The organism is Paramagnetospirillum sp. (assembly GCF_058402745.1).
In genome coordinates this window covers 1-57,671 of record NZ_JBZVFI010000006.1, presented here as the reverse complement: position 1 = coordinate 57,671, position 57,671 = coordinate 1, and the positions used below count along the sequence as shown (strand labels likewise).

Here is a 57,671-nt window from a genome sequence, read left to right as displayed (position 1 = left end):
GGGCGGGACGCCCGCGCTCCGTGACGCCGCTTACTTTTGGAGCGCGGGCGTCCCGCCCGCCCCCCCTTCAGGCGCCCTTCTGAATCTTGAACGTATAGACGCCGTTGTCCTGCTCCTGGCTGAGCAGGGTGTTGCCGGTCTGGCGGCAGAAGGCGTCGAAATCGGCGACCGAGCCCGGATCGGTGGCGATCACCTCCAGCACCGCTCCGGCCGCCAGATCCTTGATGGCCTTCTTGGCGCGCAGAATGGGCAGCGGGCAGTTGAGGCCCTTCACGTCCAGAACGGTGTTCGACATCCCTCGTCCTCCCTTGGGTCGCATCGGCGGGCTTGGGCCGCCCGTCGATATGAGGCTACACTAATATTAAGCACCCTCCCAGTCCATTGATGCGGCCGGCTTGCCGGTGATAGCCTGGACGCCCTTGAATGGAGAATTCCCTTGTCCGAGATTCCGCTCACCACCCTTGTCGGCGCCGCCACCTTCGCGGTGGGGGCGGTGTTCGGCTGGGCGGCGCGGGCCAGCGGATTCTGCACCATGGGGGCGCTGTCCGACCTGGTGTTCATGGGCGACCGGCGGCGGCTGCGCGCCTGGGTGCTGGCCATGGCGGTGGCCATGCTGGGGTCGCAGGGGCTGCAGGCGGCCGGTCTGGTCGATCTCGGCAAGTCCATCTATCTCGGCGGCTCCATCGCCTGGGCCGGGGCCATCCTGGGCGGGCTGATGTTCGGCTACGGCATGACCCTGGCCGGAGGATGCGGCGCCAAGACCCTGGTGCGCCTGGGCGGCGGCAATCTCAAGTCGCTGGTGGTGGCCCTGGTGATCGGGCTGTTCGCCACCATGACGCTGAAGGGCCTGCTGGCGGTGGAGCGCATCGCCATCGAGCAGGCGACCAACCTCGCTCCCGCCCGGCTGGGTGCCGCCGACCAGAGCCTGCCCGCCCTGCTGGCCGTCCTCGGCCTGGAGCGGACGGCCGCCCGCCTGCTGTGCGTCGCCATCGCCGCCGGCGGCGCCCTGGCCTGGTGCCTGCGGGACGGCGCCTTCCGGGCGGCGCGCGGCACGGTGGCCGGCGCCGTGGTGATCGGGCTTTGCGTCCCCGCCGGCTGGGCCATCACCGGCATCCTGGGCGCCGACGAGTTCGATCCGGTGGCGCTGGCCTCGTTCTCGTTCATCGCGCCCATGGGCGACGGGCTGATCTATCTGATGACCTATACCGGCTCGACCATCAATTTCGGCATCGCCGCGGTGGGCGGCGTCATCTTCGGATCTTTCCTGTCCGCGCGGCTGGCCGGCGCCTTCGCGGTGGAGAGTTTCACCGACAAGGGCGACATGCTCCGCCATCTGGCCGGCGGCGCCCTGATGGGCACCGGCGGCGTGCTGGCCATGGGCTGCACCATCGGCCAGGGCCTCTCCGGCCTGTCCACCCTGTCGGCCACCTCGGTCCTGGCGCTGGGCGCCATCGTCGCCGGCGGCCTGTGGGGATTGAAAAGCCTGGAGGAAGGCGGACCCCTCGCCGGACTGCGCGCCCTGCTGGCTTTTCGAATATAACAAAATATTGATATATTCGGTTGCGCCCCTTCGCCCGCCTCCGCTACCATGAAAGAAAAAATTTTCGGGGAGGAGAGGATCGTGGATACCACCACGCGACTGAACCGCCGTGCCCTGTTGGCCGCGACGGCCGCCGCCACGGCGGCGGCGGGCCTGCCCGCGCCCGCCCGCGCCCAGGACGCCGACGATCTGGCCCGCAAGCTGATGGGGCCGTTCAAGGCCAAGGACGGCAAGATCAGGCTGAAGATGCGCGACGTGGCCGCCAGCGGGGCCAGCGAGCCCATCACCGTGTCGGTGGACTCGCCCATGACCGCCGCCGACCACGTCAAGGCCATCCACGTCCTGGCGGAAGGCAATCCCTATCCGGTGGTGTCGTCGTGGTACCTGACGCCGCGCTCGGGGCGGGCCGAGGTCAGTTTCCGCATGCGCCTGGCCAAGACCCAGACCGTGCGGGCCTATGCCGTGACCTCGGACGGCGAGGTGTGGATCGCCCGTCAGGAGGTCACCGTCACCATCGGCGGCTGTGGAGGCTGAGAGCATGGCCAATTCCGACCGCGTCAAGGTGCGCATCCCCTCCAAGGCCAGGAAGGGCGAGATCATCGAGATCAAGACCCAGATCAGCCACGACATGGAAACCGGCCTGCGCAAGGATTCCGCCGGCAAGACCATTCCCCGGCGCATCATCACCCGCTTCGCCTGCACCTGGAACAACGAGCCGGTGATCAGCGCCGACTGGCATCAGGCGGTCTCGGCCAATCCGTTCACCAGCTTCTTCGCGGTGGCCACGTCCAGCGGCAAGATCAAGTTGACCTGGTTCGACGAAACCGGAGAAAGCCTCGAATACGTTCACGACATTCTCGTCGAATAGAAGCAGGCCCACCAAATAAGTAGTGCCACTTATATTCTCGACTGATTTGTAACGGCACCAATCCGTCAAGATTTATGGATTGGCCGATACAATCCTCCGCCATATCATGTAAGGCGGAGGCGCCATTTCGCCGTGCCTCCACGCAACCCGTCGTGACGTTGTGGCTGCCGTCGAGTCCACACTCGAACGCCCGAGAGGCTTCCATGCTCAACAATTTCAAAATCGCGGTCCGGCTCGCCCTGGCGCTGATCATTCCGCTGGCCGCCGTCGTCGTCTATGCCGGTCTGGCCCTGTCGGAAAAGGCCCGCCAGGCCGATGAGATGGAACAGGTCGAGGAACTGGCCCGGCTGGCGCCGGCCATCAGCGCCCTGGTCCACGAACTGCAGAAGGAGCGCGGCACCTCGGCCGGGTTCATCGGCAGCAAGGGAGAGAAGTTCAAGGACCGGCTGCCGGAACAGCGCAAGCTGACCGACGCCAAGCTGGCGGAACTGTCGGGCGTGCTGGCGCGCTTTCCCGCCGCCGATTACGGCGCCGGCTTCAAGTCCAGGCTGGATGCCGCCGACGGCGCCATCAAGGCCCTGGCCGACAAGCGCGCCGCCATCAGCAGCCTTTCCATCCCCCTGGGCGAGGCCACCGGCTTCTACACCGCCACCATCGCCAGGCAGCTGGCGGTGATCGAGGAGATGGCGGTGGTCAGCCGCGACGCCCGCGTCACCAAGGCCATCGTCGCCTATGTCCAGCTGCTGCAGGGCAAGGAGCGGGCCGGGCAGGAGCGCGCCACCGCCAGCGGCGGCTTCGGCGCCAGGAAGTTCGAACCGGCGCTCCACCGGAGCTTCACCCAGCTGATCGCCCGCCAGGAGGTGTTCTTCGACACCTTCGTCAAGAATGCCGAGCCCGAGCTGCGCCAGGCCTTCGAGAAGGTCGCCGCCGATCCGGTGACCAAGGAAGTGGACCGCATGCGCGCCGTGGCGCTGGATTCCCCCTTCACCAACGACCTGGGCGGCATCGAGGCGCCGGTGTGGTTCGACACCATCACCAAGAAGATCGACCTGCTGAAGCAGGTGGAGGACATGGCGTCGGCCGCCCTGGTCTCCATGGCCGACAAGGGGCACGAGGCCACGCTCGGCGCCCTTTACGCCTATCTGGTCATCACCGGCGGCGTGCTGACGCTGGGCATCATCCTGGTGTGGGTGATCGCGCGCGGCATCACCCGCCCGCTGGCCGAGATGACCTTCGACATGACCAAGCTGGCCGAGGGCGACAAGACCGTCGCCATCAACGGCCTGAAGCGCGGCGACGAGATCGGCGCCATGGCCCGCGCCGTGGAGATCTTCAAGGAGGGCCTGATCCGCGCCGACCAGCTGGACGAGGAGCGCCGCCAGGCCGAGTGGACCAAGGACAGGCGCGCCCGGGTCATCGACAACCTGCTGCGCGAGTTCAACGAGGAGGTCTCGGACGCCCTGGCCGGCATGGCGTCCACCGCCACCGAACTGGAAGCCACCTCGCGCTCGCTGACCTCCACGGCGGAGGATGCCTCGGCCCAGGCCTCGGCGGTGGCCGCCGGCATCGAGGAAACCGCCGTCAACATGCGCACCGCCGCCGGATCGGCGGAGCAGCTGGCCCATTCGGGCGAGGACATCAGCCGCAAGGTCCGGGATTCGGTGCGCATCAGCGAGGAAGCCTCGTCCGAGGCCCGCCGCACCACCGAACTGATCGATGGCCTGGCCTCGGCGGTGGACAAGATCGGCGCCGTGGTCGCCCTGATCAACGACATCGCCGCCCAGACCAACCTGCTGGCGCTCAACGCCACCATCGAGGCGGCGCGGGCCGGCGAGGCGGGAAAAGGCTTCGCCGTCGTCGCCAACGAAGTCAAGCACCTGGCCAACCAGACCGCCAAGGCCACCGAGGAGATCGCCGGCCAGATCTCCACCGTGCAGAAGGTCACCGGCGACGCCGTCTCGGCCATCACCTCCATCACCTCGGTGATCGAACAGGTGCATGACGTGGCCACCGGCATCGCCGAGGCGGTGCGCGGCCAGGACGCCGCCACCGGCGAGATCGCCGCCAACGTCCAGCAGGTGGCCACCGCCACCGGCGAGATCAGCGCCAACGTGAGCGGCGTCAACAAGGCGGCGGAGGAGACGAGGCACGCCTCGGCCGAGGTGCTGCAGACCGCCCAGGACGTATCCGAACGCGCCACCAAGCTGCGGGATCGCGTCGACACCTTCCTGACCTCCATCCGCGCATCCTAGAAGGGACGGCCATGCAGTACAGCATCCAACCAGTCGGCGGCGGAGCCGAGATCACCGTCCGGGGCCGGCTGACCTTCGCCGAGGCCCATCTCTTCCCCAAGGTCCTGGCCGAACTGGACAAGGCGGGAAAGACGCGTTGGGCGATTCAGCTGGGCGGCCTCGACTTCATCGATTCCACCGGCATGAGCCTGTTCGTCCACATCTATGACGCCGCCAACGCCGCCGGCACCAAGGTGGTGATCCGGGGCGCCGCCGGACCGGTGCGCGAAGCCCTGGACCGCGCCGCCTTCCAGACCCTGTTCGAGTTCGAATAGGGCTTAGCGGCGCGCGTCAAATCTGAAACGCGCTGTCATGCTGAGCGCAGCGAAGCATCTTTCAGCCTGAAGCGGTTGCCGCCTGTGCCTGAAAGACCCTTCGCCGAGGCTCAGGGTGACAATCCGTCTCTGATTTGACGCTCGATGCTTTAGCGGCGCGCGTCAAATCCGAAACGTGCTGTCATGCTGAGCGCAGCGAAGCATCTTTCAGCCCGAAGCGGTTGCCGCCTGTGCCTGAAAGACCCTTCGCCGAGGCTCAGGGTGACAATCTGTCTCTGATTTGACGCTCGATGCTTCTAGCAGCCCCGCCACACCGGCGGACGCTTGTCCAGGAAGGCGTCGATGCCCTCGGCGGCGTCCCGGGCCAGCATGTTCTCGGTCATCACCTTGGACGCATGGGCGTAGGCGTCGTCCAGGCCCATTTCCAGCTGGCGGTAGAACGCCTCCTTGCCCACCTTGACGGTGTAGGAGGATTTGGAGGCGATCAGCCCCGCCATCTCCGCCACGGCGCCGTCCAGCGCCTCGGGCGCCACGGCGCGGTTGACCAGTCCCCAGGCCTGGGCCGTGGCGGCGTCCACCGGCACTCCGGACAGCAGCATCTCCATGGCCTGCTTGCGCCCCACGGCGCGGGACAGCGCCACCATGGGGGTCGAGCAGAACAGCCCGATATTGACTCCCGGCGTGGCGAATTTGGCCGTGTCGGCGGCATAGGCCAGATCGCAGCTGGCCACCAGCTGGCAGCCGGCCGCCGTGGCCATGGCGTGGACCCTGGCGATCACCGGCTGGGGCAGCCGCACCACCGCCTTCATCACCCGCGAGCACAGGGCGAACACCTCCGCCACCTGTTCCGGCGTGGTGAGCGAGCGCATCTCCTTCAGATCGTGGCCGGCGCAGAAGGCCGGACCGTTGGCGGCCAGCACCACCACCTTGACCGAGGGCTCGGCGGCGATGGCCGCCAGGGCCTTTTCCAGCTCGGTCATCAGGGCCACCGACAGGGCGTTGCGCGCCGCCGGGCGGTTGAGGGTCAGGGTGGCGACACCCGCCCGGTCGTGACGGATCAGAATGGGCTCGACCTCGGACATACCAAACCTCCCTTGCCATTCCCGGCGGGAATCCCCGAAACTGGTCGGACCAGTTTACCCGGGAGGTCCGATGTCCGCCATCTCCGCCGAACAGTTCAACGCCCTGCTGATGGAAAAGCTGCCCATGGCCCGCGACCTCGCCATCCGGGCAGACAGCATCGGCAAGGGCACCGCGCGGCTGGTCATGCCCTTCGGCCCCCATCTGACCCGGCCGGTGGACGTGGTCTGCGGCCCCGCCCTGATGACGCTGGCCGACGTGGCCCTTTACGCCGCCGTGCTGTCGGCCATCGGCCAGCAGGAGATGGCGGTGACCAGCAACCTCAACATCAGCTTCCTGCGCAAGGCCGAGCGCTGCGACATCATCGCCGAGGCCTCCCTGCTGAAGCTGGGCCGCCGCCTCGCCATGGGCGCCGTGGAACTGATCGCGGCGGGTAGCGACGAACTGGTGGCCCACGTGACGGCCACCTACGCGATTCCCTAGCCGCCCCCCTATTTTCGTCGCATCCGCGCCCGGGGCACGATCCTCGCCCGCACACCCCCTCCCTTGTCGCGGGCAAGGCCGCATGCCATGATCCGGCAAGCCGTTATTGCCGCCTGAAGGAGCCTCCCTTGACCGCGTCCAAGTATTACGACATCGACCTCGACCTGGACGGCAAGTCCATCCTGGTGACCGGGGGCACCGGCTCGTTCGGCAAGAAGTTCGTGAAGACGGTGCTGGAGCGCTACAACCCGCACCGCCTGATCATCTTCTCGCGCGACGAGCTGAAGCAGTTCGAGATGGCCCAGACCTTCGATCCGGCCCGGCATCGCTGCCTGCGTTACTTCCTGGGCGACGTGCGCGACGCCGAACGGCTGCGCATGGCCATGCGCGAGGTGGACGTGGTGGTGCACGCCGCCGCCCTGAAGCAGGTTCCGGCGGCCGAGTACAACCCCTTCGAATTCGTGCGCACCAACATCCTGGGCGCCGAGAACGTGGTGCAGGCGGCCCTGGCCAACAAGGTGGGCCACGTCATCGCGCTGTCCACCGACAAGGCCATGAGCCCCATCAATCTCTACGGCGCCACCAAGCTGGCGTCCGACAAGATCTTCGTCGCCGCCAACAACCTGTCGGGCTCGGTGGGAACCAGGTTCGCGGTGGTGCGCTACGGCAACGTGGTCGGGTCCAGGGGCTCGGTGGTGCCGTTCTTCCACAAGCTGATCAAGGAGGGCGCCACCGAGCTGCCCATCACCGATGCCCGCATGACCCGCTTCTGGATCACCCTGGAACAGGGCGTGGATTTCGTGCTGTCCTGCCTGGACAAGATGCAGGGCGGCGAAACCTATATCCCCAAGATCCCCTCCATGCGCATGACCGACCTGGCCGAGGCCATGGGGCCGGGCCTGCCGCACAAGATCATCGGCATCCGCCCGGGCGAGAAGATCCACGAGGTGATGATCACCGAGGATTACGCCCGCAACACGGTGGAGCTGCCCGACCGCTACATCATCCAGCCGGTCTTCGCCTTCTGGACCACCGAGCACCTGATCGACGCCGGCGCCAAGGTGGTGCCCGACGATTTCCGCTACGGCTCGGACAACAACACCGACTGGATGGACGGGCCCCGGCTCCACGAGATGCTGTCGGGCCTCGAACTGTGACGCAAGGCGGCTTCCTTCCCTATTGCCGCCACGTGGTGGACGACGACGACATCGCCGCCGTGGCGGCGGTGATGAAGGGCGACATCCTGACCACCGGCCCGGCGGTGGCCGCCTTCGAGGATGCCCTGGCGCGGACGGTGGGCGCGAAGCATGCCGTGGTCTGCGCCAACGGCACCGCCGCTTTGCACTTGGCGGTGCTGGCGCTGGGGATCGGTCCCGGCGACGCCGTGCTGGTGCCCGCCCAGACCTTCGCCGCCACCGGCAATTGCGCCCGCTATGCGGGGGCCGAGGTGGTGCTGACCGACGTGGACCCCGACAGCGGCCTGATGCGGGTCGAGGATTTGGAAGCGGCCATCGCCGCCCATCCGGGCAAGCGCTTCCGGTCGGTGCATCCCGTCCACCTCAACGGCCAGTCGGCGGACATGCCGGGTCTGGCCGCCGTGGCGCGCCGGCACGGCCTCGCCATCATCGAGGATTGCTGCCACGCGCTGGGCACCATCGCCGCCGACGGCACGGTGATCGGCGATTGCCGCTGGGCTGAGATGAACGTCTTCTCGTTCCATCCCGCCAAGACCATCGCCATGGGCGAGGGCGGGGCCATCACCACCAACGACGACGCCCTGTCCACGCGCCTGCGCCTGCTGCGCAGCCACGGCATCACCCGGGATTCGTCCATCTTCGTGGACGCGGAAGGCGGCTTCGACGCCGAGGGCGCGCCCAATCCCTGGTATTACGAGATGCAGGAACTGGGCTTCAATTACCGGGCCTGCGACATCCAGTGCGCGCTCGGCACCAGCCAGCTGGCCAAGCTGCCCCGCTTCGCCGAGGCGCGCCGCCGCTTGGTGCGTCATTACCGCGAGAAGCTTTCGCCGCTTGCTCCCAAGGTGAAGCCCATCAGCCTGTCGGGCGGCGACGCGGTCTGGCACCTCGCGGTGGCGCTGATCGACTATCAGGCCTGCGGCACCACCAGGGCCCAGGTGATGAATGCGCTGAAGGCCAGGGGCATCGGCACCCAGGTCAATTACATCCCCATGCACAGGCTGCCCTATTACCGCAGCCTGCTGGGCGAGATCAGCCTGCCCGGCGCGGAGGAATACTACCGCCGCTGCCTCTCCCTGCCCCTGTCGGCGGCCATGACCGAGGCCGATGTGGACCGGGTGGTGGAGGGCTTGCGCGAGGTGCTGGGGTTGTGAGTGGATATGTCATGCTGAGCGCAGCGAAGCATCTTTCATCCGCCGTCGGTGCCGGAAAGATCCTTCGCTGCGCTCAGCATGACAGGAAAGGGCTTCCATGACCGCCGCCGTCATCGTCCAGGCCCGCGTGGGCTCGACCCGGCTGCCGGGCAAGATCCTGAAGCCTCTGGGCTCCATGACCGCCCTGGCCCAGTGCCTGCGCCGCTGCGCCGCCATTCCCGGCATCGACCGGGTGGTCTGCGCCATCCCCGAGGGCGATTCCGAGCAGCCGGTGGTCGAGGAGGCGGAGCGCTGCGGCGCCCTGGTGGCGCGCGGCCCCTCCGCCGACGTGCTGAAGCGTTACGCCATCGCCGCCCGGGCGGCGGGGGCCGACATCGTCATGCGGGTGACCAGCGATTGTCCGCTGATCGATCCCGTGCTGTGCGGGCGGCTTCTTGCCAAATTGCAGGACGAGGGGCTGGATTACTGTTGCAACAACCTGCCGCCGTCCTGGCCGCACGGCCTGGACGCCGAGGTCTTCCGCGCGAGCGCCCTGTTCGAGGCCGAGGACAGGGCCACCGAGCCCTTCGACCGCGAGCACGTCACCCCCTGGCTGCGCCGTGCGCCGCACCTCAAGCGCGGCAATATCGCCCGGGATGGGGACGATCTGTCGCATGAGTGCCGCTGGACCCTGGATTACCCCGAGGATTACGCCTTCCTCGCCGCCCTGTTCGACCGCCTGCCCGAGGCCATCGTGCCCATGGAGGAGGTGCTGGCGGTGCTGGCCGCCCATCCCGAGATGGCGGCCATCAACGCCATGCACCATGGAGTGCGGGCCAAGCCGCCGAAGACGTAGCGCGCTGACGCGCCGCTTCACCACGAAGTCACGAAGGTCCGAAGGGGCACGAAGGTGAAATGAAGAATCTCTTCTTCTCTTTCCTTCGTGCCTTCGAGCCTTCGTGGTGAATCCAGGGGCTTTTTTACCGCACCCGTCCGGCATGCATCTGGGCATCCACCGCCGCCAGGGCGGTGATGTTGACGATGTTGCGCACGGTGGCGGACGGGGTGAGGATGTGGGCCGGCTGGGCGATGCCCATCAGGATCGGCCCCACCGACAGGGCGTCGCCCGCCACCTTCAGCAGGTTGAACGAGATGTTGGCGGCGTCCAGCGTCGGCATGACCAGCAGATTGGCGGCGCCCTTCAGCTTGGAATTGGGGAAGATGCGGGTGCGGATTTCCTCGGACAGGGCCGCGTCGCCGTGCATCTCGCCCTCGGCCTCCAGATAGGGGGCCTTTTCGCGCAGCAGGGCCAGGGAGTCGCGCTGGCGCTGGGACGAGGCGGTGGAGCGGTTGCCGAAATTGGCGTGGGACAGGAACGCCACCTTGGGCTCGATACCGAAGCGCCGCACCTCTTCCGCCGCCAGCAGGGTCATGTCGCAGATCTGCTCCGGCGTCGGTTCCGGCGTCACGTAGGTGTCGCAGATGAAGAAGGTTCCGGCCGGCATGATCAGGAGGTTCATGGCCGCCGGCACCTTGACGCCGTCCCTGGTGCCGATGACGTTCATGATGTGCGACAGGTGCTTGTCGTAGCGGCCGATGGTGCCGCAGATCATGGCGTCCACTTCCCGACGCTTCAGCATCAGGGTGCCGATCACCGTGTTGCGGGTGCGCACCACGGTCCGCGCGTATTCGGGGCTGACCCCCTGGCGCTCCATGATGGAGTGGTAGAGGCGCCAATACTCGTTGAAGCGCGGATCGTCCTCGGGGTCGCACAGGTCGAAATCGGTGTCGATCCTGAGGCGCAGGTCCAGGTCCTGGATGCGCTTCTCCACCACCTCGCGGCGGCCGATCAGCACGGGCCGCGCCAGGCCCTCGTCCACCACGGTCTGCACGGCGTGCAGCACGCGGCGGCCTTCACCCTCGGTATAGACGACGCGGCGCATGTCCTGGCGCGCCCGGTCGAACACCGGCTTCATCACCAGACCCGAGCGGAACACGAACTGGTTCAGCCGGTCCATGTAGACGTCGAAATCGATGATCGGGCGGCGCGCCACGCCGGATTCCATGGCCGCCTTGGCCACCGCCGGGGCGATCTTCAGGATCAGCCGCGAATCGAAAGGCTTGGGGATCAGGTATTCGGGTCCGAAGGTGAGCGGCGCGGTGCCGTAGGCGGCGCGCACCCGCTCGTCCGACTCGGCCATGGCGAGGTTGGCCAGCGCGTAGACGCAGGCCAGCTTCATGGAATCGTTGATCTCGGTGGCACCCACGTCCAGCGCGCCCCGGAAGATGTAGGGGAACACCAGGACGTTGTTGACCTGGTTGGGATAGTCCGAGCGGCCGGTGGCGATGATGGCGTCGGGACGCACCGCCTTGACCTCGTCGGGCAGGATTTCCGGGGTGGGATTGGCCAACGCGAAGACGATGGGCTTCGGGGCCATCTTGTCCACCATCTCGCCGGTCAGCACGCGGGGAGCCGACAGGCCGAGGAAGATGTCGGCGCCCTCGATGACCTCGGCCAGGGTGCGCATGTCGGTCTTCTTGGAATAGACCGACTTGTACTGGTCCATCAGCTCGGTGCGGCCCTCGTAGACCACGCCCTTGATGTCGGTGACCCAGACGTTCTCGCGCTTGACGCCCAGCTTGACCAGCAGGTTGAGGCAGGCCAGCGCGGCGGCGCCGGCGCCCGACGCCACCAGCTTGACGTCGCCGATGTTCTTGCCCACCACGCGCAGCGCGTTGACCATGGCGGCGCCCACCACGATGGCGGTGCCGTGCTGGTCGTCGTGCATCACCGGGATCTTGACCCGCTCCTGCAGCTTGCGCTCCACCTCGAAGCACTCGGGGGCCTTGATGTCTTCCAGATTGATGGCGCCGAAGGTGGGCTCCATGGCGGCGATGATGTCCACCAGCCGGTCGGGGTCCAGCTCGGCCAGCTCCATGTCGAACACGTCGATGCCGGCGAACTTCTTGAACAGGACGCCCTTGCCCTCCATCACCGGCTTGGCGGCCAGCGGGCCGATGGGCCCCAGGCCCAGCACGGCGGTGCCGTTGGTCACCACGGCCACCAGATTGCCCCTGGCCGTCACATCGGCGGCGGCGTCCGGATCGGCGACGATTTCCTCGCAGGCGGCGGCCACGCCGGGGGAATAGGCCAGCGCCAGGTCGCGCTGGGTGGCCAGCGGCTTGGTCGGGGTGACGCTGATCTTACCGGGGGTGGGCAGGCGGTGGTATTCCAGCGCCGCGTCGCGCAACTCGTCGGACATGCTCATGGAACGGAGACCTCTGGCGTAACGTTATTTCTCTTTGGGGGCGATACCATACCCGCTTGGGGGCGCGGCGCAAAGCCTCCGATGGGATGAATTTCGGAAAACCACAGGAAATGCAATGGTATGGCGGTATGACCACTGCGCCGGGGGCGGGTTATAAAGTTGCGCCGCCATCCTGAAACGACCAGGCCCGCCGGGGTTGCCGGCGGGCCTGATTGGTGCGGATGGTGCGGCCAAGAAGACTCGAACTTCCACGGGAGTTACCCCACAAGCACCTCAAGCTTGCGCGTCTACCAGTTCCGCCATGGCCGCGTTCTCCGGTAGCCTCGAAGGGCTTGCCAACGAGGAGAGAGGGGAATACCAAATCACCTCGCCCGAATCAAGCGCGCATCCCGGAGTCCCTGATGAATTCTCCCGTCGAGTGGCGGATTTCCGATTCCCCCGTCGATTATCCCCAGGCGGTGGCCGCCATGGAGGAGCGCGTCGCCGCCATTCGGGCCGGCACGGCGCCGGAACTGGTGTGGCTTCTGGAGCATCCGCCGCTCTACACGGCGGGAACCAGCGCCGACCCTGGGGACCTGGTCGCCCCCGACCGCTTTCCGGTCTACGAATCGGGGCGCGGCGGGCAGTACACCTATCACGGCCCCGGCCAGCGGGTGGCCTATGTGCTGCTCGACCTGAAAAAGCGTGGCGCCGACGTCAGGGCCTATGTCTGCAATCTGGAGGAATGGATCATCCGCGCCCTGGCGCGCTTCGTGGTCAAGGGCGAGCGGCGGCCGGGCCGGGTCGGCATCTGGGTGGACCGGGGCGGAGGGCGGGAAGACAAGATCGCCGCCATCGGCGTGCGGGTGCGCCACTGGGTGACCTTTCACGGCATCGCGCTCAACGTCGATCCCGACCTGTCCCATTTCGAGGGCATCGTGCCCTGCGGCATCCGCGAGCACGGCGTCACCTCGCTGTGGGACCTGGGGCTCACCCCCACCCTGGCCGACGTGGATTGCGCCCTGATGGCCACCTTCCCCGAGGTGTTCGGGGAAGGTTAGCGCGGCACCGAGAAATCCGCCGGAATGGCCGGGCCGTCCGGTTCCGACGGCCGTTCCGGCCAGACGGGGTCGTGGGCGGCCATGGGCGGGCTGGGCAGTTCCCAATAGGCGCGGGTCTCCTCGAAGCGGGCCACCGGACCGAGGAAACGCAGCGGCCCGTCGGCGGTTTCCCGGGTCAGCTCCAGGGCGCGGATGGTCTCCGGCGGCACGGTGATGCCCTCCGGTTTGGGGCTGACGCGGCCCAGGGACTGTATCCACATGGCGGTGCGCGACAGCGAGACCCGGACGTGGTAGCTGCCGCCCTCGGTCGCCCGGCGCAGCAGCGCCACCGCCATGCCGTAGGCGGCCAGATAGCCGGTGGTGTAGTCGTTGGGAATGACCGGGCTGACCTTGGGCTCGGCGATGGAGCCATCGGCCACCGCCATGCCGGAGACCGCCTGCGCCAGCTGTTCCCAGCCCCTTCGGCCGCTCCACGGCCCGCCCTCGCCATAGCAGCTGAGCGACATGCAGATGATGCCGGGCCGCAGCCGCGCCGCCTCGGCCGCCGAGAAGCCCAGTCCGGCAATGGCGCCGGGGCGGAAATTCTGGGCGAAGATGTCGGCCTCGGCCAGCAGGGCCCGCATGCGCCGGGCTTCCGGCTCGCGCGCCAGATCCATCATGGTCGAGCGCTTGCCGTGGCCGGTGTCCAGGATGAAGGCGGGAATGATCGGCCGCGCCGGGGCGCGGATGCGCAGCACCGTGGCGCCCTGCTCGGCCAGGGTGCGGGTGGCGGTCGGCCCGGCCAGCACGTCGGTGAGATCGACGACGCGGATGCCCGACAACGGGCGGGCGGCGGGACGGAAGGGTTCGGGCGGGCTGTCGCCGATGCGCTCGACGGTGACCACCGGCTGGGTGGCGAGCCACGCCCCCTGGGGATGGGCCAGCCATTCCTCGCGGCTGCGTCCCACGGCCCCGCACAGGCCGCGCGCGGCGATGGCGTCCTCCAGCTCGAAGGAATTCCACTCTGCCACCCGGGCGCGGATGCGGTCGATGGAATTGGGACAGTCCAAAAGGTCCAGCAGGCCGTTACGCAGATGGGGGTAGCCGGCATGGAGATGAATGGCCCGTCCGTCGCGGCAGGGGTGGAAGTTGGTCAGCGGATAGGCGATGTCGGTGTAGGGCACCGGATAGCCGCGCCGGGTCATCAGCAGCACGGATTCCAGAGAGACCGCCGCGGCGCCCGCATCGACGGTGACGCTCTGGCGGCGCCCGCAGCGGCGGCGCCAGATCTCGGCGATGGCCGCGCCATGGGCGGCCAGGGCGGTGGCGGCAGCCTCGCCCACCCGGTGGCTGGTGGGAAAGTACGGGTCTGCCCCCGTGGTGGCGACCGCACCGCCGGGACGTCCCGCCAATCCGCCAAGGGCCAGAAGCTCGTCAAGCGCCGTGGCGCCAGTGGACAACGCCACCATGGGCGCCCGCTCGGAGGAAAAACAACCATTCATAGTACTTAGCTCATACCCAAAATCACCAGGAGATACGACCAAAGATAGACCCCCTTAGAAGGGCATGGAAGTATCTCGAAGTCATACTTCGTCTAGAATCGACTGTTGGGGTTTAAAAGCCAATCCGCGCGCGGAGAGGACGCCCCACCGCGCGCGCAATGGCCTACTCCGCTCCCGGACGGATCAGTAGGCGTAGCCGATCTTCAGCATGGTCAGCCAGTTGTCGGCGCTGGACGCGCCCCCCACCCGCTCGTCGCCGGTCCACTGATAGCGGCTTTCCAGGCCGATCATCAGTTGGCCCGCCGTGTAATAGGCGCTGCCGCCCAGCTGGGCGGCCCACATGTCGGGGCTGGGCCCGGACTCGCTGTGGGTGAAGATCCAGCCGATTCCCGGCCCGCCGCCGACCCACAGATTCTCGACGATGGGGATCATGTAGTGGGGATTGAACTCCAGGGTCTGAAGTTCGAGCCCGCCATGGTCGAAGCGGTTGTAGCTGAACTGGTCCCTGATCTTGCCGTAGGGCAGCTGGACCAGCGGATCGTCGATGGCGACCTCGAAGCCGCCGGCCAGGCCGCTGCCGGCCGAGGAATCGGGGACCAGGACGCCCATCTTGAGCGCCACGGTGGTGTTGGCGGACCAGCCCGGCTGCGATGCGGCCGGGAAGGCCCAGTCGCCGCCCCAGGCGGGCGCGGCGATGGCCGTCAGGGCGAGGGTGGCGGCGATGAGAAGGCGTTTGCGCATGGCGGACCTCCCTGTCTCGGGTGGAACGCGCTCCTATGGATCGAGTCTGGGCCTTGGCGGGGCTCGCTTCAATGACCCGCCTCACACAGCCGCAATGCAGGAATAGCGGGAACGGGCGTTGCACCACCGGATTGCTTCCGCCAATATCCGCCCATGTCCGATCCCTTCGCCCTTGACGACGAGGCGCATCCCGCGCCCCCCTCCCCCCGTGCTTCCGGTCCCCGGACGGTGCCGCCCGACGCCCCCTGGCTGAGGGGGCTGAACCCCGAGCAGTTCCAGGCGGTGACCACCACCGACGGGCCGGTCCTGGTGCTGTCGGGGGCCGGTACCGGCAAGACCAAGGTGCTGACCTCGCGCCTCGCCCATATCCTGGCCTCCGGCCTGGCCCAGCCCTGGCAATGCCTGGCGGTGACCTTCACCAACCGCGCGGCGCGCGAGATGAAGGAACGGGTGGGCCAGCTGGTCGGGCCGGTGGCCGACGGCATCTGGCTGGGCACCTTCCACTCGCTCTGCCTGCGCATCCTGCGTTCCCACGCCGAGGCGGTGGGGCTGTCCGGCGACTTCACCGTGCTGGATGCCGACGACCAGATGCGGGTCCTGAAGCAGGTGATGGCCGACGCCCACGTGGATTCCAAGGCCACCCCGCCCCAGGGGCTGATGGCCACCATCCAGCGCTGGAAGGACCGGGCCGTCACCCCCGACAAGGCGGCGGCGGACGGAGGCGCCGAGGGGCAGGCCAAGGCGCTGTACCGCGCCTATCAGGAGCGGCTGAGGGCGCTCAACGCCTGCGACTTCGGCGACCTGCTGCTGCACGTGCTGACCGTGTTCCTGACCGATGCCGAGGCGCTTTCCCGCTGGCAGGGCCGCTTCCGCTACCTGCTGGTGGACGAGTACCAGGACACCAACGTGGCCCAGTATCTGTGGCTGCGCCTGCTGGCCCAGACCCATCGCAACATCTGCTGCGTCGGCGACGACGACCAGTCCATCTATTCCTGGCGCGGCGCCGAGGTGGGCAACATCCTGCGCTTCGAGAAGGACTTTCCCGGCGCCAAGGTGGTGCGGCTGGAAAGCAATTACCGCTCGACCCCCCATATCCTGGCGGCGGCCTCGGCGCTGATCGCCAACAATGCCGGGCGGCTGGGCAAGACGTTGCGCCCCGGCCTTGCCCACGACGACGACGCCATCGAGAAGATCCGCACCATGGCGGTGTGGGACGGCGAGGCCGAAGCACGGCTGGTGGTGGACGAGATCGAGGCGCTGCAGCGCCGGGGCGAGAAGCTCGCCTCCATGGCCATCCTGGTGCGCGCCGGCTTCCAGACCCGCGAGTTCGAGGAACGGCTGATCACCACCGGCATCCCCTATCGGGTGGTGGGCGGTCCCCGCTTCTACGAGCGGCTCGAGATCCGCGACGCCATGGCCTATCTGCGCCTCGTGGTCTCGGCCTCGGACGGGCTGGCCTTCGAGCGCATCGTCAACACGCCGAAGCGCGGCCTGGGCGAGGCCGCCATCCAGACCATCCACATGGCGGCCCGCGCCGAGCAGGTGCCGCTCTTGGAAGCGGCCCGCCGGCTGGCCGGCACCGACGAGTTGAAGCCCAAGCCGCGTCAGGCGCTGGCCAGGTTCGTCGAGGACGTGGACCGCTGGCGCTCGCTTCTCGATTCCATGCCCCACGCCGAACTGGCCGCCACCATCCTCGACGAATCCGGCTATGTGGACATGTGGAAGGCCGACAAGTCGGCCGACGCGCCGGGCCGGGTGGAAAATCTGAAGGAACTGGTGGCGGCGCTGGAGGAATACGACTCGCTCGCCAGCTTCCTCGAGCACGTGGCCCTGGTCATGGAAAACGATTCCAGGGCCGAGGCCGACAGCGTGGTGATCATGACGCTGCACGGCGCCAAGGGGCTGGAATTCGATTCGGTGTTCCTGCCCGGCTGGGAGGAGGAGGTCTTCCCCCATGTCCGCGCCCTGTCGGAATCCGGCACCAGCGGGCTGGAGGAGGAGCGCCGCCTGGCCTATGTGGGCCTGACCCGGGCGCGCAAGCGGGTCCTGGTCACCTTCGCCGCCAACCGCCGCATCTACAATCAATGGAAGTCGCAGTTGCCGTCCCGCTTCGTCGAGGAACTGCCCGAAGCCCATGTGGAGCGCTCGGGCGAGCGCGGCCTGTATGGCGGCGGGCTGGCGGAATCCAAGGCGGCCTGGAACGACCCCGCCTGGAGCCGCGCCCGCTTCGGCCAGCCGCGCCGCGAGGCGACCGCTCCCGTCCTGGCCAAACCCCGCCAGAGCGAGGGCGGCTTCACGCCGGGCCGGCGGGTCTTCCACGACAAGTTCGGCGCCGGTACCGTGCTGTCGCTCGACGGCAACAAGCTGGAGATCGCCTTCGACAAGGCGGGAACCAAGAAGGTGCTCGACAGTTTCGTTTCTTCGGTCTAACACGCCCGAACTGTCATCCTGAACGCAGTGAAGGATCTTTCACCCATTGGTGCCTGAAAGATCCCTCGCGTGGCTCGGGATGACATCACCAGCAGCGAGAGCCTTACCCATGCCCCCCGTTTTCCCCGACATCTGGCGCCTGCGCCTCACCGTTTCCATGGAGACCCTTCCGGTGTTCGAGGAGGTGTTCGAGCGCCACGCCGAGGCGGTGACCATGTTCATGGAGGATCGCTCGGGCATCTCGGACGGCGAGTGCGACTGGTTCCTGGAGGGCTTCTCCCGCACGCCGCCCGACCGCGCCGCCATCGTCTCGGCCCTGTCGGCGGTGGCCGCCGCCAACGGCATCGACGTGCCGCCCCTGGGAATCGAGATGCTGCCCAACGTGGATTGGGTGCTGGAAAACCTGCGCGACTTCCCCCCCATCGCCGCCGGCCGTTTCTTCGTCCACGGTTCCCATTGGGACGGCAAGCCGCCGGTGGGGACCATCGGCATCGAGATCGACGCCGGCACCGCCTTCGGCTCGGGGGAGCACGCCACCACCCGGGGCTGCCTGCTGGCCCTGGACGCGCTGGGCAAGCAGCGGCGGCGCGCCAGGGTGCTGGACCTGGGCTCGGGCTCGGGCATCCTCGGCATCGCGGCGGCCAAGCTGTGGGCGGCCAAGGTGATCTGCACCGACATCGACCCCTCGGCGGTCAAGGTGCTGGCCGGCAACGCCGCCAACAACGGCGTCGGGCGCCATGTCACGGCCGTGGTCAGCGACGGCTACCGCAATCCGGCGGTGGGCGGGGGCAAGCCCTACGACCTGATCTTCGCCAACATCCTGGCCCGGCCGCTGTGCCGCTTCGCCCCCGATCTGGCCGCCCATCTGGCCCCCGGCGGACTGGCGGTCCTGTCCGGCCTGCTGGAGCGCCAGGAACGCATGGTGATGGCCAATCACGAGAAGCAGGGGCTGACCCTGCGGCGCCGGATCCTCATCGACGGGTGGGCCACCCTGGTCATCGGTCGCTGACCCGGATTCATACCTTAGTCCGTCAGTCATAGCGTCTATGACCTGAGAAACCGGCATGGGGCGACCTACCTGTGCTCAGTGGTTTCCCTGTTAGGACAAGGGCATGCGGGTCGAGGTGCGCATCCAGGGCCGTTCCGTGGCGCTGTCCATGGCCGGGGCGGAAAAGATGCCGACCTCGCAACAAATTGCCACAATTCATTGCGTTCCGTCGAAATGTTGGACATCCATGGCCTTGATGAGTATCAAGGGCACGGGGATAGGGCGTTGATCTGATGTGTTCCGGGGGGAAATGGACAACGTGACAATCAAGGCCAGGATCAGCATCACCCGCGTGGTGTTTCTGCTGTCCCTGACGGCCACCGTGCTTGCGCTGGGTGTGGTCGTCCTCATTTCCGGCCACGTGCGTGAAAAGTCGGTACACGACCTCGCCCGCGACGAGGCGCGGCAGACCTCCACACTGGTGTTCGAGACCCTTTACGCCGCCATGCGCAAGGGCTGGTCCAAGGACGAGATCAACGACGTGATCTTGCGGCTGCAGAACGCGCTTCCCGACCTGTCCATCCACGTGATCCGCGGCCGTCCGGTGATCGAGCAGTTCGGCGAGATCGGCAACGACGCGGCGCTGGTCAGCATCGACCCCGTGCTGCGCGAGGTGTTCGCCACCGGCAAGGAGACGCTGCTGCCCAGTCCCACCGGCATCCGCTACCTCTATCCCCTGACCGTCAAGGAGGAGTGCCTGGCCTGCCACACGGCGGCCAAGGTGGGCGACATCAACGGCGTCATCGACATCGTCTATCCGGTGCATGCCCTGAAGGTATCGCTGGACTACGTTCTGAACACGGTGCTGGCCTATTTCTTCGCCATCCTGCTGCTGCTGTCGGTGGCGCTGTACTTCAAGCTCAAGATCTTCGTGGCCAAGCCCATCACCAGCATGGTCGGGCTGATGCAGGAGATCATCCAGCACACCGACCTGTCGCGCCGGGTGGAGACCAACGGCATCATCTCCGAGGTGGCGGACCTGTCCGACTACTTCAACAAGCTGCTGCGCACGGTGGAGGAATACCAGCACCGGCTGGAGGACCTGTCCATCCGCGACCCGCTGACCCGGCTTTACAACCGCCGCAAGTTCGACGAGTTCCTCGACCACGAGATCGACCGCGCCCAGCGTCACGGGCACCCGTTCTGCGTCGCCCAGATCGACCTGGACGACTTCAAGAACATCAACGACACCTTCGGCCATCCCATCGGCGATCTGGTGCTGAAGGAACTGGCCAGCGTGCTGCACCGCGAGGTGCGGCGCACCGACGTGGTGGCCCGGGCGGGCGCCGACGAGTTCTCGGTGCTGCTGCCCGAGACCACCATGGAGGAAGGCATCGCGGCGGCAGAGAAGCTGCGCCAGGCCATCGCCGATTGCCAGCTGGGCCTGCCGGTGGGCGGCGTCCGGGTGACCGCCAGCATCGGTCTGGTGAGCTATCCCGACAACGCGGGCGACGCCCAGAGGCTGGCCATCGCCGCCGACGTGGCCAGCTACAAGGCCAAGCGCTCGGGCAAGAACCAGGTGGCGGTGATCGGCGAGGGCGAGGATTCCACCGTCGCCATCTTCAGCCAGGGCGAGATGGTGCGCACCGCCCTGGCCGAGGGCCGCCTGGTGCCGTTCTTCCAGCCCATCGTCGCCTCCGCCGACGGCTCGGTCGCCGCCTACGAGGTGCTGGCCCGGGTGGTGGACGGCGATCAGGCGGTATGCGCCGGCGACTTCATCGAATCGGCCGAGGAACTGGGGCTGGCCGGCGAGATCGACGCCGCCGTGTTCGACGGCGCCCTGGCCGCCATGGCGGCGGGCAAGCTGGGCGACGCCAAGATCTTCGTCAACCTGTCGGCCAAGAGCCTGACCGACCGCGAGCGGATGATGGCCATTCCGCGGCGTCTGGCCGAGGCGGGCGTCGCCGCCAACAGGGTGGTGCTGGAAATCACCGAGCGCGAGGCCCTGCCCCATTTCGGCGACATCGTCGCCATGATCAACGAGTTGCGCTCGACCGGGCTGGGCTTCGCGCTCGACGATTTCGGCTCGGGCTTCTCGTCGTTCCTCTACCTCAAATACATCACCGTCGATTACGTCAAGATCGAGGGCAGCTTCATCCGCCACGTGGTCACCGACGAGCGCGACCGCATCATGGTGGAGCACATCCACTCCATGGCGCGGCGCTTCGGCATGACCACCATCGCCGAATTCGTCGAGGACGAGGCCACCATGGTGTTGCTGCGCAAGATGGGGATCAACCTCTGCCAGGGCTTCCACATCGCGGTGCCCAAGCCTATTGATAAGCTGTGACGGAGGCGGGCCGGACGCCCGCGCTCCGAAACGCCGATGCCTTGCCAGGAGCGCGGCCGTCCCGGCCGCATGGCTGCGGGAGTGATGTGCGCATGTCAGGAGCCACGCCCGACGACCTGTTCGCCCTGTTCGACCGCCTGGACATCCGGACGGTCACCCACCGGCACGCGCCGGCCTTCACCGTCGAGGAAGGACACCGGGTGTGGGGCGCCATCCCCGGAATTCACTGCAAGAACCTGTTCCTCAAGGACGGCAAGGGGCGGCTGTGGCTGGTGGTGGCCCCCGCCGACCGGCGGGTCGACCTCAAGGCCCTGCCCGAGAGGATCGGCGCGGCCCGCCTCTCCTTCGGCTCGGCGGCGCTGCTGGTCGAGGTGCTGGGAATCGAGCCGGGATCGGTGACCCCCTTCGCGGTGATCAACGATGCCGGGCATCGGGTCTCGGTCGTCCTGGATTCCTGGATGATGGCGCAGGACCAGATCAACTACCACCCGCTGCGCAACGACATGACCACCACGCTGACTCCAGCCGGGCTGACGCGGTTCCTCGAACACACCGGGCATGTCCCCCTGTTGGTCGATCTATAGCGGGGGTATTGCCCTGCCTCCCCCGTTTGCGTTATTTCCTGTCCGGCAAATGGTCTTTTGACAGGGGACGTGTCCGATCATGGCGATGACCTTCCTGCGGCGAATCACGGCGGCGGTGGTGCTGGCCCTCGGCTTGTCCCTGCTAGCGGGTGCCGCGCGGGCGGCCGACGTGGAGCAGGGGCGCCGGGTGGTGCAGAGCGCGGTGGACGAGGGAATCTCCACCTTCGTCGGCAAGAAGCATCCGCTGGCCGAACGCAGCCGGCTGCTGGACGACCTGCTGCGCCGCTATGTGGACCCGCCCATGCTGTCGGCCAGCATCCTCGGCCGCTATTGGACCAAGATCGGCCCGGCCGAGCAGAGCGCCTTCTCCGAGCTGTTCGTGCGCTATCTGGTCAGTTCCTATGTGAGCATCCTTGGCCGCGCCGAGGCCGGAACCACGCTGAAGGTCACCGAGGGACTGGATCTGGGCGGCAAGGTCAAGGTGCTGTCCACCGCCGCGCTGCCCTCCCAGCCGGGCGTGCCCATTCCGGTGGAGTGGGAGGTGGCGACCACCGCCGACGGCAAGCCGGTGATCATGGACCTCAACGCCCAGGGCGTCAGCCTGATCCGCGCCATGAAGGACGACTTCGCCTCGGTGCTGCGCTCGTCGGGCGGCAAGATCGAACCGCTGATGGAGGCCCTGCAGCGCAAGATCGAAGCCAACGACAAGGCCAACGCCGCCCTGGCGGGGTGAAACGGGATGTCACCCTGAGCCGCAGGCGAAGGGACTTTCAGGAGAGGATGGTCGTCGTCTCTGGCTGAAAGATCCCTCGCATCCACTCGGGATGACGGGTCAAACCTCACCCGCCCAGATAGACCAGCGTCTCGCCTTCCTTGAACTGGCCCGAAACGGCGAGGTCCTTGAAGAAGTCCGCCACGCCGCGCGCCGGGCCGGTCAGGGCGTTGATGGGGCCGGGCTTGAGGCCCAGGCCGTGGGCCTTGAGCAGCCGGGGCTCGGCCTCCTTGGTGGCGAAGTACAACACCACGTCGTCGCCCTTGGGCGCCGCCATCAGGGTGAGACGCGCCGCGTCCACGTATTGCACCAGGAACAGGCCGGGCGCCAGGCGGGCGGCGCGGGCCTTGCCGGTGGGGCCGTCCGGAGTGGCCACGTCGTACTGCCTTTCCGCCGCGTTCCAGCTCACCCGCACCTCGATTCCGTCGGGACGGCGGTAGCGGCCGTCCTTGACCCCGTCCACCCGGATGGAGGCGGACGCCGAGACGGTCTCTCCCTCGACCTGATAGCAGGCGGGCAGCAGCAGCAGGAGCAGCAGGGCGGCGAAGCGGCGCATGGGCGGGGGTCCTTCCGGCAGATTTCGCCCGGACCCTAGCATCGCCGGGCATGGGGTGGAATTGACCTCGGCCAAGTACTTGTTACGCTTCGGGCGAATCGCTAAAGTCCGGCCCTTGTATCCCCCCGGAGGAAGTCATGTCCGAGCGCATCCTGATCGTCGATTTCGGCTCGCAGGTGACCCAGCTGATCGCGCGCCGCGTGCGCGAAGCCGGCGTCTACTGCGAAATCCACCCCTTCAACCGGGTGAGCGTCGACAGCATCCGCGACTTCGGCCCCAAGGGCGTGATCCTGTCGGGCGGCCCGGCCTCGGTGGCCGATTTCGGCAGCCCGCGCGCGCCGCAGGGCCTGTTCGACATGGGCCTGCCCATCCTCGGCATCTGCTACGGCCAGCAGACCATGTGCGAGCAGCTGGGCGGCAAGGTGGAGCCCGGCCACCACCGCGAATTCGGCCGCGCCATGCTGAGCGTCTCGGGCGAGCCCTGCGCCCTGTTCGACGGCATCGCCGCCAAGGGCGACGAGGTCCAGGTGTGGATGAGCCACGGCGACCGCGTCACCGCCATTCCCGCCGGCTTCAAGGTCGTCGCCACCTCCGAGGGTGCGCCCTTCGCCGCCATCGCCAACGCCGGCAAGCGCTTCTACGGCGTGCAGTTCCATCCCGAGGTGGTGCATACCCCCATCGGCAAGCAGCTGCTGTCCAATTTCGTCCACAAGATCGTCGGCTGCGCCGGCGACTGGACCATGAAGGCCTTCCGCGCCCAGGAAATCGCCAAGGTCCGCGCCCAGGTGGGGTCGGGCCGGGTGATCTGCGGCCTGTCGGGCGGCGTCGATTCCTCGGTGGTGGCGGCCCTGCTGCACGAAGCCATCGGCGACCAGCTGACCTGCGTGTTCGTCGATACCGGCTTCATGCGGGCCGGCGAATCCGAGCAGGTGGTCAGCGTCTTCCGCGACCGCTTCAACATCAAGCTGGTGCACAAGGACGCCTCGGAGCTGTTCCTGGACAAGCTGGCCGGCCTGACCGACCCCGAGAAGAAGCGCAAGATCATCGGCGCCACCTTCATCGACGTGTTCGAGGAAGAGGCCCGCGCCGTGGGCGGCGCCGACTTCCTGGCCCAGGGCACGCTGTATCCCGACGTGATCGAAAGCGTCAGCTTCACCGGCGGCCCCTCGGTGACCATCAAGAGCCACCACAACGTGGGCGGCCTGCCCGAGCGCATGAACATGAAGCTGGTGGAGCCGCTGCGCGAGCTGTTCAAGGACGAGGTCCGGGCGCTGGGCCGCGAACTGGGACTCCCCGAGGAAATGGTCGGCCGCCACCCCTTCCCCGGTCCCGGCCTCGCCATCCGCGTCCCCGGCCAGCCGCTGACCCGCGAGAACCTGGACATCCTCCGCAAGGCCGACGCCATCTATCTCGACGAGATCCGCAAGGCCGGCCTCTACGACGAGATCTGGCAGGCCTTCGCCGTGCTGCTTCCCGTCCGCACCGTCGGCGTCATGGGCGATTCCCGGTCCTACGACTACGCCTGCGCGCTTCGCGCCGTCACCTCCACCGACGGCATGACCGCCGACTTCTACCCCTTCGACATGGCCTTCATCGGCCGCGTCGCCAACCGCATCATCAACGAGGTCAAGGGCATCAACCGCGTGACCTACGACATCACCTCGAAGCCGCCGGGCACCATCGAGTGGGAGTGATTTTTCAAGGGGTTAGCCTTTGGCGCCCCTTTCCCGCTCACCTTTGAAACAGCCTGTTCCGAGAGCCTGACCAACCACTGGGGGCGATTTTGGGGGTACCCCTCCAAGATCGCTCCGGTCAGGAGTTACGGAGCATGATCTACAAGCGCGAAACCTCGCCCCACTGGGTGATCGAGTTCACCTTCCAGGGCCAGCGTTACCGCAAGTCCAGCGGCACCAGCAACAAGGCGAAGGCTGAAGCCGTCGAGCGACGCTGGCGCAAGGAACTGGAAGACTATTCCCTGCTCGGCAAGCCCCGCGAGATGACGCTGGGCGAGGCATTGGACCGCTACCTCGAGACGGTCCTAAAGCCCAAGGGGAAGCCTCGATCCGTCCGCAGCGACCAGTACGGCCTGGAGATCATCAGGCGCGGCCTGAACGACCAGACCCGCCTGCTGGACCTCAAGGCTCCCGCCATCGCCGACTTCCGCGACGGACTGATCGCGCAGGGAAAAGCCCCCGCCACCGTCAACCGATACCTTGCGCTACTGAAAGCAGCCCTGCGGCTGGCACATTTGGAATGGGGCGCTTTGCCGTGCGTTCCGCCGATCCGTCTTCTTCGCCTTAACAATGCCCGCCATCGCTGGCTGACCAAGGGTGAAGAGCGGCGTCTGCTGGAGGTTGCAGCCCCGCATCTGCGAGATCTGATCATCTTCCTGATCGACACCGGAGCCCGGCGCAGCGAAGCCACGGGGCTGACATGGCGCTTCGTCGATCTGGAGCGCAATGGGCGCGGGACGGTCTCCTTCATGGATACCAAGTCCGGCAAACCCCGTTCGGTCCCGTTGACTAAGCGGGTCAGGGAGATGCTGGCGAGCTGGAAGACCGACACCACCAAGCCCGACGACCGGGTCTTCCTTTATCGCCCGATGGGACGCGGCGATGGTCAATGCAAGCGCCCCGGAACCCCTCGCCCCTTCGGCTTTCCCTATGAACCGTGGAAGACGGCACTCACGCGGGCCGGTCTGGAGGACGTTCACCTCCACGACCTCCGCCACACCTTCGCCAGCCGTCTGGTGATGCGGGGTGTACCGCTGGTCACGGTCTCCAAACTGCTGGGCCATGCCTCCATTCAGATGACCATGCGCTACAGCCATCTGTCCATGGACGCCTACGATGATGCGATCCGGGCGTTGGAAACGGCAGCGTAGAGACCACCTCCGATTATTTTGGGCCGCATTTCTGAGCGGCCTCTCGATGAAGCGAGGCGGTGACTTTCCCCCCGTATGGGGGTGGGTCACCCATCGCCCTGCGTTGGCAGCCTTGGCCATTGACCGTGCCGCTTCGCCCAACTGTTACATGCACAACGAACGTTGACGTTTGTAACGTTGTGGCTGTAACGTTCCCGAAAGCCACATCAACCAAGGGGGGCGGCGATGGTCCGTTACGTCACCTACAAGCGCGTCAGCACCAAGGAGCAAGGGCGGTTGGGTCTGGGCCTCGCCGCCCAGGAACGTGACATCCGCCTGTTCCTGACCACCTACAGCCCGGAACCATGGGAGGTGATCGGCGAATTCGTGGACGTGCAGTCCGGGGCCGACGACAGCCGCCCGGAACTGGACAAGGCCATCGCCCAGGCCAAGAAGGAACGGGCGGTGTTGCTGGTGGCCAAGCTGGACCGCCTGAGCCGCAAGGTGTCGTTCATCGGCAAGCTGACTGACGACCCCAAACTGGACTTCAAGGTCGCGCAAATGCCCAACGCCGACAAGTTCCAGCTCCACATCTACGCCGCCCTGGCCGAGAAGGAGCGCGACTTCATCAGCCAACGCACCAAGGCTGCCTTGGCCCAATCCACCAAGAAGCTGGGCGGAATGCGCGATGCCACCATGAAACGCAACGCGGTCCTGAAGGAACAGGCCGATCAGCGGGCGGGCAAGCTGGCCGGTATCGTCCTGCCGTTGCGGCAGCAAGGCAGCAGCTTGCGAGAGATCGCAGCCGCCCTAAATTCTGCGGGCCTCGCCACGCCTCGCGGTGGGGAGTGGCAGGCGGCGCAGGTCAAACGATTGTTGGAACGACTGGAAGGGGGAACGTGTGAACCAACACTTGGTCAGCCTTGATGCTCTGGCGATCAGGATCAACGAACAGCAAGAGCAGATCGAACAAGCCTGGGGCATGACCCTGGAACTTGCCAAGCAGGCCGGGGAGATGTTGATCGAGGCCAAGCGCCTTGCCGGTCATGGCAAATGGCTGCCGTGGCTGGAAGCCAATTGCCGGGTCTCCGCCAGCATGGCCGAGAAGTACATGAAGATCGCCAAGGGCTGGGACATGCTGGCGGCGGGAAATCCGGAACACGTTCCGAATTTGAGCATCCGCGACGCGGTCAAGCTACTGGCCAAGCCCCGCACTCCCAAGGCCGAAACCCCGCCGACCATCGACGCCGAGTTCTCGGAGGTGGTGGCGGAACCCACACCTCCATCAGACCCGCTGTCCACCTTGGTCGATCAGTTGGAAGCCGAGTTCCTGAGCATCGCCTTCAAGGAACGGGAAGCTGCCGTCGAACAGGTCATTGAACGCCTGAGCGCCTTCAGGGATAGGCATTGCGCCAAGACCACGACGTTGGCCCAGATGCGCCAAGCGTTTCCCGGGGTGGGATATCGTGATCTGCGGGAACAGGTGGCGGGTTTGATCCTGCGACGGCAATACGCCCGCATACAGCGCAATGACCACGGCCAGGGATGCATCCGGACGGAATGGGCCGAGGAGTTTGTCCAGGCCCAGAAGGACAACGACTGGAAAGAGGGCGAGCCATTACGGCCTTGGCCCGGTGTGATCGTAAAGCTGTCTCCGGCCAAGGAGCCGACACTTCCGCGCCTGTAACCCTGCCATTCCCTGCGCCGATGCGGGGTGGCTAGTTTGATGACCCGATGCCCATGACCCAACACGACGAAGACGACATCCCCCAGGAACAGCCGACCGACGACCGTCCCTTCAATCCGTTCCGTGCTCCCAAGAGCGCCAAGGCCCAAGGCGTCGTCGCGGACGTGCTAACGCAGCTTCAAAACTACGAACGGCGCAAGGGGCTGCGGCAACGCCAGCGCAAGCCCGCTGACCAACAGACCTTCGAGGCCACGGTGGCGGCCTTGGTCTGCGACCTGCTCCACCGCTTCATCACCAAGCCCACGGGCTGGGTGTCGGTATCGCTGTCCAACCAGGATTTGGGGCGGGCCAGCCGATACCGCGCGGCGGCCATGAACAAGACCCTGCCCACCATCATCAAGCGATTGGCCGAGCCTGAAATGGCTTTCATCGAGATGGAGATCGGCCACCTGGGCTATTTCGGCCCTGCCCGTCGCACGGTGATCAAAGCCGGTTCCCGGTTGCTGACACGGTTGCAAGATCACGGCGTCACCCTGGACGACCTGACCCAGTCAACGGGGCGAGAGATCATCATCCTCAAGCAGGCCAAGGGCGATTACTGGGACGAAGGCGGCTTGGTCGAATACGCTGACACCGACCAGACCCGGCAATACCGCGACGAGGTGCAGACCATCAACGCATGGCTGGCCCAGGCGGACATCCAGTTCGATGGCGACCCGGCAGTCGATGACACCGACCGCTTGTTGCGCCGTTACTTCAGCCGGGGATCGTTCCAAAGCGGCGGGCGTCTGTTCGGTGGCTTCTGGCAGTACCTGTCGAAGTGGCAGCGGCACAAGGGCCTGCTGATCGACGGTGAGGAAGTGACGACCCTGGATTTCGGCCAGATGGCCCCGCGCATCCTGTACGGCATAACCAGAGTTCCGGCACCGACCGCCGACGCTTATCTGCTACCCGGCCTGGAAGGCCACCGCGAGGGCGTGAAGAAGGTGATGAACGCCCTGCTGTTCGCCGACAAGCCTTTGACCCGCTTCCCTGCCGACACCAAGAAACTGTTCCCGAACCGCCTGTCCTTTGCCCAAGTGGTCGAGGCCCTGCAACAGTTCCACGCCCCCATCAAGCATCTGTTCTTCACCGGCATCGGCCATCAGGTCCAGTTTGTGGAAAGTGAAATCCTGGTGGATGTCCTTCTGGTCTTGAAGGCGGAGGGGATTGTCGGTCTTCCCGTCCATGATGCGGTGATCGTTGCCAGATCATCCATTCCCCTGGTCACCAAGATCATGTTGGATACCTTCAAATCACATACTGGTGTTGATGGGATGGTCTCTGTGGAGAGGGATTGATGGTGGTGGTCACTGTCCAATACAGCTTCACCCTTCTCCTTATGAGGGACTCGTAAGCCATGACCAGCCCCGAGACGACCCGCCGCCGCAAGCAAGAGGTCAAGGCCAGGGCAGCGAAACCGAACCACATGTTCGGCTATTGCCGGGTTATGGGCTGCGGCAAGCCCGCCCGTGCCGGCACCGATGACGGTCTGGATACCCGCTTCTGCCGGTCCCATGCCGAGCATTACCAACGCCACGGCAGCCCGTTCAAGCGGTCCTATACCGGCAAGGAGTTGTTCCCGTATCGCCGTGCGGCGCTGAAATGGCTGAAAACCAATGCCGAGCTGTTCTGGGTCAAGAACGCCATCGACCGGGTGCGGGGCCTGTATCAAAGCGCAGGTCCCCACATCGAGGCTTTCCGTCTGCGTGGTCTTCCGCCCCAAGACCGGGCCAAGGCCCACTGGGCGCGGATGCGCAAAGCCGAGATCGACCCCACCCAAGTGGTCGCCGCGTGGCTGGCCGTCGAGATGATCACCGCCGACGATCCGCAACCCGCGAACACACCAGAGTTCCGCCGCGTCCAGGCCGCCAAGATCATCCACCGCATGGCCAGCGGCACCCACAAGCGATGGGAGCGCGAAGTCGCCGATCCCGATTGGTCGGGTCTTCGCACCAAAACGGTGGTCGAGGAAAAGCACTGGTATCCCCGCAGCCGGGGCCGGGTGTTGCGCCACATCGGCGAAGACATCGAACAGGCAGTGGAACTGCTGGCCCAGCATCATCTGACCGAGATCAGGGCCTGCATGACGGAAACGAAGACGATAACAGGCCTATAGGGCTTGCGCTGTAGTCTGATCTATGTTTGATCGTATGGGTGGTAATGGTCGCGGTCTAACAATCATCCGGTCGAAATGCAGTCGGTGAACTTCGAGATACTGCGCCAGCAGCGCCCGGCCTTGGCCGAACTCGGTGGCTTCGCCGAGCACTACCTGCATAGCGACCCGGCAAGTTCGCTCACCAAGCTGCGGATTTACGGCGAGCAGATCACCAAGGCCATCTATTGGGAATTGCGGCTGAGACCGCCCATTGACGCCACCTTCGACCGCTTGCTGGCCGAACCGGATTTCAAGCAGGCGCTGCCCCGCGTTGTCCTCGATAAGCTTCATGTCCTGCGCAAGGAAGGCAATAAGGGCGCCCATGGCGGTCAGGTAGTGCCCGACCGGGTGCCGTGGGTGGTGGAAGAAGCTTTCCAGCTTGGCGCCTGGTTCCTGGTGCGCTTTCTGGGCAGCAAGCCCAACGACATCCCGCCCTTCAAAGCCATTCCCAAGCCTGCGGCCACCAAGCCGGAAACCGATGCCGCCCGCGAGGCGCTGGAGGCGCAGCTTGCGGCCCTGGTGGCCGAGCGCGACGCCCTGAAGCAGGCCTATGAGGCCCAGGCGGCCCAGCCTGACACCCAGGCCAAGGGGCAGCAGACCGCCGACGCCCTGAAGTTCGACGAGGCCACCACCCGCCGCCGCATGATCGACGTGGCCCTGGCCGATGCCGGTTGGAAGGTGGGGGCCAAGGGACAGAATACCGACGAGGTCGGCCAGGAGGTCCCGCTTACCGGCCAGCCGACCAATGCCGGCAATGGCTATGCCGATTATGTGCTGTGGGACGACGACCACAAGCCGCTGGCGGTGATCGAAGCCAAGAAGACCACGGTCAGCCCCGAGACCGGGCGCAAGCAGGCCGAGCTATACGCCAACGCCCTGGAAAAGCAGTACGGCCTGCGCCCCGCCATCTTCACCACCAACGGCTACGACATCTGGCTGTGGGACGACGCTGGCGGCTACCCGGAACGCAAGGTCTTCGGCTTCTATTCCAAGGACAGCCTTCAGCATCTGGTCCGTTTCAAGCGCTCCGCCAAGGAACCGCTCAACACGCTTTCCGTGAACCCGACCATTGCCGGTGGTAAATACCTTTATCAGGTCGAGACCATCAAACGCGTCACCGAGGCCTTCACCAACAAGCACACCAAGGCCTTGATCGTCCAGGCCACCGGCACCGGCAAGACCCGTGTCGCCATCGCCCTGGTCGATCTGTTGAACCGGGCCAAATGGGTCAAGCGGGTGCTGTTCCTGTGTGACCGTAACGAGTTGCGCAAGCAGGCCAAGGTCGCCTTCACCGACCATTTGCCGGGCGAGCCCCTGGTGGTGGTCAAAGCCAGCACGGCCAAGGACCGCACCAAGCGCATTTATCTGGCCACCTACCCGTCCATGATGAATGTGTTCCAAAGTTTCGACGTGGGCTTCTTCGACCTGATCATCGCCGACGAAAGCCATCGCTCGGTCTACAACGTCTATGGCGATTTGTTCCGCTATTTCGACGCCTTGCAGGTGGGACTGACCGCCACCCCGGTCGAGTTCATCTCGCGCAACACCTTCGGCCTGTTCGGCTGCAAGAACCAGGACCCCACGGCGGCCTATACCCTGGAAACCGCCATCGCCGAGAAATGGCTGATCCCCTACGAAGTTTACAGCCACACCACCCAATTCCTGCGTGACGGCATCAAGTATGACGAGCTGTCGGACGCGCAGAAGCAAGAGATCGAGGACGATCCCGATACCGTCGAGCACGAGGCGGGCGAGATCAGCGCGACGACTTTCAATAAGGACACCGAACGCCAAATTATCCGCAACCTGATGGAAAACGGTATCCGCGACGCGACGGGCCAAATGGTTGGCAAGTCGGTGATCTTTGCGCGAAGACATGAACACGCCGTCTTGCTGGAGACCTTGTTCAACGAGATGTACCCGCAATTCGGTGGCAAGTTCTGCCAGGTCATCGATAATTACAATCCTCGGGCTGAGGCGTTGATCGACGACTTCAAGGGTCGCGGCACCAACGACGATCTGACCATCGCCATCTCGGTGGACATGCTGGACACCGGCATCGACGTGCCCGAGATCGTTAATCTGGTCTTCGCCAAGCCGGTGAAGTCCCGCGTCAAGTTCTGGCAGATGATCGGGCGCGGCACCCGCCTGTGCCCCGATCTGTTCGGCCCTGGTCAGCATAAGAGTGTGTTCCGCATCTTCGATCACTGGGGCAATTTCGAGTACTTCGCCCAGAACAAGCCCGAGGCCGAACCCACCGTATCCAAGCCGCTGATGCAACGCCTGTTCGAGGCCCGCCTGGACCTAGCCGAAACCGCCCTGAACGCCGCCGAGATCGACGACTTCAACGCCTCGGTCAAACTGATCGAGGCTGACGTGCGGGCGCTGCCCGAGGACAGTATCAGCGTCCGCGAACGGCTTTTGGACATCCACGCCTTGCTGCAAGACGGCGTCATCGAGGCGTTCGACCCCGCCACCGTTCAGGCGCTGAAATCTCGGGTCGCGCCCCTGATGCAATGGGTCAATGTGCGCGGCGCCGCCGATGCCCTGGCCTTTGACCTGCTGGTGACCTCCCTGCAGACCGAGCATCTGAGGAAGTCCGCCACCTTCGAGAATTTGAAGGCCGAATTGGTCAATGCGGTCAACGGCCTTCAGATGAACCTGAACCAGGTGAAGGCCAAGGCCGACAGCATCAAGCGGGTCAAATCCACCGCCTTCTGGGGCTCGGTCACCGTCGCGCAGTTGGAAGAACTGCGCCGCGACCTGCGCGGCATCATGCAGTTCCGCCAAGGCACCGGCGGACCCAGCCCGCACAAGACCCGCATCTACGACATCACCGAGGACGAGGAGCTGATCGAGACGGGAAAGCGCAGCTCCAACCTGATTTCCGTGGACCTTGCCGCCTATCGGGCGCGGGTCGAGCAGGCGCTGGCCGAGTTGTTCAATACCGACCCGACGCTGAAGAAGATCAGGGCCGGGCAGCCCGTCACCCAGTCGGACCTTGAGGCCCTGGTGTCGCTGGTGCTGACCCGCCACCCGGATGTGGATTTGCACACCCTGACCGAGTTCTTCCACGACCGCGCCGCGCCCCTGGACCTGCTGATCCGCCGCATCGTCGGCCTGGACCCCGAGGCGGTCAGGGAACACTTTGCCGCCTTCGTCCAGGCCTATCCTGGCCTGACCGCCAACCAGACCCAGTTCCTGCAATTGCTGCAAAACCACATCGCCCAGAATGGCGGTATCGAGCTGGCGCGGCTGGCCGACGCCCCCTTCACCCACCTTGCCGAGGACGGCATTTTCGGCGTATTCCCCAGCGACGACCAACGCGACCAATTGCTGGCCGTGATCAAGACGTTTTTGCCTGAAGGACCCAGCCCGCAATGATCACCGGGGAATTGAAAAGCCGTATCGACAAGCTTTGGGAAGAATTCTGGACCGGCGGTATCACCAACCCGCTGACCGTCATCGAACAGATCACCTTCCTGATGTTCGCCCGCCTGCTGGACATGGCCGAACAGAAAAACGAGCGCAAAGCGACCCTGGGCGGCGTTGACTTCGCCCGCCTGTTCGGCCCCGATCAGCAGCATCTGCGCTGGTCGCAGTTCAAGAATTTGGGCGGCCCGCAGATGCTGCCCCTGGTCCGCGACGAGGTCTTCCCCCATTTCCGCAACGCAGGCACGGATGGCGCCACCTTCGGCGAATACATGAAGGACGCCCAACTGCTGATCCAGAAGCCCAGCCTGCTGGTCTCGGCGGTCAACATGATCAACGAGCTGCCCCTGGGCAATGCCGACACCAAGGGCGACCTTTACGAATACCTGCTGTCCAAGCTGACCACGGCGGGCATCAACGGCCAGTTCCGCACCCCACGCCACATCATCCGCTTCATGGTGGAGATGCTGGACCCGGCCCCCACCGAGACCATCGGCGACCCCGCTTGCGGCACCGGCGGCTTCCTGGTCGGTGCCATGGAGGTCCTGACCGAGAAGTTCACCTCCCCCCAGGGTGTGCTGGTGGATGCCGACGGCAACAAGACCTTTACCGGCGACCTGCTGGAACCCCACCGCGATTTCATCCGCAGCGGCATGTTCCACGGCTTCGACTTCGACGCCACCATGCTGCGCATCGCGTCGATGAATTTGATGCTGCACGGGGTCGAGGCCCCGGACATCCATTATCAGGACACCCTGTCCAACAGCTTCCCCGACAATTTCCCCGGCCATGCCAGGAACGCCCTGGACATCATCCTGGCCAACCCGCCCTTCAAGGGCAGCCTGGACGCCGAGGACGTCCATTCCAGCCTGCTGGCCAAGGTCAAGACCAAGAAGACGGAACTGTTGTTCCTGGTCCTCATTCTGCGCATGTTGAAGCTGGGCGGGCGCTCCGCCACCATCGTCCCCGATGGCGTGTTGTTCGGCAGCAGCACCGCCCATGTGGCCCTGCGTCAGATGCTTCTGGACGAGAACCAGCTGGAAGCCGTGATCTCGTTGCCTTCCGGCGTGTTCAAGCCCTATGCCGGTGTCTCGACCGCCATCCTGGTCTTCACCAAGGGCGGCAAGACCGACAACGTCTTCTTCTATGACGTCCAGGCGGATGGCTTCTCGCTGGACGACAAGCGCGACCCGGTCAAGGACAACGACCTGCCCGACGCCCTGGCCCGCTGGAAATCCCGCGACCCGGCCAAGGACACCGACCGCACCGGCAAGGCGTTCTTCGTGCCCGCCGAGGACATCCGCGCCCAGAAATACGACCTATCCCTGTCGCGCTACCGCGAGACCGTGCATGTGGAAGAGGAGTTCGACCCGCCCAAGCTGATCCTGGACCGTATGAAGGCCCTCCATGCCGACATCGCCAAGGACATGGCCGAGCTTGAGGAGATGCTGGGGTGACGGCCAAGACCATTCCCCTAGGAGACATCTGCTCAATTACGGGGGGCGGCACCCCCGACAGGAGCGAGCCTTCTTATTGGGGCGGCGCGATCCCTTGGGCCTCAGTCAAGGACATGACGGGCCTGTCCCTTGATCGAACGGTCGAGACGATCACGCCCGAAGGTGTGGCCAACTCAGCAACCAATTTGATCCCAAAAGGGCAAATCATTGTCCCCACGCGAATGGCGCTTGGGAAAGCAGCAGTCAATGACGTGCCATTGGCGATCAACCAGGACCTGAAGGCGCTGAAGCCAAAGGCCGGTTGGGACACGCGGTTCCTGTTGTGGTTCTTGCTGTCCAAAGCCTCCTATCTGGAAGGGCGTGGGAAAGGGGCCACGGTCAAAGGCATCACCCTCGATGTGCTGCGTGAGCTTCCAGTGCCTGACTTGGACATCAGCGAGCAACGCCGCATCGCCGCCATACTGGACAAGGCGGATGCCATCCGCCGCAAACGCCAGCAGGCCCTTGCCCTGGCCGACGACTTCCTGCGCTCGGCCTTCCTGGAGATGTTCGGTTCTCCCGTGGTGAACCCACACGGGTGGAACTGTTGCCCTTTAGAGACGGTCGTTGCTTCGATTGACACAGGTTGGAGTGCCAAGGGCCTGGACCGCTCCGCTAGCTTTGATGAGGTTGGCGTCCTCAAGATCAGTGCTGTTACGAGTGGGCGATACCTACCCGATGAGAACAAGGCGGTTGAGATCGTAGAGGCCGGGCGCTCCCTGTTTACGCCCAGGAAAGGTGACCTGTTGTTCAGCCGGGCCAATACCCGTGAGTTGGTCGCGGCCACCTGCATAGTGGATCGCACGGTCGAAAACGTCTTTCTGCCGGACAAGCTTTGGCGCATTCGCCTGAAGTCCCAAAGGGTAACGCCGGAGTATCTAAAGTTCGTACTCTCCGACCCGACTTTCCGAGAGGGCCTATGTTTCAAGGCAACAGGAACCAGTGGGTCTATGCTCAACATCTCCCAGGGCAAACTTCTTGAAACCATGATTCCGCTGGCTCCGCTAGATCGACAACAGACGTTCTCGCAACTCTTCTGGCGTGTGGAGACGGTGCGGGCCCAAGCTGTCGAGCAGACGGAGAACGATACTTCACTGTTTGCCTCCCTCTCGCAACGCGCTTTCCGTGGAGAGCTCTGATGAAAAACGGCATCATCGGCTCGTGGGGATACTTTGGGGAGGACGTTTTCCGTGAGCTTGCCAACCCCACCAAAGTGCCAGTGCCTCCAGCCGATGTTTTTGTCGAGATCGGCATCCTGCTAGTTCGCGCGGTGGAAAAGCGCTTCCTTCGCTGCGCAGAAGTGCTTCAGAACGAGTTTGCGCGAATTTTATTGATTGATGATGAGAAAGCTGTGGGCGAAGACCAATTGACCGCCGAAAACAAACAGCGCTTTCAACAAATGTCCGATGAACTCGCGGAAAAGCTGAAAATTTTCAAACAGCCGTTTGAAGCCGTCGATGATGCCGAGCATGCCGACCAAGCCTTGGACGTCCTCCACTACACTGAACTCCCTGATTTCGTAACCGAGGCCGACATCCTCGTGTTTCTTGAAGCGACCTATGGGATGTTGCGGGATGAGTATGAACCAGCCTGGGCCGAAGAGTTCGCCCGGCTGGTCGGCAACTTCATCGAGAAGTTCCATCTGCCTTACAAGCTCCGTCCAGCCTTCCGCCTGATGCCGTTGATTTCGGGGCAGGCTGTTCGGATTTACGACCTCATCGAACAACAGTCCGGGCCTTACGGTGACCAACCCGAACTATGGCGGGCCTTCGAGGAGGCCTATCATCAACTTGTCCGAAACCAGGGGGATCATAAAACCCCAATTCACAAGATGACCTCGTACCTAGAAGCCGTCGCGGCAGACAAATTGGCCACTGAGCGCGATAGTCTTGGGGAGGTTCTGAAATCTTACGAGAACAAGAAGGTGTTTCCCCACAAGGGAACAATAACTGGCAGCCTGGATAAGCTTTATGGCTTTACCTCGAATTATCCCGGAATTCGACATGCAGGCAGGCCTGCATCCAGAAATCGCGATCTGTCTGAGGATGACGTTACAATGCTCTCCCTGTTGCTATTCGTCTGGTCCGGCTACCTTCACACCTTGCCCGTGGAAGCCAAGCCATGAGCGACATAAAGCTGTTCCGCCTGTCCCCCTCCGGCCCGATCGAGATCGCTGGGTCTTCGGCGGCGCTGGAGAAGTCGCTTCAAACCTTGATCGAGAAGCACCTGGAGGCTTTTCTGGGGGTGCGCTTCCTCGCCACGGAATACAGCACCGGCAAGGACCACGGCGGGCGCATGGACACGCTGGGCATCGACGAGAATGGGTGCCCGGTGATCATCGAATACAAGCGGTCCAGCAACGAGAACGTCATCAACCAGGGCCTGTTCTACCTGGATTGGCTGATGGACCACCGCAAGGATTTCGAGTGGCTGGTAATGGAGAAGTACGGCAAGGACGCCGCCGCGTCGGTCGAGTGGTCCTCGCCCCGCCTGCTGTGCATCGCTGGTGACTTCACCAAATACGACAGCCACGCGGTTAAGCAGATGAACCGCAACATCGAACTGATCCGCTATCGCCATTACGGCGACGACCTGTTGCTGCTCGATCTGGTCAACAGCACCGCCGCCCCTGTGGCGCCCGTCGTCCCCGTGGCCGGGTCGAGGACCAAGACCGTCACCGAGTACCTGGCCCAGGCCGACCAGGAACTGAGCGACCGCTACGAGGCGCTGAAGGCCTGGATGCTGGCCCTGGGCGACGACGTCCAGTTCAAGGTGCTGAAGAACTATTTCGCCTTTGCCCGCATCAAAAACTTCGCCTGTGTCGAGGTCCACACCAAGACCCGCAACCTTCTGGTCTATGTGAAGGCCTATATGGATGCCGTGGTGCTGGAGCCCGGTTTCACCCGCGATGTCAGCGACATCGGCCATTTCGGCACCGGCAACCTGGAAATCACCATCCGCACCATGGACGACCTGGAAAAGGCCAAGGCCCTGATCGAACGCAGTTACGAAGCCTCCTGAACCGCCGCGCAAGCCCCGGTTCGACTGGCTTTGAAGGGGTCTGTACTGGGGGTGATTTTGGGGGTACCCTGGCCCTGAAACAGCCCATATCGGGCACTCAGGCCCAAAGTTCAGGCTAGGAATTTCAAAGGGTTAGGCGGCGCGTGTCCATCATCAACGAGGTCAAGGGCATCAACCGCGTGACCTACGACATCACCTCGAAGCCGCCGGGCACCATCGAGTGGGAGTAGGATTGCCGGTGGGTTGGGCGCTCGCCTGACCCGTCGCCCCCCACTTCCGGCTTCCTGGCCGACGTCGACGGTGGCGGGATCTTTCCGGGTCCGGGGCGGGAGATCGCGGTTCGTTTGCCCGACGGCCCCACCCCGCCTATACTTTCTCCGGTGTTTCCCTGGATAGCCGGCCCGTGACCAAGCCCCTGATCCTGTTCCGCTGCGACGCCTCGGTGACCATCGGCACCGGCCATGTCATGCGCTGCCTGACCCTGGCCGACGAACTGGCGGGGCGCGGCGCCGAATGCGTCTTCGTCTCGGCCCCGGGGACGCAGGAACTGGTGCCGGCCTTGCCCTACCCCGTCCTGGCTCCGGACAGACTGCCCTTCGGGGCCGCCCTGGCCGTGATCGACCATTACGGCCTGGACGTCGCCTACGAGGCGCTGGTGCGCAGCCAGACCAGCGCGGTGATGGCCATCGACGACCGCCCCGACCGCCGCCATCACTGCGACCTGCTGCTGGACCAGACCCATGGCCGTGGGCCGGAGGAGTACCGCGACCTGGTGCCCCACAACAGCGTCGTCCTGGCCGGAGCCGGCTACGCCCTGCTGCGCCCGCAATTCGGAGCCGCCCGCGAGGCCTCGCTGGCGCGGCGCGACGGCCGCCTTGGGCGCCTGCTGGTCACCCTGGGCGGCACCGATCCCGACGACGTCACCGGCCGGGTGCTGGACGCCGTCGCCGCCTCGGGTCTCGCCCTCGACACCGACGTGGTGATGGGAGCCAGGGCGCCGCACCTCGAATCCGTGCGTGCCCGGGCCGCCGCCATGGCGGGGACGCGGGTTCTGGTGGGGGTGAGCGACATGGCCGGGTTGATGGCCGAGGCCGATCTCGCCATCGGTGCCGCCGGCACCACCACCTGGGAGCGCTGTTGCCTGGGCCTGCCGTCGCTGATGCTGGTCATCGCCGACAACCAGAAGGACATCGCGCGGTTGGTGGCCGAGGCGGGGGCCGCCTGGATCGCCACCCCCGACACCATCGCCGGGCAATTGCAGGAGCTGGCCGCCGAGCCCGGCATCCTGCAATCCCTCGCCCATTCCGCCGCCGCCCTGTGCGACGGCCGGGGCGCGGCGCGCGTCGCCGATGTCCTGATCCGCCTTCCCTCGTTGAAAGAGCTGCGCTCATGACCGACATTTCCATCGCCGGCCGTCCCATCGGCCCCGACCATCCGCCCTTCGTCATCGCCGAGATGAGCGCCAACCACAACGGCGATCTGGGGCGCGCCCTGGCCCTGCTGGAGGCGGCGGCCGCCGCCGGAGCCGACGCGGTCAAGCTGCAGACCCTGAAGCCCGACGCCATCACCATCGATTGCGACCGCCCCGATTTCGTCATCGAGGGCGGCCCCTGGGGCGGACGCAAGCTCTACGACCTCTACGCCGAGGCACAGACCCCCTGGGACTGGCACCCCAGGCTGTTCGAGCGCGGCCGCGAACTGGGACTGATCGTCTTTTCCTCGCCCTTCGACAAGGCGGCGGTGGACTTCCTGGCCGAACTCGACGCCCCCGCCTTCAAGATCGCCAGCTTCGAGATGGCCGATCCCGGCCTGGTCTCCCACGCGGCGTCCAAGGGCAAGCCGATCATCGTCTCCACCGGCATGGCGGGGCTGGGCGACATCGCCGCCACGGTGGAGACCGTGCGCCGGGCCGGCAATGACGGGCTGGTGCTGCTCCACTGCATCAGCTCCTACCCCGCCCCCACCGAGGACGCCAATCTGGCCACCATCCCCCACATGGCCCAGGCCTTCGGCGTGCCGGTGGGACTGTCGGACCACACCCAGGGCACGGCGGTGGCGGTGGCGGCGGTGGCTCTCGGCGCCTCGGTCATCGAGAAGCACTTCACGCTTCGGCGCGCCGATGGGGGCCTCGATTCCCACTTCTCGCTGGAGCCCGAGGAACTGGCCCAGCTGGTCCGCGACTGCCGCGCCGCCTGGGTGGCGCGCGGACGCATCTCCTACGCCCTGGCCGAGTGCGAACAGGGGTCCAGGGTGTTCCGCCGCTCGCTCTACGTGGTGGAAGACCTCCACCCCGGCGACGTCATCACCGAGGACAAGGTGCGCTCCATCCGCCCCGGCTATGGGCTGGAGCCCAAGTTCCTGCCGGAAATCCTGGGCCGCACGGCGCGCAAGGCGGTGCCGCGCGGCACCGCCTTCGACTGGTCGATGATCGAATAGGGCTCAGTGGCCGCAGGAACAGCCGCCGCCGCCGCAATCGTCGTCCTGGGCCGGGGCCTGGTCACCGACCCGGAAGATGGCGCCGGGATAGATGCGGGCGACGCGGCCCTCGTGGGCGACCTCGACGCAATTGCGGCCCTCGTCGTCGGTGATCATCTCCATGGCCAGCCCGCCCTGCTCGATGGCGGCCACCACGTCGGTGTCGGAAAGGTCGAACGCCTTGGCGATGGAGCCGATCAGGGCGGCGATCTCCTCGAACATCTCGCGGTTGTCTTCCATGAGCGGGCTCCTCCGGTCAGCCTGGAGCCCGCTCTATACCATCCCATCCGGGCGAAAAGCCAGCCTCAGCCGTTCTTCACCTTGGCGACGAAGTCCCCCACCGAGTGACGCAACACCCCCGACTCCTCCGTCAACCGCCGGGCGGCGCCCAGGACGGTCTGGGCCGCGCCGCCGGTCTCCGCCGCCGCCGAGGTGACACCCGCGATGTTGGAGGAAACCTCCTGGGTGCCCCGTGCCGCCTGTTCCACATTGCGGGCGATCTCCTGGGTGGCGGCGGATTGCTGCTCCACCGCCGAGGCGATGGCCGCGGCGATTTCGTCAATGCGGCCGATGGTGGCGCCGACCGAATGGATGGCATCGACCGCACGGCCGGTCTCGGTCTGCACCGCAGTGATCTGCTGGCCGATTTCCTCGGTGGCGCGCGCGGTCTGATTGGCGAGATTCTTCACCTCGCCGGCCACCACGGCAAAGCCCTTGCCGGCCTCGCCGGCGCGGGCCGCCTCGATGGTGGCGTTCAAGGCCAGCAGGTTGGTCTGGCTGGCGATGTCGTTGATCAGGCGGATCACTTCGCCGATTCGCCCCGCCGCCTCGGACAGGCCGCGAACGATGGCGTCGGTATGGGCGGCCTCGTCCACGGCATTGCGGGCGACCCGGGCGGATTCGCTCACCTGCCGGCCGATTTCAGAGACCGAGCTGGACAATTCCTCGGTGGCGGCGGCCACGGTCTGGACATTGGCCGCCGCCTGCTCCGATGCCGCCGCCACGGCACTGGCCTGAGCCGACACCTGGCCGGCCAGGGCCGACATGGTCTGGGCCGTATGCTCCAATTCGCCGGACGCCCCGGCCACGTTATCCACCACATGGGCGACGCCGGCCTCGAACTCCCCGGCCAGGCGATTCATTTCCGCCTTGTGATCGGCGGCCGCCTTGGCCTTGGCGGCTTCGGATTCGGCCTCCAGCCGCTTCTTGTCCAAGGCGTTCTGCTTGAACACCTGGACCGAGCGCGCGATGTCTCCCACCTCGTCCCGACGATCCTGCCCCATGACCTCCACCGAGGTATCATCCCGGGCCAGACGCTCCATCACATGGATGGAGGCCGCCACCGGCACCGTGATGGAGCGGGCGATCAGCAGGGTGAAGCCCAAGGCGACGGCAAGCCCCGCCAGCATGACCGTCAGCGAGGTCGCGAAGGTGGAATCATAGGCATTCTCGGCGGCGACGAACTCGTCCTTGCCCACCCGCACCTGAAGGGCCAGAAGCTCCTTCAGGGTGTCGGTGGCGGCGATGAAATGCCTGGCCGGCTCACCATTCATGTCGATGCCGGCCATGGCGACCGCACCGTCGCCGGCCTTCAGCGCCTCGATCACCTTGGTCCGGTCGACCCGCAGCACCGCCATCTCACCCTTCAGCCGATCGGCGAGAGCCTTCTCCTCCGACGTCAGCGTGGTGCCGGAATAATCCTTCCACTCCTTGTCGATGATCGTCTCGTACTCGCTGATCTTTAGCACCTGCTGGGCACGGGAATCCGGCGTGCTCGCCTCCACCGCCCAGATCAGGCGAACCCGGATGCGATGAAGCGAATCCAGTATGGTGGACAATTGTCCGAGACAGACGACCCGGTCCTCGTACATGGATTTCATGCGGGCTTCCATGGTGCCCATGCCGCGAAAGCCCAGAACCGCGACAACCGCCACCAGAAGCACCATGGCGATCGTCAGCAGCGACAACCGCGCCGAAATGCGTAGATTTGCCAACATCATCGCCCCCTCTCGCACAGCGCCGAGGAATATACCCATTGGCATATGATATCCGATAAGTATATGCAAAAAGTCAGATCAGTGAAAGACCTTATGCGGGCTAGGGATAGCGACGACAAAAAAGAGGGCGTCCCCAGAGAGACGCCCTCTTCGACCGGCAACTCGGTGGCAATCAGGCGTTGGCCAGAGCCTCCTTGCGGGCTTCCACCACCTTGTCGGCGACGCGGCCCGATATCTCCTGCAGGTGGTCGAACCTCCACGAGAAGGTTCCCACCCCCATGGTCAGCGAGCGCAGCTCGACGATCAGGTCGTCCATCTCGGCCTGGGGCAGGTAGGCCGAGACGGTGTCCCAGCCCTGCCAGCCGTCCTTGGCGTCATAGCCGAGAATCTGGCCCCGGCGGCCGGAGACGATGCGCTGGGCCTTGGCGGTGAAATCGGCGGGCACCGAGATCTCCACCGCCAGGACGGGTTCCAGCAGCACCGGCTCGCACTGGGGCATGCCCTCGCTCATGGCGATGCGGGCCGCCGTCTTGAAGGCCATGTCCGAGCTGTCCACCGTGTGGTAGCTGCCCGACGTCAGCGTCACCTGCAGATCGACCACCGGAAACCCGAACGGCCCCTGCCTGAGGAAGTCGATGACGCCTTCCTCCACCGAGGGGATGTACTGGCGCGGCACCACGCCGCCGACGATCTTGTCCACGAACTTGAAGCCCGAGCCGCGCGGCAGCGGCGCGATGTCGATGTGGATGTCGCCGAACTGGCCGTGGCCCCCCGACTGCTTCTTGTGGCGACCGTGGACCGAGGTGGACTTCCTGATGGTCTCCTTGTAGGGGACCGTCGGCTTGGCGGTCACGACGGCCATGTTGAAGCGGCTCTTCAGACGGTCGATGGCCACCTGCAGATGAATCTCGCCCTGGCCGCGCAGCACCTGCTCGCCGAACTCGCCGTGGTCCAGCGACAGCGACGGGTCTTCCTCGGCCAGCTTGGCGATGGCGCCGGTCAGCTTGACGTCGTCGCCCTTCTTCTCGGCGGCCAGGGCGAAGGCGAACAGCGGCGGCAGCGGGGCGGGCCAGGGCTCCATGCCGGCATCGGCGCCGCCGATCACCTGGCCGGTGGCGACCCCGTCCAGGCGGCCGAAGGCGCAGACGTCGCCCATTCCCGCCTTGGCCACCTTGGTGGGCGTGCCGCCGGTCATCAGGTAAAGGCCGCCGATACGGCCCACCTCCAGGGACTGGTTGTCGGCGAACTCGCCCCGCCACACGCGGGCGAAACTGAGCTTGCCGGTATGGGCGGCGTGGACGGTCTTGAACACCGTGGCCAGGGCGCCGCCCTCGGTCGCGATGCCGAGACGGGCGGCGGTGGCGGCCGGGCCGGGAGCGTCGTGGCGCAGCGCCTTCAGAAGGCGGTGGATGCCGCCATCATTCTCGGCCGAACCGAAGAACACCGGCACGATCAGGTCTTCCGCCAGATCCTTGCCCAGATCGGCATAGACCTCCTCGGCGGGGGGCTGGATGTCTTCCAGCAGCTCTTCCATCAGGTGGTCGTCGAAATCGGCCAGATGCTCGAGCATCTCCTGGCGCGCCGCGCTTTCCTCGCCCTTCAGGGCGTCGGGAATCTTGATCACCGCCGAGGACTGGCCGGGGCGGTACTTGTAGGCCCGCTCGCTGACCAGATCGATGTAGCCGGTGACGGCGTCACCCTCGCGGATGGGGATCTCGCGCATCACCAGCGGGCGGTCGGACACCGCCTGCAGCGCCTCCAGCGTCTCCTTCAGGCGCGTCCCGGCGGCATCGATCTTGTTGACGAACAGCAGGTGCGGAATCTTGCGCTCGTCCAGGAATTTCAGCATCGGGGCGACCATCACGGCGCGGGCGGGGTCGGGTTCGCACACCACCACCGCCACGTCCACGGCCATCAGGGCGTTGTAGGAATCCTGCTGGAACTCCACCGAGCCGGGACAGTCGATGAAGGTCCACTTCTCGCCCAGGTATTCGGCGCCGGCGATGTTGGGCTCGACGCTCATCAGGCGGGCGCGGGCCTCGGGACTGGAATCGCCGGTGGTGGTGCCGTCCTTGATGCGGCCCTGGCGGCCGATGGCGCCGCAGGCGAACAGCATGGCTTCCAGCAGGCTGGTCTTGCCGGCGGCGAACGGCCCGACCAGGGCGCAGGCGCGCGGCGGGGAAGGAGACTTGGACGTCATGGACCCTCCGGAATTTCTTGTTCTGGCTGGGTGCCGGAACCCCCTGCGCCCAGCCCCGCCATGGTTTCAGTCAAACCGCCCTCTGGCAACAGGAAATGGCGCGCAGCCGAGACAGGGCAGCACTGCTTGCGTCTTGGTCCGAGGGTTCCGGCGTGGTTTACTGAACCAACCGTTCCGGGGAGGGGTTCTCATGGCCGACCACATCCACGTCAAGATCAGCGGCGCCATCGCCACGGTGACGCTGTGCCGCCCCGAGCTGCACAATGCGCTCGACGAGCAGATGGTGGGCAACCTGGCCCAGACCTTCCAGAAACTGTCGGTCGCCGACGTGGTGCGCGTCGTGGTGATCGAGGGCCAGGGGGCCAGCTTCTGCGCCGGCGGCGACATCGGCTGGACCCGGGCCCTGCTCGACCAGGATGCCGAGGAGGCCAGTCGCAGCGCCATGCAGATGGCGGTGATGCTCGACGCCATCGACCGCTGCGCCAAGCCGGTCATCGCCAGAATCCAGGGCGCCGCCCTGGGCATGGGGGCCGGCATCGTCGCCTGCGCCGACATGGCGGTGGCGTCGGAAGAGGCCAGCTTCTCGCTGCCCGAGGTGCGCGCCGGCTTCTCGCCCACCCTGATCATGCCGGCCATGGCCGCCGCCATCGGCACCCGGGCCATGCGCCGCTACGTCCTGTCGGGCGAACGCTTCGATGCGCGCGAGGCGCTGCGCCTGGGCCTCGTCCACGCCGTGGTGGCCGCTGACAAACTGGACGCCGCCCGCGACCTGATGGTGGAAGCCGTGCTGAAGGGCGCGCCCAAGGCCCAGGCCGCCGCCAAGGACATGCTGCGCGTGGTGGACGACAGCCCCGCCGGCCCCGACCTGATGCGCTACACCGTGGCCCAGTTCGTGGACGCCCGCGCCACGCCCGAATGCCGCGAGGGCGTCACCGCGCTGACCGAGAAGAGAAAGCCGAACTGGCCGGGATGATCCTCTTTACCGTCATGCCCGGACTTGATCCGGGTATCCATTGATCGCCGGGTCAAGCCCGGCGATGACGATGCATTTCCCAAGGAGCCAAACATGATCGCCGATTGCCTCGCCGGGCTGAAGGTCCTCGACCTCTCCATGTACATTCCCGGCCCGCTGGCCACCTTGTGGCTGTCCGACCTGGGCGCCGAAGTCATCAAGGTGGAAAGCCCGGCCGGCGATCCCATGCGCACCATGGGACCGGTGGACGCCGACGGCACCACCGCCTTCTACAAGCTGGCCAACGCCAACAAGACCATCGTGACGCTGGATCTCAAATCCGAGGACGGCAAGGCCCGCTTCGCCGAACTGGTGGCCAAGGCCGACGTGCTGCTGGAGGGCTTTCGCCCCGGCGTGATGGAACGCCTGGGCTTCGGCATCAAGCGCCTGCACGAGATCAACCCCCGGCTGGTCCATTGCGCGCTCTCGGGCTATGGCGGCACCGGCCCCTTCGCCACCAGGGCCGGCCATGACGTCACCTATCTGGCGGTGACCGGCCTCTTGGCCGCCAGCGGCCCGGCCGAGCGTCCCGTCATGACCTTCCCGCCGCTCGCCGACCATGCCGGGGCCATGCTGGCGGTCAATTCCATTCTTGCGGCGCTGCTGAAGCGCGCCACCTCGGGCAAGGGCACCACCATCGACATTTCCCTGGCCGAGGCGGCGCTGTCGTGGATGGGCGGCGTGCTGACCATGGCGCATCGCTGGGGCGATCCCAAACGCGAGCACGACCTGATCAACGGCGGCGCCGCCCATTACCGCGTCTACAAGACCAGGGACGGCCGCTTCGCCGCCATCGCCGCCCTGGAGGAGAAGTTCTGGCAATCCTTCTGCGCCGCGGTAGGCAGGCCCGATTGGGTGGCCCGCCAGAACGAGCCTATGCCCCAGACCGCCATGATCCGGGAGATGGAGGATCTGTTCGCCTCCAGGACCCTGGCCGAGTGGAGTACCCTGCTGGAGCCCGCCGACTGCACCTTCGAGCCGGTCTTGGAGCCCCACGAGGTCGCCGGCCACCCCCACCACGTGGAGCGCGGCTTCACCCATCTGAGCGAGCAGGGGCTGGTCGAGGTGCTGCTGCCCGTGTTGATGGAAGGCGAACGCCCCCGCCGCCGCAGGCCGCTGACCGAGAAACCGGCCGAGGCGGTCATCGCCGGATGGTCTTGAGGACGGGCGGGCGGGACGCCCGCGCTCCAAGCCTTACGGAGCGCGGGCGTGCCGCCCGCTATCTCCCCTTCAGCCAGGCCGCCAGATCCGCCGCCATACGCGCCACTGGCGTTTCCCAGTCGCCGGCCTTGGGCTGGCGGTAGAGGCGCATGCCGGGATACCACGGGCTGTCGTCGCGGCCCGTCAGCCAGCGCCAGCAGCCGTCGAAACGCGACAGCAGCCAGACCGGCTTGCCCATGGCGGCGGCCAGATGGGCGGTGGAGGTATCGACGCTGATCACCAGATCGAGGCCGTTGATCAGGGCGGCGGTGTCGGCGAAATCGGTGATGCCGGAGGTGAGGTCGGCGATACGGGGCTCGTCCCTGGCCTGCAATCCCTGCTTGCCCACCTGCAGGCTGACGAAGCGGGCGCCGTCCACCGCCAGAAGCGGCTCCATCCGCTTCAACGCCAGCGAGCGGCGGCGGTCGATCAACGTGCATTCGATATCGTGTTCGCGGGAATCCCCCGCCCACACCAGACCGATTCGCGGGCCGGACGGCACGGTATTGTGCAATCGCCGCGTCCAGGGTTCCAGACGGTCGGACGGCGGCGCCAGATAGGGGATGGGCGCCGGAATGGTCTCCAACGTGGTGCCGAAGGCCAGCGGCAGGCTCATCAGCGGCGCCTGCAGGTCGACCGGACCGGTCTCGCCCCCCACCGCCACCACCCGGGCGACGCCCGGCATGCCTCGCAGCAACGGGACCAGGGCCGGTTGCACCTCCAGGACCACCCTGGCGCCCCGGGCCGCCGCCAGGGGGGCGTAGCGGACGAATTGCAGGGTGTCGCCGAACCCCTGCTCCGACCACAGCAGCAGGGAGCGGCCCTCCGGCGCCTCGCCCAGCCATTGGGGAATGCCGGGATGCCGGTGGGGCTCCTGGCGCTTGCGGTTGCCCCAGCGCGCCTCGTAGAGCGCCCAGCCCTCGGCGTAATCGCCCTGCTTCAGCCGCACGATGCCCCGGTGGAAGCGGATGTCGTCGTTGTTCGGGTCGGCGGCCCCGGCGGCGTCGAACTGGTCCTGGGCCTCGGAGAGGCGGCCTTGGGCGTACAGGGCCTGACCCAGATTGCTGAGCGGTATGGCCGCGCCGGGCGACAGTTCCACCACCCGCCGGCTCAAGGCCTCGGCCTCCTCGACCCGGCCCAGGCTGCCCAGCAGGGCGGCGCGGTTGGCCATGACGATGGGGTCGTGGGGACTGAGCCTTTCGGCGGTCTCGTAGCACTCGGCGGCGCGCTCCAGCTCGCCCTGCTCGCGCAGCGCGTTGCCCAGATTGTTCCACACCTCGGAATGATCGTGCTCGCGGGCCAGCAGGGTCTGGTAGAGGGCCACCGCCTCGGGCAGACGGCGCATCTCGTTCATGGCGTTGGCCGCCTCGAACAGGTGGGCCACGCCGGAGCCTTCGATTCCGGCCAGCCGCAGATAGGTCTCGGCGGCCAGTTCATCGCGTCCCATGGCCCGCAGCTGGCGGGCCAGGATCAGCACGGCCGGGGGATAATTGGGGGCGAGCTCGGCGGCGCGGGCCGCATGCTCCATGGCCTCCTCCACCCGCCCCCGCGCCCGGATGACGTCGGAAGCGGCGACCAGCACCGGAACGGATTCGGGCGCCAGCCGCAGGGCGCGGCAGACGGAGACATCGGCCTCCACCGCCCGGTCGGAGGCCAGCAGGGCGCGGCCCAGGTCGGCGTGCAGGCTGGCTTCACCCGGACGCTCGGCCACGGCGCGCCGCAGCTTCTCCACCGCCTCGGCCGGGCGGCCCAGGCGGTTCAGCACCCCCGCCATGTTGGCCAGGGCCTCGACGAAGGCCGGTCGCAAGGCCAGCGCCCGGTCCAGGGCGGTCAGCGCCTCGTCCAGGCGGCCGGTCTGGGCCATGGTGTTGCCCAGGCCGAACAGCGCTTCGGGAATATCCGGATTGAGCCCCAGGGCGCGACGGTAGGATTCCTCGGCCTCGGGCAGGCGGCGGGCGCTGAACAGGGCGTTGCCCAGATTGACGTGGTAATCGGGGACCCGGGCGTTGGACCGGATGGCTTCGCCGATCAGATGGATGGCCAGATCGAACTGCCCCATCTGGGAGCAGGCCACGCCCAACAGGTGGTTGGCTCCCTCGTGATACGGATCGGCGGACAGAATCCGCTGGTAGATATCGACGGCGTCAAGCAGCCTGCCCGCCTGATGGAGCTCGACTGCCTTGGCGAAGTCGTCGGCCAATGTGGTTTCCCCGCAATTGCTCTGGGGGGAACGATGGCACGTCGCGGAGTGCCGAGGCAAGGCGGCAGGGCAATGAAACCGCCTGATCGTCAAGATTCGTCAAATGCAAATGAACGGATATTAATCACCATCACGTCACTGCTGTTGCGACCCTGGACGCACGACAGGGATAACTATGTCGAACGTCATGCCGCCGACGAAACAGGCCCGGCCGCGTTACTTCGCCGCCAATTCCACCAGGCGGGCGGGCGAGACCTCGCCGGCCGAGCCGGGCTGAAGCAGCCGGGCGGCGGCGACGCGCTCGGCCGCCGAGAAGGTGGCCAGCGTCTTCAACGCCTCGGAGCGCGAGGTCATGGCGCCGTCGAAGCCGGTGGCCGACACCGCGTGCCAGCGGGCCGCCTCGGCCCGGGCCGCCGCGCCGCCCTCGGCCTCGCGGATCAGGGCCAGCAGCTGGGCCGAGGGGGCGTGGCGCCGCCTGGCCGCCAGTTCGGCCATGGCGGCGGCCTTGGTCAGCAGATCGGGCATCCGGGTCATCTCGAAGGCCGAACGCTGGGCGGTGCGGCACAGCTGGGTCAGCGCCTCGGTGCGGAACGCGCCGGCGGGCAGGGCCTCGGCCCCGGCCAGCAACCGGTCCATCCAGCCGAGCGAGTCCGGGTTGACCGGGCTGAAATCCTTTTGCGCGAAGGGCATGTTGGCGAGGCGGTCGCGGCGCGTCGCCGGGTCGGTCACCTTGGAGAGCGAGACGAAGCCGGCGGCCGGATCGTCGGCACGCACACGGGCCCCGTACAGTACCAGGGTGGCGGCGTCGCGCCGGGACGGGACGGTCAGCGCGTCCACCTGGGGCTCCAGCAGGGCGGCCAGGGCCAGCGCCCCCTTCCTCGCCTGGCCCATGGCCAGGGATTCCAGCGCCACCAGCCCCGCCTCCAGACGGGTTTCGGCGTCAGGCAGCGCCTTGACCGCCGCCACCGCCTCCTCGGCGGTCGCCTCGGCCTCGGGCAGGCGGCGCACGCTCATCAGGCCGGCGGCATGGGCCAGCAGCCGGGCCCGCAACGCCGGATCGGCCACCCGCGCCAGGGCCAGGGCGGCGGCCGGGTCGCGGCGCTTGACCTCGGCATCGATGCGGTAGCGGGCGATGGATTCGGTCATCTCGCGCACCAGGGCGGGGTCGTCCACCGATTGGGGCGCTTCGGTCACGGCGGCCAGCAGGCGGAGGCCCTGGCCGTCATCGGCGGCATCCAGACCGTCCAGGCCGGGCTTGACGAAGACCTCGGCCACCCTGGCCGATCGCAGCTTTTCCGCCGGCCAGAAGGACTCGGGTCCGCAGGGCAGGCGGAAGGACAGAGCCTCGCCCGCCCGCGTCTTGCCGGCGAAGACCTTGCGCACCGTGCCCGAGACCCGGCAGGCCGCCCCCATGGCCTCGACGCCCGACACCTCCACCTGCAGGTGACTTTCCGCCGCCAGGCGGCGGGCCACCCAGTTGCGGGCCTCCATGGCGGATTCGGCGGCCAGGGCCGACGCGGACGACAACAGCAGCAGGACCAGCGGAACCGTGCGCTTCATGACCTCTCCCCAGGCAATCACGGCCGCCAGCCTAGCCCAGGCGACGTCCGGACGGCTTGACTTGCGTCATGTGGGTTACAGGCCCTCACTTCAATTGACGTGTCATCCTGACGACCGCAGGGAGGAAGGATCTTTCAGCCTGAGGCGGCTACTGCCATCGCCTGAAAGATCCTTCGGCTTCGCCCACGGGTGTCCGGTTCAATTCGGCCAGCACTGGTCTCTTGCCTTGCCCCGGCTTGGTTTGAGATGGCTCCACCGGAATAAGCCTCTTCAACCACCAAGACACCAAGGACACCAAGAGGACGGAGCTGATCGCCCCGCCCAACCTCACCGTCATGGCCGGGCATCGTCCCGGCCATCCACGCGGATCCGCTGGAATGCCTTATGACACAATAGTCCCTGCGGATGGGCGTGGATGCCCGGAACAAGTCCGGGCACGACGCACCTGGAATGTCCTCTTGGTGTCCTTGGTGTCTTGGTGGTGAAAAAAACCGTCCGCCAGAACCCAGGCAATTGAACCGGACAGCAGTGGGCTTCGCCTCAGGATGACATGAAGAGTCGGTTCTATCGGCAAACGGCATTACAGGCCGAAGAAGGAGGCGATCTCGGACGCGGCGCACTTGCCCGCATCGCTCACATAGGCCCCCTCGCGCCCGCAGCCCGCGGCGGGCGCCACCGGCGCGGCATGGCCGAACCCCCGCAGCAGCCAAAGCTCGACCGCCGGTCCGCTTTGCCCGCCGGGAGCGGTCCAGGTCGGGCCGGACACCAGCGGATTGACGGGGGCCTGCTCGCAGGTGGTGAAGGACGGCAGGGCCGCGCCGTGCAGCCCGGCCCACTGCGCGGCGCTTTCCACCGCGTTGACGCAGGCGACCGTCTTGTCGGCGTCGCCGTGCCAGATGGCCAGACGCGGCCATTTGTGCCGCGCCCCGTGCAGGCGGGCGATTTCGCCGGCCCAATGCTCCGGCTTGACCTCGGCGGGGCCTTCCATGCAGCCGAAGGCGCGCCGCACCTCGGGCGTGGCGAAATAGGAGCCGCCGGTGACATTGCCGATGCGGGCGCAGCCCACCGGCACGCCCCCCATGGAAGCGCCGGCGGCGAAATCGTCGGGCAGGGCCGCCAGCAGCACCTGGGCCATGGCGCCGCCCGCCGACAGGCCGACGACGAAATTGTCGCCGCCCCTGAGCCCGAAGGCCTCGCGCGCCGCCAGCACCTCGCGGTGCAGCCGGCCGGTGATGTTCCGCTCGGTGGGCAGCCGCTCGTTCTCGTCGAACCACCACAGGCAGTTGTTGCCCGGCGCGCCGGAGACGGAATCGGTGAACTCGGCCACCAGCAGGGCGAAGCCGCGCTTGTCCGCCAGATCGCGCCAGCCGCTGTCGGTGGCGAAGGGAATGCCCTCCTGCTTGCAGCCGTGCAACAGCAGGACCACCGGCCCCGGCTTGCCCCGCGCCGCGTCGGGGACATAGGCCTTGACCTCCAGGTTCCACCACCACAACTGGCCGCCGCCGGCGGACAGGCCGGAGATCCGTTCGAACTCGGTGGCGCCGGCGGGGACGGCCCACAGGGCCAGGGCCGCCAGAAGGGCACCCAGACGCGACATCATGCTCTGCTTCTCCTCAGGCGAGGGATTCCAGGAATTCGGCCGAAGGCGCGAAGAAGGCGGCGCCGGTCACCGCCCGGGTGAAGTCCAGCAGCCGGTCGTGCAGGCCGTCGCCGGCCGACAGCACCATGCGCTCCAGCATCTTGCGGAACGGCGCCGGGCTGGCGCAGTAGGCGATGAAGTAAAGGCCGTTCTCCGACGTAGTGCCGTAGGGCATGGAATGGCGCAGCACTTCCAGTTCCTCGCCGTCCTCCTCGATCACCACCCGAGCGATGTGGGCGAAGGGCGGCTTCACCTCGTCGTCCAGTTCCTCGTCGCCTTCCTTGGTGCGGCCGATCGCCGCCTCCTGGTCGGGGGTGGACAGGGCCTCCCAGCGGTGCAGGTCGTGGACGTAGCGCTGGATGGAGACGAAACTGCCGCCGGCGAAGGGGCCGTCGGCGACCAGCGCCACCTCGGCCCGCTCGTCGCCTTCCGGGTTCTCGGTGCCGTCGACGAAACCGGTGAGGTCGCGCTTGCCCATGTGGCGGAAGCCCATCACCTCCTCCACCACCCGCACATGGGAGCCGAGCGCCCCCATCACCCGGCGGGCCAGCATCAGGTTGGCGTCGTGGCGCGGCGAATGGATGTGCAGGAACAGGTCGGCGGGGGTGGCGGGCGCCTTGCGGGCGCCCTCGGCCAGGGGCGCGAAGGGAACCAGCCCCTCGGGGCATTCCCGACCGGTCAGTCTATCCCAGCAGGAGGCGCCCATTGCCACCGAACTGACCAAGGCGGGCTCTCCCGCCTGTTCGGCCACGGCGTCGGTCATGTCGGGCAGGGCCGCCAGCACGCGCCGCACCGGAGCGACGTCGCCATCGGCCAGCACCAGGGTGAGGAACAGGCCGAAATCGCCGCCTTCCGCGCAGATGGCCGATTGGGGCTTGGTCATGATGGAACCTCTTCGATGACGACTTGACCGATCCAGTTGCGGCCACGACGGGCGATGCGATCCTCTTCGCTCTCCGCGTCGAAGTCCATAACCGGAATGTCAGAGGAAAGATCGGGCGGGGGCTCCATGACGGCCAGATTGACCACGCCGCGCAAGGCGCCGTCGATCTCGGCGGTCACCGCCATCAGCACGCCGCAATGGGCGCAGAGCAGGAAATCGGCGGTCCGATGCCCGAAGCGATAACGGCCGAGCGCCCCCCTCGCCGCCCTGACGGTCAGATGCCCGGCCGGATCGGTGGTGTAGACGCTGCCATGGCGGCGGCAGAAGCCGCAGCCGCAACGGCGCATGGCCAGGGGCTTGGCGGTGGAATAGGCGATTTCCACCGCGCCGCAATGGCAGGAGCCGCGAAGCTCGCCCATGCCGCTACCCGAAGCGGACGTCGACGATCTCGTACGACTTGGACCCGCCCGGCGCGGTGACCTCGACGGTGTCGCCCAGATGCTTGCCGATCAGGGCGCGGGCCAGGGGCGAATGCACGCTCATGCGGCCCGACTTGATGTCGGCCTCGTGGGCGCCGACGATGGTGTAGACCACCTCGTCGTCGGAATCCTCGTCGGCCAGGGTGACGGTGGCGCCGAAGCGCACCTGATCGCCCGACAGGCTGGCGATGTCGATCACCTGGGCGCGGGAGATGATGTCCTCCAGCTCGGAGACCCGGCCCTCGATGAAGCTCTGGCGCTCGCGCGCCGCGTGGTACTCGGCGTTTTCCGACAGATCACCGTGCTCGCGCGCCTCGGCGATGGCCCGGATCACCGCCGGGCGCTCCACCGATTTCAGGGTCCTGAGCTCTTCCTCCAACTGGGCCAGCCCGGCCGGAGTCATCGGTATCTTTTCCATCAAACGCCCCTACGCCCCTAGAACGACCCCTTAAAGTACGATTGCAGCGGCGCCACATCAAGCGTGCCGCAACGCATAGCCTCGATGGCCTCGACGGCGGCGCGGGCGCCGGCCACCGTGGTGTAGTGGGGAATGTTGTTGGTCAGAGCGGTGCGGCGGATGGAGAAGCTGTCCTTCACCGCCTGGCTGCCCTCGGTGGTGTTGACCACCAGCTGCACCTGGCCGTTCATCATGGCGTCGACGCAATGGGGACGGCCTTCCAGCACCTTGTTGACGATGGTGACGCCGGTGACGCCCCGGTCCTTCAGGTAGAAGGCGGTTCCGTCGGTGGCCATCACCTTGAAGCCCATCTCCAGCAGGCGACGGGCGATCTCGACCATGGCCGGCTTGTCGCCGTCACGCACCGAGATGAAGGCCCCGCCCTCGGTGGGCAGGTTGGTGCCGGCCCCCAGCTGGCTCTTGGCGAAGGCCCGGGCGAAGTCGGAATCGATGCCCATCACCTCGCCGGTGGACTTCATTTCCGGCCCCAGCAGGATGTCGACGCCGGGGAAGCGGGCGAAGGGGAACACCGCCTCCTTCACCGCCACGTGCTTCAGCTCGGGACGGGTGGTCAGCCCGAACGAGGCCAGGGTCTCGCCGGCCATGACACGGGCGGCGATCTTGGCGATGGGCACGCCGGTGGCCTTGGCGACGAAGGGCACCGTGCGGGACGCGCGCGGGTTGACCTCCAGGATGTAGATGGTGCCGTCCTTGATGGCGTACTGGCAGTTCATCAGGCCGACCACGTTCAGGGCCTTGGCCAGGGCCGCCGTCTGGCGCTCCAGCTCGGCGATGGTGGCCTTGTCCAGCGAGTAGGGCGGCAGCGAGCAGGCGGAATCGCCCGAATGGATGCCCGCCTCCTCGATGTGCTGCATGATGCCGGCGACATAGACCTGGCTGCCGTCGCACAGGGCGTCCACGTCCACCTCGATGGCGTCCTTCAGGTAGTAGTCGATCAGCACCGGATCGTCGCCCGAGACCTTGACCGCCTCGTGCATGTAGCGCTCCAGCGCCTCGTGGTCGTAGACGATCTGCATGGCGCGGCCGCCCAGCACGAAGCTGGGACGGATCACCACGGGATAGCCGATGGTCTCGGCCACCTTGATGGCCTCCTCCAGCGAGCGGGCGGTGCCGTTGGCGGGCTGCTTCAGGCCGAGATCGTGGAGCAGCTTCTGGAAACGCTCGCGGTCCTCGGCCAGGTCGATGGAATCCGGGCTGGTGCCGAGAATCGGGATGCCGGCCTGCTCGAGGGCGTGGGCCAGCTTCAGCGGCGTCTGGCCGCCGAACTGGACGATGCAGCCCAGCACCTTGCCGTTGGACTGCTCCTTGCGGACCAGATCGATCACCGTCTCGGCGGTCAGCGGCTCGAAATACAGGCGGTCCGAGGTGTCGTAATCGGTGGACACCGTTTCCGGGTTGCAGTTGACCATGATGGTCTCCTTGCCGGCCTCGTCGAGGGCGTAGGCGGCATGGACGCAGCAATAGTCGAACTCGATGCCCTGGCCGATGCGGTTGGGTCCGCCGCCCAGGATGATCACCTTGTCGCGGTCGGAAGGCTGGGCCTCGCAATCAGGCGCGTTGACCCCGTCACCCTCGTAGCAGGAATACATGTAGGCGGTGGACGAGGGGAACTCGGCGGCGCAGGTGTCGATGCGCTTGTACACCGGCTTGACGTTCAGCACCTCGCGGCGGAACGCCGTCTCCGTCAGGGTCTTGCCCGACAGCTTGGACAGGCGCTGGTCCGAGAAGCCCATCTTCTTCAGGCGCAGCAGGCCGGGGGCGTCGATGGGCAGGCCCTTGGCGCGGACCTCCTCCTCGGCGTCGACGATGCCCTTGATCTGGGCCAGGAACCACTTGTCGTAGAAGCAGGCGGCGTGGACCTCGTCGATGGAGAGGCCGAAGCGGAACGCCTGGGCGATGACCAGCAGACGGTCATGGCGCGGCTTGGCCAGGGCGGATTTCACCGCGTCCTTCATGTCGCCGGCACCGGCGCCGGGGATCTCCACCTCGTCCAGGCCGGTCAGGCCGGTTTCCATGGAGCGCAGGCCCTTCTGGAGGGATTCCTGGAAGGTGCGGCCGATGGCCATGGCCTCGCCCACCGACTTCATGGAGGTGGTGAGGTTGGGATCGGCGCCGGGGAACTTCTCGAAGGTGAAGCGCGGAATCTTGGTGACCACGTAGTCGATGGTCGGCTCGAACGACGCGGGCGTGCAGCCGGTGATGTCGTTGGTCAGCTCGTCCAGGGTGTAGCCCACCGCCAGCTTGGCCGCCACCTTGGCGATGGGAAAGCCGGTGGCCTTGGACGCCAGCGCCGAGGAACGCGACACGCGCGGATTCATCTCGATGACGGTCATGCGGCCGTCCTTGGGATTGACCGCGAACTGCACGTTGGAGCCGCCGGTATCCACCCCGATCTCGCGCAGCACCGCCAGGCTGGCGTTGCGCATGATCTGGTATTCCTTGTCGGTGAGCGTCAGCGCCGGGGCGACGGTGATGGAATCACCGGTATGCACGCCCATGGGGTCGACGTTCTCGATGGAGCAGATGATGATGCAGTTGTCCTTCTTGTCGCGGACAACCTCCATCTCGTATTCCTTCCAGCCGAGCACCGATTCCTCGACCAGGACCTCGTGCACCGGCGAAGCCGCCAGACCGCCCGAGACGATGTGCTCGTATTCCGCCACGTTGTAGGCGATGCCGCCGCCGGTCCCAGCCAGGGTGAAACTGGGGCGGATGATGGCGGGCAGGCCGACGAAGTCCAGCGCGTCGCGCGCCTCCTGCAGGGTCTTGACCACCTTGGATTTCGGGCTTTCCAGGCCGATCTTGTCCATGGCGTCGCGGAACAAGAGCCGGTCCTCGGCCTTGGCGATGACGTCGCGCTTGGCGGCGATCATCTCGACCCCGAACTTCTCCAGGATGCCCTGATCGGCCAGCTTCATGGCGGTGTTCAGCGCCGTCTGGCCGCCCATGGTGGGCAGCAGGGCGTCGGGCCGCTCCTTCTCGATGATCTTGGCGACGATCTCGGGCGTGATGGGCTCGATATAGGTGGCGTCGGCCAGACCGGGGTCGGTCATGATGGTCGCCGGGTTGGAGTTGACCAGGATGACCCGGTAGCCCTCGTCCTTCAGCGCCTTGCACGCCTGCACGCCGGAATAGTCGAACTCGCAGGCCTGTCCGATGACGATCGGACCGGCGCCGATGATGAGGATGGACTTGATATCTGTACGTTTGGGCATCGTCTGGTTCCAGCGAATGAATTAACCACGAAGGCACGAAGGCATGAAGGAAGCACGAAGGTTCAAAGAACCACCCTTTTCATGCCATCTCGAAGCACCTCGCTGTTAAAGTTCAGCAAAAGACCGGCCCGGATGCCGGTGAGTTTCAGATAGGTCAACAATTGAGCGCCGTGTACCGGCAGCAATTTCTCAACCGCCTTGATTTCCAGGACCAGCGCATCGGCAACGACCAAGTCAAGCCGGTAAGCGCAGTCCAGTTGCATTCCCTTGTAGCGACGGAACGGGCGCCTTCGCTTGAAAGGGAATGATGGACTGCGCTTCGGTGACTTGGTCGTTGCCGATGCGCTGGTCCTGGAAATAAAGGCGGCTGAAATTGCTGCCGGTACACGGCGCTCAATTTTAACCTATCTGAAACTCACCGGCATCCCGGGCCGGTCTTTTGCTGAACTTTAACAGCGAGGTGCTTTCGAGATGGCATGAAAAGGGTGGTTCTTTGAACCTTGTTTTCCTTCATGCCTTCGTGTTTTCGTGGTTAATTCATTCGCTGGAACCAGATAGAT

Annotated in this window: 47 protein-coding genes, 1 tRNA gene and 1 pseudogene; 31 read left to right on the top strand and 18 right to left on the bottom strand. The window is 66.3% G+C overall.

Annotated features, from left to right (window positions below; translation table 11 throughout):
- Positions 1-67 precede the first annotated feature (67 nt).
- Positions 68-295, bottom strand: coding sequence for a sulfurtransferase TusA family protein (locus tag ACV4UZ_RS04035; RefSeq protein WP_491599645.1), 228 nt, complete (start codon positions 293-295; stop codon positions 68-70).
- A gap of 141 nt (positions 296-436) precedes the next feature.
- Here ACV4UZ_RS04035 and ACV4UZ_RS04030 point away from each other — a divergent pair, with 141 nt between their 5' ends.
- From ACV4UZ_RS04030 to ACV4UZ_RS04010, 5 genes are all read left to right on the top strand, one after another.
- The gene (locus ACV4UZ_RS04030; protein WP_491599644.1) at positions 437-1,540 is read left to right on the top strand and encodes a YeeE/YedE family protein; all 1,104 of its coding nucleotides are present in this window, start codon (positions 437-439) and stop codon (positions 1,538-1,540) included.
- Positions 1,541-1,621: 81 nt separating this feature from the next.
- On the top strand, positions 1,622-2,074 hold the full coding sequence (locus ACV4UZ_RS04025; RefSeq protein ID WP_491599643.1) for a thiosulfate oxidation carrier protein SoxY: 453 nt from the start codon (positions 1,622-1,624) through the stop codon (positions 2,072-2,074).
- 4 nt (positions 2,075-2,078) lie between these two features.
- The gene (soxZ, locus tag ACV4UZ_RS04020; protein ID WP_491599642.1) at positions 2,079-2,408 is read left to right on the top strand and encodes a thiosulfate oxidation carrier complex protein SoxZ; all 330 of its coding nucleotides are present in this window, start codon (positions 2,079-2,081) and stop codon (positions 2,406-2,408) included.
- A 203-nt stretch (positions 2,409-2,611) separates the two neighbouring features.
- On the top strand, positions 2,612-4,660 hold the full coding sequence (locus ACV4UZ_RS04015; RefSeq protein ID WP_491599641.1) for a methyl-accepting chemotaxis protein: 2,049 nt from the start codon (positions 2,612-2,614) through the stop codon (positions 4,658-4,660).
- A gap of 11 nt (positions 4,661-4,671) precedes the next feature.
- Complete coding sequence (locus ACV4UZ_RS04010) at positions 4,672-4,974, top strand: STAS domain-containing protein (RefSeq protein ID WP_491599640.1); 303 nt, start codon at positions 4,672-4,674, stop codon at positions 4,972-4,974.
- Positions 4,975-5,270: 296 nt separating this feature from the next.
- On the opposite strand, the gene ACV4UZ_RS04005 is transcribed toward ACV4UZ_RS04010, so the two are convergent.
- Entirely contained in the window at positions 5,271-6,056 is a 786-nt protein-coding gene (locus tag ACV4UZ_RS04005) for an enoyl-CoA hydratase (protein ID WP_491599639.1), read from the bottom strand.
- 70 nt (positions 6,057-6,126) lie between these two features.
- Between ACV4UZ_RS04005 and ACV4UZ_RS04000 the strand changes: the two genes are divergently transcribed.
- From ACV4UZ_RS04000 to ACV4UZ_RS03985, 4 genes are all read left to right on the top strand, one after another.
- Positions 6,127-6,537: a PaaI family thioesterase gene (locus ACV4UZ_RS04000; RefSeq protein ID WP_491599638.1), complete on the top strand. Its 411-nt coding sequence runs from the start codon at positions 6,127-6,129 to the stop codon at positions 6,535-6,537.
- A 128-nt stretch (positions 6,538-6,665) separates the two neighbouring features.
- The gene (gene pseB / locus ACV4UZ_RS03995; RefSeq protein WP_491599637.1) at positions 6,666-7,694 is read left to right on the top strand and encodes a UDP-N-acetylglucosamine 4,6-dehydratase (inverting); all 1,029 of its coding nucleotides are present in this window, start codon (positions 6,666-6,668) and stop codon (positions 7,692-7,694) included.
- On the top strand, positions 7,691-8,887 hold the full coding sequence (pseC, locus tag ACV4UZ_RS03990; RefSeq protein WP_491599636.1) for a UDP-4-amino-4,6-dideoxy-N-acetyl-beta-L-altrosamine transaminase: 1,197 nt from the start codon (positions 7,691-7,693) through the stop codon (positions 8,885-8,887). The genes pseB and pseC overlap by 4 nt, the downstream gene beginning before the upstream one ends.
- Positions 8,888-8,984: 97 nt before the next feature.
- The gene (locus tag ACV4UZ_RS03985; protein ID WP_491599635.1) at positions 8,985-9,722 is read left to right on the top strand and encodes a cytidylyltransferase domain-containing protein; all 738 of its coding nucleotides are present in this window, start codon (positions 8,985-8,987) and stop codon (positions 9,720-9,722) included.
- A 124-nt stretch (positions 9,723-9,846) separates the two neighbouring features.
- On the opposite strand, the gene ACV4UZ_RS03980 is transcribed toward ACV4UZ_RS03985, so the two are convergent.
- A complete protein-coding gene (locus ACV4UZ_RS03980) occupies positions 9,847-12,129 on the bottom strand; it encodes an NADP-dependent malic enzyme (protein WP_491599788.1) in 2,283 nt (760 codons plus the stop codon).
- A gap of 228 nt (positions 12,130-12,357) precedes the next feature.
- Positions 12,358-12,444 (bottom strand) — tRNA-Leu (locus tag ACV4UZ_RS03975).
- 92 nt (positions 12,445-12,536) lie between these two features.
- Between ACV4UZ_RS03975 and lipB the strand changes: the two genes are divergently transcribed.
- Complete coding sequence (gene lipB / locus ACV4UZ_RS03970) at positions 12,537-13,175, top strand: lipoyl(octanoyl) transferase LipB (RefSeq protein WP_491599634.1); 639 nt, start codon at positions 12,537-12,539, stop codon at positions 13,173-13,175.
- On the opposite strand, the gene ACV4UZ_RS03965 is transcribed toward lipB, so the two are convergent.
- Both ACV4UZ_RS03965 and ACV4UZ_RS03960 read right to left on the bottom strand, forming a co-directional pair.
- Positions 13,172-14,623 (bottom strand): CoA transferase, encoded by a 1,452-nt coding sequence (locus ACV4UZ_RS03965; protein WP_491599633.1) that lies wholly within the window; start codon positions 14,621-14,623, stop codon positions 13,172-13,174. The two genes, lipB and ACV4UZ_RS03965, sit on opposite strands and share 4 nt — an antisense overlap.
- A gap of 216 nt (positions 14,624-14,839) precedes the next feature.
- Complete coding sequence (locus ACV4UZ_RS03960) at positions 14,840-15,397, bottom strand: hypothetical protein (RefSeq protein ID WP_491599632.1); 558 nt, start codon at positions 15,395-15,397, stop codon at positions 14,840-14,842.
- 153 nt (positions 15,398-15,550) lie between these two features.
- Here ACV4UZ_RS03960 and ACV4UZ_RS03955 point away from each other — a divergent pair, with 153 nt between their 5' ends.
- From ACV4UZ_RS03955 to ACV4UZ_RS03935, 5 genes are all read left to right on the top strand, one after another.
- Positions 15,551-17,827, top strand: coding sequence for an ATP-dependent helicase (locus tag ACV4UZ_RS03955; RefSeq protein ID WP_491599631.1), 2,277 nt, complete (start codon positions 15,551-15,553; stop codon positions 17,825-17,827).
- 109 nt (positions 17,828-17,936) lie between these two features.
- Positions 17,937-18,836: a 50S ribosomal protein L11 methyltransferase gene (locus ACV4UZ_RS03950; protein ID WP_491599630.1), complete on the top strand. Its 900-nt coding sequence runs from the start codon at positions 17,937-17,939 to the stop codon at positions 18,834-18,836.
- Positions 18,837-19,125: 289 nt separating this feature from the next.
- Complete coding sequence (locus ACV4UZ_RS03945; protein ID WP_491599629.1) at positions 19,126-21,165, top strand: EAL domain-containing protein; 2,040 nt, start codon at positions 19,126-19,128, stop codon at positions 21,163-21,165.
- A gap of 92 nt (positions 21,166-21,257) precedes the next feature.
- Positions 21,258-21,749 carry a prolyl-tRNA synthetase associated domain-containing protein gene (locus ACV4UZ_RS03940; protein WP_491599628.1) on the top strand — a complete coding sequence of 164 codons (492 nt, stop codon included), beginning with the start codon at positions 21,258-21,260 and terminating at the stop codon, positions 21,747-21,749.
- A gap of 79 nt (positions 21,750-21,828) precedes the next feature.
- On the top strand, positions 21,829-22,482 hold the full coding sequence (locus tag ACV4UZ_RS03935; RefSeq protein WP_491599627.1) for an MlaC/ttg2D family ABC transporter substrate-binding protein: 654 nt from the start codon (positions 21,829-21,831) through the stop codon (positions 22,480-22,482).
- Between the two features lie 106 nt (positions 22,483-22,588).
- On the opposite strand, the gene ACV4UZ_RS03930 is transcribed toward ACV4UZ_RS03935, so the two are convergent.
- On the bottom strand, positions 22,589-23,077 hold the full coding sequence (locus ACV4UZ_RS03930; protein ID WP_491599626.1) for a hypothetical protein: 489 nt from the start codon (positions 23,075-23,077) through the stop codon (positions 22,589-22,591).
- Positions 23,078-23,214: 137 nt separating this feature from the next.
- Here ACV4UZ_RS03930 and guaA point away from each other — a divergent pair, with 137 nt between their 5' ends.
- The 14 genes and pseudogenes from guaA to pseI all read left to right on the top strand — a co-directional run bounded on the left by guaA (position 23,215) and on the right by pseI (position 40,209).
- Positions 23,215-24,771 (top strand): glutamine-hydrolyzing GMP synthase, encoded by a 1,557-nt coding sequence (gene guaA / locus ACV4UZ_RS03925; RefSeq protein ID WP_491599625.1) that lies wholly within the window; start codon positions 23,215-23,217, stop codon positions 24,769-24,771.
- Between the two features lie 134 nt (positions 24,772-24,905).
- On the top strand, positions 24,906-25,961 hold the full coding sequence (locus ACV4UZ_RS03920; RefSeq protein ID WP_491599624.1) for a tyrosine-type recombinase/integrase: 1,056 nt from the start codon (positions 24,906-24,908) through the stop codon (positions 25,959-25,961).
- 225 nt (positions 25,962-26,186) lie between these two features.
- Positions 26,187-26,867, top strand: coding sequence for a recombinase family protein (locus ACV4UZ_RS03915; RefSeq protein WP_491599623.1), 681 nt, complete (start codon positions 26,187-26,189; stop codon positions 26,865-26,867).
- A complete protein-coding gene (locus ACV4UZ_RS03910) occupies positions 26,854-27,627 on the top strand; it encodes a DUF3102 domain-containing protein (RefSeq protein WP_491599622.1) in 774 nt (257 codons plus the stop codon). The genes ACV4UZ_RS03915 and ACV4UZ_RS03910 overlap by 14 nt, the downstream gene beginning before the upstream one ends.
- 53 nt (positions 27,628-27,680) lie before the next feature.
- The gene (locus ACV4UZ_RS03905) at positions 27,681-28,967 is read left to right on the top strand and encodes a hypothetical protein (RefSeq protein WP_491599621.1); all 1,287 of its coding nucleotides are present in this window, start codon (positions 27,681-27,683) and stop codon (positions 28,965-28,967) included.
- A gap of 59 nt (positions 28,968-29,026) precedes the next feature.
- Positions 29,027-29,785, top strand: coding sequence for a hypothetical protein (locus ACV4UZ_RS03900; protein WP_491599620.1), 759 nt, complete (start codon positions 29,027-29,029; stop codon positions 29,783-29,785).
- 75 nt (positions 29,786-29,860) lie between these two features.
- The gene (locus tag ACV4UZ_RS03895; RefSeq protein ID WP_491599619.1) at positions 29,861-33,208 is read left to right on the top strand and encodes a DEAD/DEAH box helicase family protein; all 3,348 of its coding nucleotides are present in this window, start codon (positions 29,861-29,863) and stop codon (positions 33,206-33,208) included.
- Complete coding sequence (locus ACV4UZ_RS03890) at positions 33,205-34,713, top strand: type I restriction-modification system subunit M (protein ID WP_491599618.1); 1,509 nt, start codon at positions 33,205-33,207, stop codon at positions 34,711-34,713. Before ACV4UZ_RS03895 ends, ACV4UZ_RS03890 begins: the two co-directional genes overlap by 4 nt.
- A complete protein-coding gene (locus ACV4UZ_RS03885; protein ID WP_491599617.1) occupies positions 34,710-35,891 on the top strand; it encodes a restriction endonuclease subunit S in 1,182 nt (393 codons plus the stop codon). Before ACV4UZ_RS03890 ends, ACV4UZ_RS03885 begins: the two co-directional genes overlap by 4 nt.
- Entirely contained in the window at positions 35,891-36,877 is a 987-nt protein-coding gene (locus ACV4UZ_RS03880; RefSeq protein WP_491599616.1) for a hypothetical protein, read from the top strand. The genes ACV4UZ_RS03885 and ACV4UZ_RS03880 overlap by 1 nt, the downstream gene beginning before the upstream one ends.
- A complete protein-coding gene (locus ACV4UZ_RS03875) occupies positions 36,874-37,773 on the top strand; it encodes a DUF5655 domain-containing protein (protein WP_491599615.1) in 900 nt (299 codons plus the stop codon). The genes ACV4UZ_RS03880 and ACV4UZ_RS03875 overlap by 4 nt, the downstream gene beginning before the upstream one ends.
- Positions 37,774-37,922: 149 nt before the next feature.
- Positions 37,923-38,003, top strand: a pseudogene (locus ACV4UZ_RS03870) (GMP synthase (glutamine-hydrolyzing)); the annotation flags it as partial.
- A 173-nt stretch (positions 38,004-38,176) separates the two neighbouring features.
- On the top strand, positions 38,177-39,166 hold the full coding sequence (gene pseG, locus ACV4UZ_RS03865) for a UDP-2,4-diacetamido-2,4,6-trideoxy-beta-L-altropyranose hydrolase (RefSeq protein ID WP_491599614.1): 990 nt from the start codon (positions 38,177-38,179) through the stop codon (positions 39,164-39,166).
- Positions 39,163-40,209 (top strand): pseudaminic acid synthase, encoded by a 1,047-nt coding sequence (gene pseI / locus ACV4UZ_RS03860; protein WP_491599613.1) that lies wholly within the window; start codon positions 39,163-39,165, stop codon positions 40,207-40,209. The genes pseG and pseI overlap by 4 nt, the downstream gene beginning before the upstream one ends.
- A 3-nt stretch (positions 40,210-40,212) precedes the next feature.
- Here pseI and ACV4UZ_RS03855 read toward each other — a convergent pair whose 3' ends face one another.
- From ACV4UZ_RS03855 to ACV4UZ_RS03845, 3 genes are all read right to left on the bottom strand, one after another.
- Positions 40,213-40,488, bottom strand: coding sequence for a hypothetical protein (locus ACV4UZ_RS03855; protein WP_491599612.1), 276 nt, complete (start codon positions 40,486-40,488; stop codon positions 40,213-40,215).
- A gap of 65 nt (positions 40,489-40,553) precedes the next feature.
- Complete coding sequence (locus ACV4UZ_RS03850; protein ID WP_491599611.1) at positions 40,554-42,248, bottom strand: HAMP domain-containing methyl-accepting chemotaxis protein; 1,695 nt, start codon at positions 42,246-42,248, stop codon at positions 40,554-40,556.
- Between the two features lie 169 nt (positions 42,249-42,417).
- Positions 42,418-44,445, bottom strand: a complete 2,028-nt coding sequence (locus ACV4UZ_RS03845; RefSeq protein WP_491599610.1) for an elongation factor G — start codon at positions 44,443-44,445, stop codon at positions 42,418-42,420.
- Positions 44,446-44,635: 190 nt separating this feature from the next.
- Between ACV4UZ_RS03845 and ACV4UZ_RS03840 the strand changes: the two genes are divergently transcribed.
- Together ACV4UZ_RS03840 and ACV4UZ_RS03835 are read left to right on the top strand one after the other, a co-directional pair.
- Positions 44,636-45,418, top strand: coding sequence for an enoyl-CoA hydratase-related protein (locus tag ACV4UZ_RS03840; protein ID WP_491599609.1), 783 nt, complete (start codon positions 44,636-44,638; stop codon positions 45,416-45,418).
- A gap of 93 nt (positions 45,419-45,511) precedes the next feature.
- Positions 45,512-46,618, top strand: coding sequence for a CaiB/BaiF CoA transferase family protein (locus ACV4UZ_RS03835; protein ID WP_491599608.1), 1,107 nt, complete (start codon positions 45,512-45,514; stop codon positions 46,616-46,618).
- Between the two features lie 58 nt (positions 46,619-46,676).
- Here ACV4UZ_RS03835 and ACV4UZ_RS03830 read toward each other — a convergent pair whose 3' ends face one another.
- The 8 genes from ACV4UZ_RS03830 to ACV4UZ_RS03795 form a co-directional block, all read right to left on the bottom strand.
- Positions 46,677-48,857, bottom strand: coding sequence for a tetratricopeptide repeat protein (locus ACV4UZ_RS03830; protein ID WP_491599607.1), 2,181 nt, complete (start codon positions 48,855-48,857; stop codon positions 46,677-46,679).
- A gap of 216 nt (positions 48,858-49,073) precedes the next feature.
- Positions 49,074-50,417 carry a hypothetical protein gene (locus ACV4UZ_RS03825; protein ID WP_491599606.1) on the bottom strand — a complete coding sequence of 448 codons (1,344 nt, stop codon included), beginning with the start codon at positions 50,415-50,417 and terminating at the stop codon, positions 49,074-49,076.
- Between the two features lie 580 nt (positions 50,418-50,997).
- Positions 50,998-52,017: an extracellular catalytic domain type 1 short-chain-length polyhydroxyalkanoate depolymerase gene (locus tag ACV4UZ_RS03820; RefSeq protein ID WP_491599605.1), complete on the bottom strand. Its 1,020-nt coding sequence runs from the start codon at positions 52,015-52,017 to the stop codon at positions 50,998-51,000.
- A 13-nt stretch (positions 52,018-52,030) separates the two neighbouring features.
- Entirely contained in the window at positions 52,031-52,939 is a 909-nt protein-coding gene (locus ACV4UZ_RS03815) for a Dyp-type peroxidase (RefSeq protein ID WP_491599604.1), read from the bottom strand.
- A complete protein-coding gene (locus ACV4UZ_RS03810; RefSeq protein WP_491599603.1) occupies positions 52,936-53,358 on the bottom strand; it encodes a GFA family protein in 423 nt (140 codons plus the stop codon). Before ACV4UZ_RS03810 ends, ACV4UZ_RS03815 begins: the two co-directional genes overlap by 4 nt.
- A 4-nt stretch (positions 53,359-53,362) precedes the next feature.
- A complete protein-coding gene (greA, locus tag ACV4UZ_RS03805; protein WP_085372138.1) occupies positions 53,363-53,836 on the bottom strand; it encodes a transcription elongation factor GreA in 474 nt (157 codons plus the stop codon).
- 17 nt (positions 53,837-53,853) lie between these two features.
- Complete coding sequence (gene carB, locus ACV4UZ_RS03800) at positions 53,854-57,111, bottom strand: carbamoyl-phosphate synthase large subunit (RefSeq protein ID WP_491599602.1); 3,258 nt, start codon at positions 57,109-57,111, stop codon at positions 53,854-53,856.
- A gap of 62 nt (positions 57,112-57,173) precedes the next feature.
- Entirely contained in the window at positions 57,174-57,374 is a 201-nt protein-coding gene (locus ACV4UZ_RS03795; RefSeq protein ID WP_491599601.1) for a GxxExxY protein, read from the bottom strand.
- Positions 57,375-57,671: the final 297 nt, after the last annotated feature.

What these genes read in the sequence shown, in the direction of transcription:
- ACV4UZ_RS03900 (WP_491599620.1), top strand. Translation starts at nt 29,027, where the DNA reads ATGACCAGCCCCGAGACGACCCGCCGCCGCAAGCAAGAGGTCAAGGCC.
- ACV4UZ_RS03845 (WP_491599610.1), bottom strand. Translation starts at nt 44,445, where the DNA reads ATGACGTCCAAGTCTCCTTCCCCGCCGCGCGCCTGCGCCCTGGTCGGG.
- ACV4UZ_RS03905 (WP_491599621.1), top strand. Translation starts at nt 27,681, where the DNA reads ATGACCCAACACGACGAAGACGACATCCCCCAGGAACAGCCGACCGAC.
- ACV4UZ_RS03875 (WP_491599615.1), top strand. Translation starts at nt 36,874, where the DNA reads ATGAGCGACATAAAGCTGTTCCGCCTGTCCCCCTCCGGCCCGATCGAG.
- ACV4UZ_RS03810 (WP_491599603.1), bottom strand. Translation starts at nt 53,358, where the DNA reads ATGGGCGAGCTTCGCGGCTCCTGCCATTGCGGCGCGGTGGAAATCGCC.
- lipB (WP_491599634.1), top strand. Translation starts at nt 12,537, where the DNA reads ATGAATTCTCCCGTCGAGTGGCGGATTTCCGATTCCCCCGTCGATTAT.
- ACV4UZ_RS03915 (WP_491599623.1), top strand. Translation starts at nt 26,187, where the DNA reads ATGGTCCGTTACGTCACCTACAAGCGCGTCAGCACCAAGGAGCAAGGG.
- ACV4UZ_RS03935 (WP_491599627.1), top strand. Translation starts at nt 21,829, where the DNA reads ATGGCGATGACCTTCCTGCGGCGAATCACGGCGGCGGTGGTGCTGGCC.
- ACV4UZ_RS03950 (WP_491599630.1), top strand. Translation starts at nt 17,937, where the DNA reads ATGCCCCCCGTTTTCCCCGACATCTGGCGCCTGCGCCTCACCGTTTCC.
- ACV4UZ_RS03890 (WP_491599618.1), top strand. Translation starts at nt 33,205, where the DNA reads ATGATCACCGGGGAATTGAAAAGCCGTATCGACAAGCTTTGGGAAGAA.
- ACV4UZ_RS03835 (WP_491599608.1), top strand. Translation starts at nt 45,512, where the DNA reads ATGATCGCCGATTGCCTCGCCGGGCTGAAGGTCCTCGACCTCTCCATG.
- ACV4UZ_RS03960 (WP_491599632.1), bottom strand. Translation starts at nt 15,397, where the DNA reads ATGCGCAAACGCCTTCTCATCGCCGCCACCCTCGCCCTGACGGCCATC.
- ACV4UZ_RS03985 (WP_491599635.1), top strand. Translation starts at nt 8,985, where the DNA reads ATGACCGCCGCCGTCATCGTCCAGGCCCGCGTGGGCTCGACCCGGCTG.
- guaA (WP_491599625.1), top strand. Translation starts at nt 23,215, where the DNA reads ATGTCCGAGCGCATCCTGATCGTCGATTTCGGCTCGCAGGTGACCCAG.
- ACV4UZ_RS03825 (WP_491599606.1), bottom strand. Translation starts at nt 50,417, where the DNA reads ATGAAGCGCACGGTTCCGCTGGTCCTGCTGCTGTTGTCGTCCGCGTCG.
- ACV4UZ_RS03940 (WP_491599628.1), top strand. Translation starts at nt 21,258, where the DNA reads ATGTCAGGAGCCACGCCCGACGACCTGTTCGCCCTGTTCGACCGCCTG.
- ACV4UZ_RS03840 (WP_491599609.1), top strand. Translation starts at nt 44,636, where the DNA reads ATGGCCGACCACATCCACGTCAAGATCAGCGGCGCCATCGCCACGGTG.
- ACV4UZ_RS03855 (WP_491599612.1), bottom strand. Translation starts at nt 40,488, where the DNA reads ATGGAAGACAACCGCGAGATGTTCGAGGAGATCGCCGCCCTGATCGGC.
- pseI (WP_491599613.1), top strand. Translation starts at nt 39,163, where the DNA reads ATGACCGACATTTCCATCGCCGGCCGTCCCATCGGCCCCGACCATCCG.
- greA (WP_085372138.1), bottom strand. Translation starts at nt 53,836, where the DNA reads ATGGAAAAGATACCGATGACTCCGGCCGGGCTGGCCCAGTTGGAGGAA.
- ACV4UZ_RS04005 (WP_491599639.1), bottom strand. Translation starts at nt 6,056, where the DNA reads ATGTCCGAGGTCGAGCCCATTCTGATCCGTCACGACCGGGCGGGTGTC.
- ACV4UZ_RS03795 (WP_491599601.1), bottom strand. Translation starts at nt 57,374, where the DNA reads ATGCAACTGGACTGCGCTTACCGGCTTGACTTGGTCGTTGCCGATGCG.
- ACV4UZ_RS03850 (WP_491599611.1), bottom strand. Translation starts at nt 42,248, where the DNA reads ATGATGTTGGCAAATCTACGCATTTCGGCGCGGTTGTCGCTGCTGACG.
- ACV4UZ_RS04035 (WP_491599645.1), bottom strand. Translation starts at nt 295, where the DNA reads ATGTCGAACACCGTTCTGGACGTGAAGGGCCTCAACTGCCCGCTGCCC.
- ACV4UZ_RS03920 (WP_491599624.1), top strand. Translation starts at nt 24,906, where the DNA reads ATGATCTACAAGCGCGAAACCTCGCCCCACTGGGTGATCGAGTTCACC.
- ACV4UZ_RS03965 (WP_491599633.1), bottom strand. Translation starts at nt 14,623, where the DNA reads ATGGTGGCGTTGTCCACTGGCGCCACGGCGCTTGACGAGCTTCTGGCC.
- ACV4UZ_RS03955 (WP_491599631.1), top strand. Translation starts at nt 15,551, where the DNA reads ATGTCCGATCCCTTCGCCCTTGACGACGAGGCGCATCCCGCGCCCCCC.
- ACV4UZ_RS03880 (WP_491599616.1), top strand. Translation starts at nt 35,891, where the DNA reads ATGAAAAACGGCATCATCGGCTCGTGGGGATACTTTGGGGAGGACGTT.
- ACV4UZ_RS03895 (WP_491599619.1), top strand. Translation starts at nt 29,861, where the DNA reads ATGCAGTCGGTGAACTTCGAGATACTGCGCCAGCAGCGCCCGGCCTTG.
- ACV4UZ_RS04015 (WP_491599641.1), top strand. Translation starts at nt 2,612, where the DNA reads ATGCTCAACAATTTCAAAATCGCGGTCCGGCTCGCCCTGGCGCTGATC.
- ACV4UZ_RS03815 (WP_491599604.1), bottom strand. Translation starts at nt 52,939, where the DNA reads ATGACCAAGCCCCAATCGGCCATCTGCGCGGAAGGCGGCGATTTCGGC.
- ACV4UZ_RS04000 (WP_491599638.1), top strand. Translation starts at nt 6,127, where the DNA reads ATGTCCGCCATCTCCGCCGAACAGTTCAACGCCCTGCTGATGGAAAAG.
- ACV4UZ_RS03820 (WP_491599605.1), bottom strand. Translation starts at nt 52,017, where the DNA reads ATGATGTCGCGTCTGGGTGCCCTTCTGGCGGCCCTGGCCCTGTGGGCC.
- ACV4UZ_RS03930 (WP_491599626.1), bottom strand. Translation starts at nt 23,077, where the DNA reads ATGCGCCGCTTCGCCGCCCTGCTGCTCCTGCTGCTGCTGCCCGCCTGC.
- ACV4UZ_RS04010 (WP_491599640.1), top strand. Translation starts at nt 4,672, where the DNA reads ATGCAGTACAGCATCCAACCAGTCGGCGGCGGAGCCGAGATCACCGTC.
- ACV4UZ_RS03980 (WP_491599788.1), bottom strand. Translation starts at nt 12,129, where the DNA reads ATGTCCGACGAGTTGCGCGACGCGGCGCTGGAATACCACCGCCTGCCC.
- ACV4UZ_RS03945 (WP_491599629.1), top strand. Translation starts at nt 19,126, where the DNA reads ATGGACAACGTGACAATCAAGGCCAGGATCAGCATCACCCGCGTGGTG.
- carB (WP_491599602.1), bottom strand. Translation starts at nt 57,111, where the DNA reads ATGCCCAAACGTACAGATATCAAGTCCATCCTCATCATCGGCGCCGGT.
- soxZ (WP_491599642.1), top strand. Translation starts at nt 2,079, where the DNA reads ATGGCCAATTCCGACCGCGTCAAGGTGCGCATCCCCTCCAAGGCCAGG.